The organism is Litorilinea aerophila (genome assembly GCF_006569185.2).
Taxonomy (GTDB): Bacteria; Chloroflexota; Anaerolineae; order Caldilineales; family Caldilineaceae; genus Litorilinea; species Litorilinea aerophila.
Genome location: NZ_VIGC02000043.1, coordinates 1 through 40,798, shown reverse-complemented (window position 1 = coordinate 40,798; position 40,798 = coordinate 1). Strand labels below are relative to the sequence as shown.

Below are 40,798 nucleotides of genomic sequence, written 5' to 3'. Positions count from 1 at the left end.
ATTCGGTTGTTAATTGATCACATCGTCGTAGAAAAGGATGCCATCACTATCAAGCACATCGTCCCCACCGACGATAATTGTCGATTGTTACCAGGACGTAGACCCACGCAGATGAACGCTGATTCGGGTGATTCTCCCCTGCGTTTCTTTGTGCCCCTGCGCCTTTGCGTTAAAAATGCCCTTCTTGCAGGGGAGTCCCACAATACAACGTAACTGGCCACGCCTGGCGGACGTATCCCCCTTGGCCACGGTGTTGTTTCTCCCGTGGAGAGTTAAATGAGGACGCTGACTCACGCAGATGAACGCTGATAGGATACTGATTGCCATAATCGGGAGGAAACGTAGGTCGCATTTCCATATGTGACCGCTGCAATACGTGACCGCTGCAAAGGGGATAAGTGGGGCGCTGAGTCACGCTGATGGACGCTGTGATGACTGGGGGGAGGACCTCGGATGAATACGCGGCAAATGGATTCTAGGTGTCTATCAAAGGGAAGAGCAATTTGTCGGAATTATCGGCGGGCGATATGATTGACGCCGGCAGACAACCTTTACGCTTCAACTTGCTTCTGAATCCGATCCATGATTGGCTCTGCTCCACAAAGGTCAAATGAGGACGCTGACCCACGTAGATGAACGCTGATTAGAGCAATTCTCTCTTGTGTTTCTCTGCGCCTTTGCGCCCTCTGCGCCTTTGCGTTCAAAAATGCCCTTCTTGCAGGGGAGTCATAGGTATATACCGACAAACGTATGGTTTTCCGAAATCTACGCTGTTGTGTCCCTGGGGTATTCTCGTCCCTCTCGGTCAAGGAGGAACATCCGTGATACCCCAGGAGACTATAGCCAAATTTCAGAATCGTACCGCCACCGTGGCCGTGATCGGCCTGGGCTACGTGGGCCTGCCTTTGGCCGTGGTCTTCGCGGAGGCCGGCTACCGCGTCATCGGCATCGACGTGGACCCCCGCAAAGTAGACGCCATCAACCGGGGCGAGTCCTATGTGGAAGATGTGCCCTCGGAGAGATTGGCCCGGGTGCTAGAGGCGACGGTCGCCCGGCAGCAGACAGCCTCCGATGGACGGCTATGGACCCACAAGCAGCCTTCGGCGTCCGACGATGGTCGTTCGTCGGTCTCCGGCCATCGTCTATCGTCTATCGTCCATGGTCGTCTTTCCGCCACCACCGACTTCTCCGTCCTGGCCGAATGCGACGCGGTCTCCATCTGCGTACCCACGCCTCTGAGCAAGACCGGCGACCCGGATATCTCCTACATCGTGGCCGCCAGCAAGGCCATTGCCGAGCACCTGCACCCGGGCATGGTCGTCGTGCTGGAGTCCACCACTTATCCGGGGACGACCCGGGAAGTCGTGCTTCCTCAGTTGGAGGCCGGGTATGCGCGCCGGTATGGAGGCGATGGCCCGCGACGGCCGGCCAACGACGAACACCCATGGACGAACGACCAACGACCATCGTTCGTCGGCGAGGCGTTCTATCTCGCCTTCTCGCCGGAGCGGGTGGACCCGGGGCGCACGGACTGGACCACCCAGAACACACCCAAGGTCATCGGCGGGGTGACGCCCGCGTGCCTGGAGGTGGCCATGGCCTTCTACGGCCAGGCCATCGAGACCTTGGTTCCGGTGTCTTCTCCGGATGCGGCGGAGATGGTCAAGCTCTTCGAGAACACCTTCCGCATGGTGAACATCGGCCTGGCCAACGAGCTGCTCATGATGTGCGACAAGTTGGGCCTGAGTCTGGTTTATTCGACAGCACGAGAGTACAGGGATTGTTAATGAGAAAACCGACGCTAAGCGTTATAACACTGGTTTACAACCAAGCTCCTTTCCTTCAGGAGCGCATTCGTTCAATATGTACTCAAACTTTCAAGGATTTTGAATGGATAGTTTTGGATGATTTTTCAACTGATCATAGCGCAGAAGTGCTTCAGCGGGAGTTGAGAAATGTGCCACAATTAAAAAAATTAATACTTCACGATCAAAATATCGGCGTTTACCAAAGTTATGAAGAAGCTCTCTCATGGTGTGAAGCTGATTTTGTTGCGCGGGCAGAAGGGGATGATACTTGCGCTCCCGATTATTTTGAAAAAGCGATTGATTTCTTGGTGAAATACCCAAATGTCAGCTTTGTTCATACAGCTTATCGTATTATTGACTCGGAAGGAGTAGTGAAACGAGTAGTTTATCCGTATAAGTCGACGGGAATAATTCCGGGAACCGAAGTGTTTAGAGATCTAGTGCTTCGAGGAAATCTTATTTGTAGTCCTTCGGTGATTTTCCGTCGCAATCACTATTTTTCTGTTGGTGGTATAAATGAAGGGTGGACATACGCTGGAGACTATGAGTTATGGCTCAAGCTCAGCGCGCAGTATGATGTGGGGTATATCTCGGAACCACTCCTGGATTGGAGAAGGCTGCCCCAGGCAATCTCCAAACGCGGTACAATTTCTCCCGAAGGTGCGACAGAACCATACCGGGTGCTCAATAGTGTGTTCGGCAGTCTCTCTTCCGAGCAAGACCACTTGCGTGCATTGCGAAAAAAAGCTATCCGAGCGTTCTCTACAAAGAGCATGGCTGCAAAGGCATTTTGGTGGTTGGTTTACCGGCGGGAGCCGCGTATGGCATTGGAAATGATGAGGGCGGCAAACCATTATGATCCTGGTGTTTGGCTAAACCCCATATCCTACTTGGCAACATTTCGGCATCTGGTCCCGGCCGCAGTTAGACGAATGCTCAAAGGGTCCGGAGGTGCGATGGATTTCTTGCCGAAGTAGCTATTGCAATCCCATAATGTGTGGTGCAAATGATTCGGCGAATTTTACGAAATTTTACCTGGCTATCTGCTGCTACAGCAATTGAACTGGGATTGAGTATGATCGTGACCGCTGTATTAGCACGGCGGTTGGGGCCAACGGGTTTTGGACAGTATTCACTTTGGCTCGCATTTATTGCTTTTTTTACGCCATTGTACGATTTTGGGTTAACACCTTTCTCCCTGAGACAAGTTGCCCAGAAACCTGAAGACACCGCTCGTTACCTGAGAACCGCCATTGCAACGAAAGTCCTCCTCAGTTTGTTTGGACTATTAATCATTATCGGTATTGCCTTCAAGCTAGACTATTTTAAAAACACGCTCTTAGGTGCAGCATTTGTGTTATTGGCTGTTTCTCAGATTGCGAAATCCTTTGCTCTTCTGAACCGGGCAGTATTTCGTGCACACGAATGGATGCATTTGCAAACCTATATCGGTGCAATCAGCAATATTGCTAGATTATCGCTGATTCTAATTGTGATTTTGATTCGTCCGGATTTGCTGATGATCTGCCTCGTTCTGGCGATAGTGAATCTCAGCGAGGTCTTAATCTCGTCAGTGTTAATTCGAAGACGAACCCCGCAACTGTCATCAGTAGCTCTACCCCACAACAGTAAATACAATATTCGTCAATTGCTTAAGCAGTCTACGCCCTTTGCTCTCTACGATATGTTTAATGGCATGTATATGCGTGCCGACACTGTTCTTTTGGGTATATTTTCAGGTGTTCAGCCGGTTGCCTGGTATTCATCGGCCTACAAGCTCGCTACGCTTGTTAGCCTTCTCCCGCGTACATTGATGGACGGGATTTACCCTATTTTATGCAAAGAATCATCGGAGAGAGTTTACCAATTGGTCCGCAGACTCTTGCTTATTCTGATGGGTATAGCATTTCCCATTAGTTTGAGTTTGACCGTTCTTGCGCCTGAGATAATTCAACTGGTGTATGGATCACAGTATACACCTGCAGTTTTAGCGTTGCAGATTTTAGCGTGGGCAAGTTTTTTTGTGTTTGGTAGCAGTCTATTGCTGGCAACATTAAACGCACTCCATTCCGAAAATACCGTTGCTAGAATTATGAGTGTTATTGGCGTGGGCGGCTTGATTAGTTACGCGTTGAGCATTCCTAAGTGGGGCTATATCGGAGCCAGCATCGTTTCCACCGGGATAGAATTCGCCGGGTTTTTGCTAATGGTTATGGTGGTCCAGCAAAAGTTCAAGCGACAGATGATTTCATCAGGAACCAGTTTGCGACTTCTGTCTATTTGTGGAATTGCCCTTGGGATCAGTTGGTTGGGTGTCAGGCACGCGTCAGCATTTCTCGTTTTGTCACTGGTCCTGCCAGTATATGTATTTTGTTTTGTATTTGTGCTTAAGAACGATGGTTGGATACCCGAGGGATCAATGACATTCCTCCGTTCTCTTCTCGCGTTTCAGCGCTAAACAGAAATGTCCACTATCTTTGCAGTTTTCGGCTCTCCCTCCTGAGGAATCGGCGTTCAGCGACGAGCGCTACCTCTGGTGCTAGACAAAAAGTGCAAACATAGTAAAATGCTCGATACTCTTCAGGTTCCTATTTTATTCAAGCATGCTCGTTGGATATTAGTCATTGTAGCCTTCTTTTCGATACTTGTGTTCGAATCGTCATCTTGGCTAATTGCCTGTGCATGGACTAATGTCACTAATATTTTTCTGAACCACACGGTTTTTGCATCTCCAGAAGTATCCGAGCAACAGCAGTGGAGGCGGATTGAGTCTTTATTCCAGCAAGCTCTCTTTTTTCATCCGACAAACCAGTCTGCGAAGCGTGGAATGGTTATTGTTTTGGCTCTCCAAGGAAATGTGGAAAGTGCGGCAGAGATATGGAGGGAGTTCGGCAATACTGATTTGCCTATTATTGCGTCTGTCAGCAGCATAATGGAAACGGCCGACCCAAAAGCCACGATTGATTTTTGGCGTACGGTCGGCACTACAGGACAGCGATTTGTCGATGTAGGAAACAAAGCACTGGAAAATGGACCGTTCGAGGTCGCTGAAAAGTGGTATCTACAGGCGACAACTGTAGAACCTGATTTAGCGGATGCCTGGTTCAGTTTAGGGATTCTTTATGAGCGTCATAACATGGCGAAGAAGGCAGATCTTGCATACCGGCGTGCTTCTCGGTCTAGTAAGTTTATAACGATTGGCAAGAGTAGTCCTTTTTGCAGACGAGGATGGGTGAATTTGGAATTGTATAGCCCTCCAGACCTGAAAACCGCTTTGGCTGTGTATGACAGAGCAACTACTCTAAATGATTTCGCAACGGATAAGGAAGCTGCTGACTGCTATTTTTATAAAGCTGAGACACTGTCCCGGATTGATATGGCAGCTAACCTAGATACGATCGTCCTGCTTTCTCAGCGTGCCATTCGCATCAACCCACAACACATCTTATCAAGGGTATTGCTTGGAGTTGCTTATATGAAGCAAGGCAGATTTGTCGAAGCGGAGAGTGAATTTGTACAAGCAATTGAGATTTCCCCTAAATATTCTTGGGCATATTATTATTTAGGACAAGTGTATGAGCAAAGAGGCGAAATCAACCAGGCGTTTGAGTTGTACAAACAGGCTCTGGCAATCAACCCCCAGCTTACATCCGCTAGGGATAGATTGGCAGTACTTCAAGAGATAATAAACAGCAGGTGAAGACTGAATGACAATCATCTATCTTGCTCTAGGGGTCATATTCATAGGCATTGGGATCGGACTTAGTAAAGCGTTCTATGCTCAAATTTTCTCCCCAATATCGGCCTACGCGTTACCATTTGGTTTTGCTTTTTTATTGATGGCTTTGCCTATTATAAACTATCGGCCTCTAAGCCCTGGGACCCTACTTGCGTTATTTTTACCCCTGTTGGCGCTTATCTGTGGCGCTTTCTTAGGGGGAATAGTTTCAGGCAGACAAAAATCAGGTATTATTAGTGATACCGGGCCTCGTTTATTGGCGAACAAGGTTAGGCGCATTCTTTTGCTGACGTACTTGTTTGCTAGCGCGGGCTTATTACTGCAGTTTTACTATATGGCACGCAGTTTTGGGGGGATTTCGGCGATCGTTATGCAACCTACGGTGATTTATCATACCAGAGTGCTCTATGGATTTGATTTCCCTTCATGGGTTGGTTATCTTGTGTCCTTATCCTATTGTGGCATGTATTTGGCGGGCAGTTATACTGCTTTAGCAGGGTGGCGTAATTGGTATTCGATCTGGACGGTGCTGATTGTAGTAGGTGTTGCATTGTCCTCAATGGGTCGGGCAAGCATTTTATGGGCGGGGTTGTTAATATTTAATGGTAACTATTTAACTCACCTGGTATTGGGCAAGGCCCCTAAGCTGCGAATTTCCGTGCGAAAACTAATTACATACTTGATTTTAATTAGTCTTATTATTGGGGCCACAATATATATTCGCTTAATTCGAGCTCAAGACAATTTTGAGAGCACACAGACAAGAATTGGATATGCGGTTAATCCAGTTTTTCTGCAAAATGATTCAACCCTTTTGCGCGGCATCATCCATACATACCTAAACTTTACTGGGCCAATTCCTGTGCTGGGAGAACGTATCGATTATCCTGACCCGCAATTAGGTTACGGAGTCAAAACCTTCAATGCCTTATTCCGCATGGTAATTCCTACCGTAGGGCGATATGGCCCTATCCGTGAATCTTCTGTATTGCCAGGCTTTAATGTATTTACGGCTATTGGTGACTGGTTTTATGATTTTGGCTGGATAGGGATTCTGTTCATTCCTTTTGTAATGGGAGTATTGTCGAGTTGGTTGTTTTATAAAGCCATCCGTCGCTCAATCGGGTTTTGGCAAATGGGCTTACTGGCATTTTCGTTGCTTTGGCTTGAGTGGGCCATCTTTTTCAGCATGACCTACCAGGGATTTTTCTTTATTGGTCTTGCATGGCTCCTTGTTGTCTCACACGGCGTAAAATACTTGCGTATACCCATTCGTCGACAGCACTCGGTCAGGCTACGGCATTCTCATCTTTATTCAATCCCACTAACTATGCAAAAATGAAATGTCAACAAAATCCCGAAATGTTTTATTTTTGTCATATGAATCTCCTTGGCCTGCATTCAGCGGCGCTGCATTGCGTACACTTGGCCTTCTCAAAGAATTGAATAGGGCCTATTCAATTGAAATGATCCTTTTGACGCGCAAGCCGTTGACTTCAAAGCAGCGCACAACGCTTGAGAAGTACGCGGAAACGATCGTCAGAGTAGCCCTCCGTGATGTGTCACGGCGAGACAAGATAAGAGCTACCGTTTCCATGTCGATCTATGGCTATCCTTACCACAATGCCGTCTTGTACAATTCGTTAGATGGCGTTCCTGATGTACTACACAGAATTATTACATATCCGGGCGTGGTTTTTACCAATGTTGGCCACTGGGGTTCGATAGTGCGTAATCAGTATAGTCCCAACTGGGTCCTTAACCAGTGTGATGCCGAGGTGGATTTCTGGCGGGTTTACGCCTCACAAGCGATGAGCACTACTCATCGTATTCTTGCCTGGATTAACTACCAGCTCGCAAAGCGGCATTTCCCGCCTATCTACAATAATGTGGGCAGGATCATCTCCGTTTGTGAGGAAGATCGTCAACTCACACGAGCTTTAGCCCCAAACACCCCGATTGACGTCATCGAGAACGGCGTGGATTGTAGCTACTTTACTCCTCGACGTGCAGCTCGTACTGGCCCTCCCCGTCTTTTATTTACAGGCACTTCTGCACCCCGCAATGTAACTGCTTTGAGAGGGTTTGTGCGCAACATATTCCCACTGGTGAAACGACAGTTGCCCGATACAGAGTTGCTAGTTGCGGGCAATTTTAGCCCGGCAGCCCAGGCTGAGTTTGCTGATGTGCCGAATATACGATTTACGGGGAGAGTGGACGATATCCGTCCTTACTTCGACCAAGGCGATGTGTACATTGCGCCATTTGCAGAAACCCATGGCTCGAAGCTTAAGATAGCTGAAGCCATGGCCATGGCCATGCCTATTGTCTCCACGCCACAAGGTGTGCGCGGTTTTGCACTTGTAGATGGGGAATCAGTACTGATTGCTCGAAACAATAACGAGTTCGCAGAACATGTTATTTCGCTCATCAAAGACCCCGCACATCGGAAACAACTAGGAGAAAATGCTCGTGAAGTAGCATTGGCAACAATTGATTGGCCGGTGCTTGGCAGAAAGCTCATTCGTATTGTTCAGAAGACCGTGGAGTCATTAGAAACCACATGAATATCTGGTTAGTCCACGTGGGCGAACTTCTTCCTATTGACGGTGACGTTCGCCTATTTCGTTACGGAATTCTGGCCAATATGCTAGTTGAGCGTGGACATAGGGTTACCCGTTGGGCGCCTACCTTTATCCATGCGTATAAGCGCCAACGTTCGGAGCGCGATGCAAGCATCTGGGTTAACCCCAATTATCGCATTGAACTAATTTATGCAAAGGGCTATGACCGGAATGTTAGCCTACAGCGGGTTCGTTTTCATCGCCAATTGGAACGTGGTCTTCGGCGACGCATGTTTCAGGAGCCTCCGCCCGATATTATTCTTGCCGGCATCCCGACGCCAGGTATGTGTTTTATCGCTCTCCAATATGCCCAGCATTATGACGTTCCTTTTGTAATCGATGTTCGAGACCTTTGGCCGGATATCTACCTAACCCTCTTGCCCAAGCACTTACGTCCAATAGCTCGACCGGCGTTATTCTTTGCGGAGCGCACGAACCGTAAATTATTTCGGGGAGCTTCCTCTATTATCGCTGTATCGGAGAGCTACTTGAAATGGGGGCTTCGATACGCCGGAAGACAGCGACAATCAACCGATGTGGTATTTCCCTTAGGATACCCCAAACCCAGTTTCCCTAAGCGAGTAATTGAGCAAGAGAAGCGGCAACTGATTGGGGCTGGTGTCGATCCAGAGAAAACAATAATTTGTTTTTTTGGTCAGTTTGAAACTAGTTATGACCTGGAAACAATCATCGACGGCGCACGCTTACTTCAGGAACGCGGAGTCAATGACGTTCAATTTGTGTTTTGTGGTAGCGGATCTAAGTTTAAATTGTTGCGAAAACGTGCGGAGGGCTTGCAGAATGTGGTGTTTCCAGGATGGATATCCGCACAGGCTATCTCGGCACTCTTACAGTTATCAAAAATTGGTTTGGCACCCTACGCTGCCGGAGCGCTTCAGAGTTTGCCCAATAAACCTCTCGAATATCTGTCTGGTGGTCTCCCCGTGCTATCTAGCTTGACGGGAGAGCTGCAAGAAATTCTTGAACAATATCGAGCCGGTTTAACATATCGAGCTGGAGATGTGACGGATTTCTTGGTAGTTTTAGAGCAATTAGTTGGCAATCCAAATTTGCGTAGCCAAATGGAAGAGAATGCCAGGCGTTTGTTCGTAGAGCAGTTCTCTGTAGAGAAGATCTATCCCGCGATGGTGGATTATCTTGAGCAAATTGCGACGAGTACTTTCAAAAGCAGGAGTCTGGCATGAATGTGAAATTAGGGAGTTCGCATGAGCACTGTGAACTCTTTTTCTATAGAGGGCGTGTCGCTCTATATGCCATTTTGAGATCGCTCGGAGTTGAAGATGGAGATGAGGTTGTTGTTCAGGCCTTCACCTGTGTTGCTGTTCCTGAGGGGATTATGGCAACTGGAGCGCGTCCGGTGTGGGTGGACATTGAGGCGAATGGTTACAATATCGATCCCGAGGACCTACGGCGAAAATTAACATCTTGCACGCGAGCGATCATCGTTCAACACACGTACGGCATCCCCGCAAATATGGAGGGGATTCTAGCGGTTGCAGAAGAAGCAGAAATACCGGTTATCGAAGATTGTTGTCACACATTGGTTTCAACTTATAAAGGCAAACAGGTTGGTAGCTTTGGCGTTGCTAGTTTCTATTCATTTGAGTGGGGGAAGCCAATTGTTGCCGGTATTGGGGGAAGCGCTGTTGTCAACGATCCTGTGCTATGCGAACGCTTGCATGATGCGTATACGAATTATCGGGTACCAGGAATCATAAAGGCCGTGCGCATACAATTGCAATATTACGCATTCGGTTTACTTTATAGACCACGCCTTTACTGGCCAGTGCGAGCTTTGTTTCGGCGACTTGGCGCCATTGGATTGGCGGAAAGCAACTATAATCCAGTGAGCAGTGACAACATTGCCGAAGATTTTAGCCTGCGTATGATTCCCTCCCTGCAAGAGCGATTGAAAAGGAAATTAGCAGGCATTGACGCTTATACACAACACTGCCGAAGAGTCGCAGACGAGTATCGAAAACGAATCCGATCTGACGCTATCATTCACCCTGTTTATCCCGATGGTGTTGATGTTGTGTTCGCCCGTTACCCTCTTCGTGTTAGCAACAAGGTGAATCTCTTGAAAGCCGCCAGGAAGGCCAATGTCGAACTGTCGGATTGGTATACAACTCCTGTGCACCCCTTGCAAGGCGACGAACTGAAGCTCGTGCACTATGAGCCAGGATCATGCCCAAACGCAGAGAAGCGCTGTGAGGAAGTTGTTGCCTTGCCCACGCATTCAGCGGTGAGCACTCGCGATGTCAATCGGGCTGTCAATTTTTTGAACTCAGTAGGGGAAGGATGATCGAATATCAGACTTCGAGTTTTAGCCAAGATGAAATACGACAGGCGGCCCAAATCCAAATACAAGAATTGCCACAAGGATTTCTCAGTTCCCTTGGTGAAAAACCGTTGGCTTTGATCTTTGAACATGTTGCCACCAGCCAGTTTGGGGTGATGGTTATCGCTAAGGAATCGAGCAATAACCGTGTCATTGGTTACGTTTTTGGTGCAACAGACACAGGACAACTATATAAAGATTTTTTAATCAGGCGCACATTCCAGGCTATTCGCTATTTCCTGCCTAAGCTCCTTTCTTGGGATCGTATAACGAAGGCTATTGAAACACTCTTCTACCCCGCTAGAAAACAACAAAAGCGACAAGATCAGGAGGAGTGCAAGGCCGAATTGCTTGATTTGGCCGTTGTTCAAGATTATCATGGCAAAGGCATTGCTCAGCATTTGTTTGGGGAGTTTGTTGAGCAGCTTCGCGAGAAGGGTGTTGGTTGTTTTGATATTCCAACTACAGCAGGTTTAGATCGTGCCCATCGTTTTTATGAAAAGATGGGTGCTATCAAAGTAGGTTCGGTCATTGTTCATGAGGACCGACCTACTTATATCTATCGTTACATTATCCAAACAAGAAAACATGGGTGATTCTATGCGCAATGTTCCATTTTTCAATTACCCTCACGTTTTTATCTCTCGTGAGGAGGAGTTTATCGCCATCATCCGCGATGTCGGTCGCCGGGGCGCCTTCATTATGCAAAAGGACCTGGCCGACTTTGAACGCCACATTGCCGATTACGTGGGTGCAAAGTACGCTGTTGGTGTAGCCAATGCCACCGATGGGTTGCATCTGGCCGTTCGTGCCGCAGGGATAGGTCCTGGTGACGAGGTTATCTTTGCATCACACACCATGGTGGCTACGGCTGCAGCTATCTATTTTGCCGGCGCAACCCCCGTGCCGGTAGACTGTGGCCCCGATCACCTGATCGATCCGGAGTCGATCGAGGCGGCGATTACACCTCGCACCAGGGCCATCATGCCCACGCAGCTGAACGGACGCACGGCAAATATGGACTTCTTGCAGGCGATTGCCGATGAACATGGACTCATCATCATCGAGGATGCTGCTCAGGCTTTGGGCTCGAAGTTCAAAGGGCAATGTGCGGGCACCTTTGGGGTGGCCGGTGCCATCAGCTTCTATCCGGCCAAGACGCTGGGCTGTTTCGGCGATGGCGGCATCGTTTTTACCAATGACGATGAGGTATATGAGAAGTTGATGCTGCTCCGCGACCATGGCCGAGACGCCTCAGGCGATGTGGTGATGTGGGGGTTGAATTCCCGATTGGACAATCTTCAGGCGGCTATTCTGGACTACAAACTTACTTACTACGACAAAGAAATCGCCCGACGTCGCCAGATTGCCGGCATGTACCAGCAGTACCTGGGCGACGTTGCAGAGTTGGTGCTGCCTCCCGCTCCGGACAGCGACCCGGATCACTATGATATCTTTCAGAACTACGAGATCGAGGCCGAGCGCCGGGATGAACTACGGGCCTATTTGAAAGAGCATGGTGTAGGTACGCTGATCCAATGGGGCGGCAAGGCGGTGCACCAGTTCGAGAAACTGGGTTTTGATGTGCAACTTCCAAACACCGAACGCCTCTTTCAGCGTTGTCTGATGTTACCTATGAACACGTCACTCTCAGATGAAGACGTACTGTACGTCAGCAATACCGTGCGCAAATTCTACGGATATCCGCAGGTGTCGTTATGAGCGTAAAATCACTCGAGAATCTCTCGCTTGAGGAACTGGCACATAAGATCCGCCGGCATACCATCGAGATGACCCACCGGGCCAAGGCCTCCCATGTGGGTTCTTCGCTTTCCATGGTCGAGTTATTGGTTGTGCTGTATACAAAAATCCTACGCGTGGACCCTACGAACCCTGACTGGCCCGAGCGGGATCGCTTCATCCTCAGCAAAGGGCATGGGTGCGCTTCATACTATGCTGTCCTTGCGGAGATGGGGTTCTTTCCGGTGGAATGGCTGGAGACGTTCTATCAGAATGGCTCTCGCCTGGCCGGGCATGCTACCCATACCTACGTACCCGGTGTTGAGATATCTACGGGCTCTCTAGGGCACGGCCTTTCCGTGGCCGCAGGCATGGCCCTGGCCGCCAAGCGCGATGGGAAGAGCTATCGGGTTTTCTGCATGCTCAGCGATGGTGAATGCGATGAGGGGTCTGTCTGGGAGCCAATCCTGTTTGCACCTCAACATCGTTTGGATAATCTGATTGCTATTGTGGACTACAACAAGATCCAGAGCCTGGGCAGAGTGGAAGAAGTGATTGATCTGGCTCCCCTGGCAGACAAATGGCGTTCTTTTGGTTGGGCTGTACGCGAGGTGGATGGGCACAACTTTGGCGAAATTGAGGCCGTGCTCAGCCAACTCCCCTTTGAGCCTGGCAAACCCAGTTGCGTCATCGCCCATACGGTGAAAGGCAAGGGTGTCAGTTTCATGGAAGACAAATTGCTGTGGCACTATCGGTCTCCCCAGGGAGATGAATACGAAGCTGCCTTGGCAGAACTGAATGGACACGATCATGAGAACCGCATTCATTGATACATTGTTTGAACTGGCCAAAGAAGACCCCCGCATTGTCTTGGTCGTCGGGGATTTGGGCTTCGGCGTTGTCACCCGCTTTATGGAAGAACTTCCCGATCAGTTTGTAAATGCCGGTGTAGCAGAACAGAACATGACCGGCCTGGCTGCGGGGATGGCTCTGAGCGGGAAGATCGTCTTCACCTATTCCATCGCCAACTTCCCTGTACTACGCCCTCTAGAGCAGATTCGCAACGACATCTGCTACCACAATGCCAATGTGCGTATCGTGCCTGTTGGCGGTGGCATGGCGTACGGCTCGCTAGGACCTTCGCACCATGCTACAGAAGACATTGCCGTCATGCGCGCCTTGCCCAATATGGTAGTGATAGCCCCGGGAGACCCTGTGGAGGCCCGTCTGGCTACAAAAGCCCTGATTGAGCACCAGGGTCCGGCCTACTTACGGCTTGGTCGGGCAGGCGAACCGGTTGTCCATTCCTCGACGCCGGATTTCGAAATCGGCAGAGCGATCACGGTGCGCCAGGGAAGTGATATCACCCTCATCAGCACAGGTGGCCTCCTCCACGAAACAGTCCAGGCAGCCGAACTGCTAGCCGAAACAGGCATCCAGGCCCGTGTGGTGAGCATGCATACGGTGAAACCCCTGGATACCGAGGCTGTACTCGCCGCTGCCCGGGATACCGAGGGTGTCTTTACGGTTGAGGAACATAGCGTGATCGGCGGCCTGGGAAGCGCAGTGGCCGAGACGCTGCTTGAAGCCGGTGTGTATCCCCGCTATTTCAAACGCATTGGGCTCAACGGTGAGTTTTCGTCGCTTGTAGGGACCCAGGAGTATCTGCGGGCTCAATATGGCTTGGACGCCCCAGGCATTGTGGCAACTGTGAAACAGATCCTGGGGATTGAACCGGTGAGTATAATCCGAGCAAGAGGATAGTCATATGGCCAAACGGTTGTTCGATATCACCGTATCCTTGTTGGGTCTGATTGTTGCCAGCCCAATTCTGATTCCTGTCATCATTGCGATCTGGCTGCAGGATTTCCATTCGCCGTTTTACGTTGCCCCTAGAGTGGGTAAAGACGGCAAACTCTTTCGCATGGTCAAGCTCCGTTCCATGGTGGTTAATGCAGACAAGGTCGGTATCGATTCCACGTCGGCGCGTGACCCACGTATTACCCCGGTTGGCCACTTCATCCGGCGTTATAAATTGGATGAACTTTCCCAACTTTGGAATGTGCTCAAAGGCGATATGAGTTTGGTCGGACCACGTCCCCAGGTGCAACGGGATGTGGCGCTGTATACCGAGGTGGAAAAAGGCCTGTTGCGAGTCAAACCCGGTATCACAGATATCGCCTCCATCATATTCGCGGATGAGGGAGATATTCTCAAGGATAGTGAGGATCCGGATCTGGACTACAATCGGTTGATTCGCCCCTGGAAGAGCCGTCTGGGGTTATTGTATATCGACTATCGTTCTTTCTTGTTGGACTTGCGTCTGATCTTTCTCACTGCTTTAGCCATCGTATCCCGCGAGAAAGCGCTGACCGGGGTTCAACGCATCCTGGACGAACTCGGTGCGGATGAACAATTGAAGCGCATTGCTCGCCGGCAGGAAAAACTCGAACCCTATCCTCCCCCCGGTGCTACTGAAATCGTTCAGAGCCGCTGAATCCAACTCTCCCTGCTTTCTCCGTCATGCCCGAGGCCCCCTGGGGACGCAGCAACCGCTGGCTCACGGTCATCACCGTGGACCCAGAGCGGTTCGGCGCCACCCGGGAGGAGATCCGCCTGGCCCTGGAGGCGGCGAACATCGAGTCTCGCCCCGTGTGGAAGCCCATACACCTGCAGCCCGTCTTCCGGGACTGCGAGTACGTGGGCAACGGTGTGGCCGAGGAGTTGTTCGAGAAAGGACTTTGCCTCCCCTCCGGCACGGCCATGGCGGACGCAGACCAGAGGCGGGTGGTGGAGGTCATCAGGACACAGAGGAAGAAGGAATAGGACGCAGATGCACGCAGGCTGCGCACGCAGATTTTTTTACGCCTTTGCGCCCTGGCGTCTTTGCGTTGGATTGATAGAGCAGATGCACGCTACAGATTCCTTCTTTTCTTTGCGCTCTTGTATTGCCTTTCGCTATTCGATTGTTGGTGTGCGACTCCCTTGACAAATATGAGAACATCTTTGCGCTCTGGCGTCTTTGCGTTGGATTGATAGAGCAGAGCATACCGAGCCGTTCCTCCTTGGTTTCCGATTCTCTTCCGGCTATAATGACCACAGCGGGTCCAGGACCTACTGTTGACTGTGTGGCTGAGCCCCTTGCCTTGGTTGGTGTTCTAACGAACTTTGCTGGGGCCCCATTCGAGCGCCACAGAGTCATCCGTCTGGGCTGCCGATGGCTGGTTGATCGGTTTGATCGGCTGCAAGCATCTGTTGCCTGTTAGGATCATCTTGACAGGCCATTGTTCTTTGAGGAGATAGGTTGCATGCGCACGACAATCACGGTTTCCGAGGAGATTATTCGTCGTCTGAACGATCTATCCATCGCACAGGCAGACGATATCGAGGCGAAGCTGAAGCAGTTGCTGGTCGCCGAATATCAGCGTCGTCTGGCCCGTTACCGGTTAACAAATCAGCGTCTTTCTGAAAAATACGGGATGACATTTGAGGAGTTTGAGCGTCGGCAGATTACAAAACAGCGGGGATATTCATGGGAGGTGGAGTCAGATGCCATGGCCTGGGAGACAGCCATTGATGGAATCCACACCATACAGCAACAGTTAGCAGACCTTGAAGTACTCCAGGATGAGAATTGAAGAGCTTCTCGCCGAGGCCCAAGAGGCACAGGAGCAGATTTGGTTTGTACGTGCTCTCAACGTGGCGGAACGAACCAATGCGACGGTTACTGTGCGTTTGTCTCTCACGCCCGATCTATTCGTGCAGGTTTTCCTGAGTGAACGAAGTGGCCGTTTGAGTCTGGCCTTGATTGGTCCAACAGGACGTCTCTATGGGCGGGATCGAGAACATGGTGTGTGGCATCGGCATCCTTTTGAACAACCTGACCATCATGAGCCAACGCCAGAAGGCATGTCATCCCGACCGATCCACCAATTCCTGGCTGAAGTTGAACAGATTCTTCTGGATAATAATCTTATCTGATGGTCGGATGAAGCGCCAGGTATCGACTTCCGGGAGCCGGTTGGGCGCGAAGCCCCCTGGGGACGCAGCAACCGCTGGCTCACGGTCATCACCGTGGACCCGGCGCGGTTCGGCGCCACCCGGGAGGAGATCCGCCTGGCCCTGGAGGCGGCGAACATCGAGTCTCGCCCCGTGTGGAAGCCCATGCACCTGCAGCCCGTCTTCCGGGACTGCGAGTACGTGGGCAGCGGCGTGGCCGAGGACTTGTTCGAACGGGGCCTCTGTCTCCCCTCCGGCACAGCTATGGCGGACGCAGACCAGAGGCGGGTGGTGGAGGTGATTCGGAGGCAGATAAAAAACGGTTAGGACGCAGACTTCATGAACGCTGTGCACCCTGAGGAATAAAAATCGGAACGCAGATGAACGCAGGCTTCGCACACAGATTTCTTGGCATCTTTGCGTTGGATTTATAGAGCAGATTCCTTCTTTTCTTTGCGCTCTTTGCGTCTTTGCGGTGAGATTGATAGAGTAGATTTTTTGCTCTGATCTGCGTTTTTCTGTGTGTATCTGCGTCCCAATTTTCTTGGATGCAGATTTTTTTCTCTAATCTGCGTTACTCTGGGTATCTCTACGGTCGTATTCAAATATGAGAGGAACGGGATGGGCGGGCCGTACAAGCACCAGGCGCTCACGGACCGGAGCTTGAGGGCGTTCGACCAGGTCTACAACACCCTGGGCTACGGCTTCCTGGAGAAGGTCTACGAGAACGCGTTGGGGCTGGAGCTGAGGAAGGCGGGGCTGGCCGTTGTGTCCCAGGCGCCCATCCAGGTGTATTATGCCGGACAGGTGGTCGGGGAGTACGCGGCAGTTCTGCTGGTGGAGGACGCAGTCATCGTGGAGCTCAAGGCGGTGCGTACCCTGGCCGCGGAACACGAGGCCCAGTTATTGAACTATCTGAAGGCGACCCGGTATGAGGTAGGCTGCTGCTCAACTTTGGGTCGACACCACAGGTGAAACGGAAAGCCTACGACAATGCCCGCAAAGGCGGTCTCTCTTGGGTAGGACGTTGAGAGAAGGGAGATACGCAGATTTTTTGATTTTGATCTGACTCCTCTGCAAAAAGGGCATTTTTCAACGCAAAGGCGCAGAGGGCGCAAAGCCGCAGGGAAACACAGGAGAGAATTGCTCTAATCAGCGTTCATCTGCGTGGGCCAGCGTCCAAATTTGACCTTTCTGCAGCGGAGTCTGATCTGCGTTTTTCAGCGTGTATCAGCGTCCAAACTTTCTGGCACACAGATGGACGCAGGCTGCGCACGCAGATTTTCTGATTTCGATCTGCGTTTTTCCACGTCATCAGCGTCCAACAACCATTTTCCAGGAGAAAATCAGGTTTAGGATATCTATGATTCAGCTACTTCGTCACAGCCCACGGTCACTCCTTTCTCTGCGCAATCGTCACTTTTTAGGCCTGGATCTGGCCATGCTCTCATTCACTCCCTGGCTGGCTTTCTGGTTACGGACCGATGGACTCACCGTGACCCCCACCGGCTGGTTCAATGTTTGGTCTGCCTATGCGGCTGGGCTCTTTGTCTACACCGTCCTGGCCCTGATCATTCGAGTGGCAGCCTTTTATCATTTGGGACTCTATCGAAGATATTGGCGTTATGCCAGCATCGAAGAGCTGGATCGTATTGCCCTGGCCGTCTTGATCTCCAGTGTCCTACTTTTCGGTCTCGTTCTCCTTTCCCATCAGCCCTGGATCGCGCGCACCAGGTTTCCCTTATGGAACTTTCCCCGTTCGGTGGCGATCATTGACGGGCTGTTGGTCTTGGTTTTAGTAGGCGGAACCCGGTTCAGTGTTCGTTTGGCGGCTCGGGCACTGCGTGCCGAAAAGAACGGTCCTGTGGAGCGGGTTGGTATTATGGGCGCTGGAGATGCAGGGGCGATGCTGGTGCGCGAGATGAAGCAGAACCCCCGATTAGGCATGGAGCCGGTCTGTTTTTTCGATGACGACCTGGGCAAGCATGATGTCCGCATCCACAATGTGCCGGTCCTGGGCGCGCGACAGGATATCCCCCAGGTGGCCCGCGAGTATAAGTTGCGTCGTATCATTATCGCAATGCCCACTGCCCCGGGTAAGGAGATCCGGGAAATTGTCCAGATCTGTGAAGATGTGGGTCTGCGGACTCAAATTTTGCCCGGTATTCACGAACTGCTGGATGGCCGCGTTCGGGCGACCCACATACGCAATGTGGAAATTACCGATCTACTGCGTCGGGAACCCGTGCAGACAGACATTCAATCTGTATCCCAGATGCTTCACGGCCGTCGGGTGCTGGTTACCGGCGCCGGGGGATCCATCGGCAGTGAGTTATGTCGTCAGATCTGGCGTTGCGCTCCTGCTGAGCTGATTCTTTTGGGCCATGGTGAGAACAGCATCTTTGAAATTCACAATGAGCTACAGGCCCTGGCACGCCGAGGGGATGATGCTCCGCGGTTGCACGCGGTGATCGGGGATATTCGCTTTCCCACCCGTATGGAGGCTATTTTTCAGCGCTATCGACCTGAAGTTGTCTTTCATGCCGCAGCCCACAAACACGTCCCTTTGATGGAAGCCAACCCTGTAGAGGCAGCCACCAATAACGTCCTGGGGACTCGTAACGTGGTGCGGGCTTCCCTGGCCGCAGATGTGGAACGTTTTGTGCTTATCTCTACCGATAAGGCGGTCAACCCTACCAATGTGATGGGGGCCAGCAAACGGGCTGCAGAGTTGGTGGTATTGCATGCAGCTCTAAAAAGTGGCCGGGCTTACGTGGCCACACGCTTTGGCAATGTATTGGGGAGCCGGGGAAGTGTGTTGCTTACCTTCCGGAAGCAGATCGAACAGGGAGGCCCCATTACGGTAACCCATCCGGATGTGCGACGTTATTTTATGACCATTCCCGAGGCCGTGCAGCTGGTCCTCCAGGCCTCTGTTCTGGGGAAGGGAGGCGAGATTTTCGTCCTGGACATGGGGAATCCGGTAAAGATCGTGGATCTTGCCCGGGATCTGATCCGCCTCTCTGGTTTGCGTTTGGGGGAGGACATCGACATCCAATTCGTGGGGCTGCGTCCCGGCGAAAAGCTCTTCGAGGAGCTCTTCATCGAGGGAGAGGAGTACCGGCGTACGGCCCACGCCAGCATCTTCATCGCGGCCAATGCCAGCGGTTTCGTGCCCTACCGCCTGGATGAGGAGTTGGCCCTCCTGGAGGAGGCAACTCGGCGGGACGATGCCCAGGCTGTCCGGGAGCTATTGGGCCACCTGGTCCCTGAGTATCGCATTCAGGTCACTGCGGCGGAGTGAGCGACACGTCAGATTATTGACTTCCCTGCAAAAAGGGCATTTTTGAACGCAAGGGCGCAAAGGCGCAAAGAAACGCAGGAGAGAATCGCCCGAATCAGCGTTCATCTGCGTGGGTCAGCGTCCTCATTTGACCTTTTTGCAGTAGAGCCATTATTGGGACGCAGATGTACGCTGACTGCGTACACAGATTTTGAATTTTTGATTTTGATCTGCGTTTTTCTGCGTAAATCAGCGTCCAAATTTTGAGAACGCAGATGAACGCAGATGAACGCAGGCTTCGCACGCAGATTTTTATCCTCGTTTCTCTGTGTTCATCTGCGTCCCCCTCTCCTCCTCTTTGAGTTCCCATGCGCTTAACCCCGCTACCAGCGCCAACAGATACCACCAGGCGAAGTTCGGTTTTGAGCCCATGGCTATGGCATCCAACTGGCTATAGACTGCCTGCCCTACCAGACTACCCAATAGCCCAATGGACCATACCCGAGGTAGGCCCCGGGGATGATTCCAGTGACCGAACAGGATCCCCAGAGCAATTAAGTAGAGCGCCAGCACAGCGATCAGGCCGGGCAGACCGAAGTCCAATGCTGTCTGCAGAAAAAAATTATGGGCATGTGCGATATCGGTATCCGGTGGAATGAGAAAGAGTGGATAGAGTACATGGACAATGTGCCGAAAAGTTCCCAAGCCCATACCCGTGAAGGCAAAATCCTGGATGCCATAGAGAGCCCGGTTCCAAATTTCGATACGGCCAGCCAGGCTGACTGTCCCTGTCACCGGGCTGACGATTTCGGCAGAGGGGCCGTCAAGCAGCGATTGGAGCTGTTCCCAGGGCAGTAGAAGGGCGGCCATGAATCCGGCGGCGAGGAGCGTCAACAAGATTTCTCGAGCCCTGGGCAAGGCCAAAATGAGCATCAACCCCACCCCCACGGCAAGTCCCAAGAGGCTGGCCCGTGATTGCGTGGCGAGGAGGAGCATACCCAGGGTGATTGCGAGCGCCCCCGTCACGAGCCCAATGTGCCAATTTCGTCGTCGTACTAACAGATACAGGGTCAATGCACCTAGCAAAGGGGTAAAAAAGAGCAGTGTCCCTCCAACCTGGTTGGCATTGATGCCCGCCTCCGCCCCTGGAAGGCGCAGGAGTTGAGGAGGCATGTGGTTGATTAGGAACTGTAAAATGGGCAACTTCCGGGACCATTGGGTGCTCACCAAACTGATGCCAGCGATGGCACAGCCACTCAAGACCAGGCCTGCAGTACTGAGCCAGAATAATTCTTCTCGTCGCCGGCTATGGACAGCGATGATCCAAAATAGGCAGAAATTCCATATCAGGATGTATGCACGGGGGATGGAAAATTCTTCTCTTAAGGGCGGCGGCGAAGCCCACAAAGATATGGGTAACATGACCCCCATAAGCAGAAAGAGCGGCCAGTCCATGGGGGTGTAACGTATAAAATAACCTAATTGAATTCGACGCCATAGCCAGCCCAATGCCAGAAATCCAAAGCTGAGGTAGATGGCCCATACAGGAAACAGCTCGGGAAAATAGAGGGCAGGCGCTGCGAAGAGTAGTAAAGCCAATTCCGTTGTAAAGGTACTATCCCAATAACGCGTTAGCATCTGATACAAGCTTCTATGTTGATGACCATTCAGGTTGTATTTTCAGGCCCTGTGCCCCTCGGCACAGATGTCGACCAGGCTCATTCACAGGGAAATCCCTTCCTTCTCGATGACCTGCCACAAATGGGGCGGGCATCGTTCGGCCATGACCAGGTCCACCTCAAATCCAGGCGCCAAATCTTGCAGGCGGGCGACGGCGGTGAAGAAGTCGGCTGGCGCCAGCCCCCAGGCGGCCAGGTCCACGTCGGAGGTGGGGGAGAACCAGCGACCGTGGGCCAGGGAGCCGAAGAGGACAACCCGGGTGGCGCCGAACTGCTCTTTTAACAGCGCGGCCGCCCGTCGGGCCAGCCCCCAGGCTTCCTCCCATCGCCGGGTCCGCTCCTCCTGCTCCCTGGCCCAGCGTTGGCGGGCCGTGGCGCGGTAAGCGGTGAGAGACTCTGGCGGGATATTCCGGGCAGTGGCCATTGGGGGGGCTCCCTATCCTGTCGCCTTCAGGAGGCTATTCAGCCCTTGGGTAGAGCTGACGCAGCTCTTCCGGGCTGTTGACGAACTCGATGGCGTCGGCAATGGTCTGCAGAACGTTCACATCCTCGATGGGGGCGATCTCCGCCATCAAGGCGACGCCGGCCAGGCCGAACTTGAGCTTCAAGGCCAGCCGGATGCCGGTGAGCAGCCCTTGACGTAGCCCCTGCTGCTCACCCTGCTGCAGTCCCTGTTGCAGTCCCTGTTGCAGTCCCTGTTGCAACCCCTGCTCAATCAATTCCTGGGCAATGGTTCCCATCAGTCCACCTCCTTGAGGCAACACGATCTCCAGCGCCTGGCGCACATCTTCCACAGTCACATGTCGCCCTGCTGCTGTAATGTAGCGCAGCAACGTCTCCAAAGATCCCAATCCTGACGTATGTTCATGCAAAGTATACCACAGCCGAATCACCTCCGGCAGGTGGGTGCGCAGTTCGGGACGGAAGATGTACTTGAGCGTCAGCAGCCCCGCGGCCAACACGGCCGTCGCCTTGAGCTCCTCGTCGCTGTAGGCGGACAGGTCGCTCAGATGGTAGTGAAACTCCGGTGTGTAGCGCCGCAGCGCTTCGGGCAGGTCGAACAGCACCTGGAAGTTGGTGGCGATGCGCCAGCGCACAGGGCCGTGATAGACCACCACCGGAAAAATCGGGTGCATCCGCCCGCGCTGGCGCAGCATCGACTCCCAGCCCTGCACCATGTAGCGCAACACCTGCAACCCAACCAGCGGGTCGATGCGGCTCTTGTGCTCGAAGAGCACGCACACGAAAAGCGTATCCTCCCCTTGCAGCGGCGCCTCGAAGATCAGGTCGGAGAAGTGTTCTTGCAGCGTTTCATCGACGAAGGAGTCCTTCACCGGCTGAAGCTGATCCAGGTCAAGCAGCTCGGTCACCGCGGCAGGCAAAAAATGGCGGATGAAGGTCTCTGCCGCGCCGGGCTGGCTTAACGTCTCTTTGAAAAACTTGTCGTGGGGATTGGCAATCTCGGCCATAGATGTCGGAACTTCCTTGGTCTTAGTCCCCCAGGACCGCCGCCACGGCCACGGTTACCTCAGGAAACGCCAGGGGGGCCAGCCCCTGCCCCCGTCTGTACGCCGGCACGTCGCCCGCCGGGACGGCCCTGACGCCTACAGCAGCCGTTGGCGCAGTTCGGCCGGAACCAGGGGCTGCAGGTGGGGGTAGGCTTCCAGCAGCCGGGCAATGTCCGCCAGATCTTTCTGCCGTTTGCTGGCCCGTCGTTCCGGGTCCAGCGCCGCCCAGACTTTCCCCTGCAGGGTGTCCTCCAGGCTGGCCACGGGCAGGACCAGGCCAAGCACTTCCTGGGGAGCGGCCCGTTGGGGAAAATCCGCATAGCGTGGATCCATCTGGATCTGAACTCGCAAGTCTGAACCTTGAAGGGAGACGTTCAGGCTGTGTGGAAAGCGCCTGACAGTAAATTCCTCTGCCAGCAATCGCTCCAACGTTTCCAGCTGGTCGACTGCCACGACCAGGTCCAGATCCAGGCTGACCACCGGTTCCACGTAGGCGTTGACGGCCTGGCCGCCCACTACACAGAAACGAATGTGATGGGTGGTCAGGAGCGCAAGCACTCTTTCCAGGAAGTTGGACTGATCCATCATAATTGCTTTCCAGTAAGTCAGGGCCCGCATGGCTCCACCTCCAGGTTATTCTGGCTTCCCGGTGAGCAACGCTCGGATCCAGGTGACCGCCTCCCGGGCCAGGGCCACGGCGCCTGCCGCCGCTTCCTGGGTGAACACTTCGGCTGGGATGCCGCCAGGAAGGCCGTTGGGATAGCGAGTGGGGATGTAATAGTTGCCTGGGCCAACCAACGTTCAGCTAGATCCAGGTCCACATCAACTTTGAGGCGTTGGCGCAACTGGGCGCTGCGGGTCAAGAAGTCCTGCCGGGAATCCATCACCACCAGCAGGTCCAGGTCGGTGAAGAGATTCCGATGCCCGGCCGCATAGGAGCCGAAGAGGATCACCCGCTCCACCTGGGGCATCTGGCGCAGTTGCCCCAGGATCTGCTGCAGGGCTTCCTCCAGGCTGGCGACGTATGCTGTGCGCTGTTCAGCCAGATGGGCGTCCGTGTCCACGGCTAACTGAGCTGTCTCCTGGATCGTTCAGGGGTGTAGTTCAAGTTGGGGGCAGAATTCAGACCCTACCGACACCTGGTGCGGGCAGATCCGGTAGGGGCGGGGCTTGCCCCGCCCGCTTGCCCCAAAGTTGAAATACACCCATCGTTCAGGTTATCTGTGTCTAGACAAAGGCGAGGATGGCCTGGGCATACCCAATCGCCTGCTGACTCTGCCGGTCGCCGTAGTGTTCGTAGGGCGCGCCCTCTGCAAATCCATTCGGAATCTCGCTTCGCCTGGCGCAACCAGTCCAGGGCACGATTGGTCATCTATGATTCACCCTTTTCCTCAGGTGTTCGGCCACCAGGGTAGACCCAGACCGTTTCCTGCGTCAAGGTGGCTGCAAAGCGGCCCTCTTCCTGCTGGAGACGTTGCCACTCTTCGACGGTGTAGACGAGCACGTCCGCCGGTACGGGCAATGTCCGGGTGTCCCAGCCCAGCGACCGGCTAATGGGAGGCGGGGCCATGCCCTTCACCACGAGCACGATGTCCAGGTCGCTACCCACCCCCCAGTCGCCCCGGGCATAGGAGCCGAAGTAGCCGATGCACACCACCTCGGGCCGCTGCCGGCCAATTTCAGCCGCCCAGCGGCGCACAGCCCGGTCAACGCTTTGCCGATCAGGCCAGGAGATGACGGTCTTGTCTAACGGGCGGATGGGCATGGTCTTCTGCCTCCGGAGTCAATCGTGGCAGTGGCCGTCCCTGGACGGCCGCACCGCCGCTTCTGTCTGCATTCTACCTTTCACCCTTTCTTCAGCTCTCCTGCCTGGCGGAGGGCAAAGTGAATCACCCGTTGACTTAGCCAAATGCCGTGGGCTTGCATCCGTTGAATGGCGTGGCGTATCTCCCCCATATGTCCTTCTCGCTTCGCCCGCAGCAAGATGCCAACGGAGCCAGTGACGGACAGCCCGCTCAACCGGGCGATCCGTCGTCCTACCGCCTCATCAATGCAGACCGTGGGCAGCTTCTCGTCTAATGCCATAATGACGATTTCTTGTGCTTCAGGCATTGGCCACGTCGGCGTGCAGCTCTTCCTCGTCCAGATCGATCATCGGTACTCCATAGCGATGCAAATTCAGCAGGAAAGTCACCCGGTCAACGCCGGCCATCTGAGCAGCCATACCGGAAGAAATCCGTTTCAGTTCGAACAGTTTAACGGCCATGGCCATCCTGGCTTCTTGCTCGAACTCCTCACGCGATTGCTGCAGGGCATCGGGAAGGGATGAAGGATATTCAACCACGATGGGCATGATCTTCTGCCTCCGGAACTGGTCAGGACGGTAGCCGTCTAGAGACGACCGAGCGCTCGTTTCTGCCTGCATTCTAACCCATGGACCAGTCGGACTCAAGCCCCATCGTCCTCAATCGTCCGTGTACTTCACCCACACCGGATCCCACGCCTCGTACGGCAGCAGGAAGGTGAGCTGCCTGGGGTTGCTACCGTCTGCATCCATGATCCAGAGCTGGCGCAGGCCCGACACCCGGTTGGAGGCGAAGACGATCTGGCTGCCGTCGGGCGAGAAGCTGGGGCTGTGGTCCCATTCCCATTCGTTGTGGGTGAGCTGCCGGGGCGGCCACTCGTTGCGGCGCACCAGCCAGATCTCGTCGTTGGCGCTTTCGCTGGAGACCAGGGCCACCACCTCATCCACGGGCGACCAGGCCGGCGCCCACGCAGTGCCCACGCCGAAGTAGGTGAGCTGGTGGCGGCTGCTGCCGTACAGGGCGTCGTCGTAGAAGAGCTGAACCAGGCCAGCCTGGCCGTTGGCATGTTCCCGCAGGGCATAGGCGTAGAAGCGTCGGTCGGCCGAGTAGGCATCCCGGGCTTTGGCCCGGTCGTAGAAATGGCGACTGGTCAGGAGGGCCAGGCCCGTGCCGTCCGGGTTGATGACGAAGGCGTTGGGCCGCCGGGTGGTGCCGAACATGTCCGACAGGAAGAGGATCTTGCCCTGGAGCGCCTCCGGGAAGGGGGGCGTGGCCGTGGGCACGGGCGTGGGCCGCAGATCTTCGAGGTAGACGAAGATGGGCGTGGGCGTGGGGGTGGGGCGCCCCTGGGCCGGCCTGGGCGTGGGTGTCGGCGTGTCGGTGGCCACCAGCACCACCGCGTTCGGCGGGAAGGGGGTGGCCGTGCCGGTGGTGACGGCCTGGGCCGTGGCCAGCAGGGCCACGTAGGTGGCCGTGGCCGGGTTGCCCGGCGTGGGCGTGTTGGTGACGATAACCGGCGTGGGGGTGAAGGTGGCGGTCACCATGTTGGGCGGCGTGGGCGTGGCTGTGCCCAGGATGCGGGCCCATTCCGTGGCCTGGGCCACCCGGGTGGCGGCTTCGAAGACGTCGGCCGGCGTGGGGGTGGAGGTGACCACCAGGAGGATCGGGGTGGGGGCTTCCTCCTGGGCTGGTGGCTCGGTCGGCGCGGCAGTGGCCGTCGGCGTGGGCGTGGGGGGGGGCGGCGGTGTGGGCGTGTCTGTGGGCGAGAGGAGCTCCAGGGGTACCGTCAGGCCCGGCGGGCCTATCTCCACCTGCAGGTTGCGCAGTTCCAGCCAGGCGTTGTCCAGGGTGGGGCGCCAGACGATGCCCATCTGCACCGCAGCGGCGCCGTCTCCGATGGCCCGGCGGACGGTGTAGGTGGTCCACTGGATGCCGTCCATGGCGACGCTGCTGCTGGACCACGCCTCCCCCTGTTCCTGAATAGTCAGCCGGGCGCCTTCCGGGGGCGAGAAGAGGCGCGCGGAGACGGTCAGGGTGATGGCCCGGCCGGCGGGCACGTCGAAGCCGGCGTCCGGGTCCGGCAGGGGCCAGGCCAGGAAGACGCTTCGCTCCGTTCCGGCCTGGGGCGCAGGCCCGGGCAGCACCCGCAGTATGTCGCCGTCTGGATCCGGGATGTGCTGGATCTGGAAATCCCCCTGCACGGCCACCGCCTGGAGGGGGGGCGCGGCCGTGGCCAGCTCGGCGGCGGGGATGGTGTCCGGGCCGTTCCACTGGAGGGGCAGGTGGATCGCCGTCCCGGCCGGTTGGCCGATCTGTTGGGCAAGGACAGGCACCGGCCCATGGCCGGCCCATCCCAGGGCCAGCAGGCCCAGGAGCAGGGCCACGAGCCAGCGGGGTCGTTGTGAAGTCTGCATGTCGCCTTCTGTCGGTGTCGTGATTGTGTTGGCTCATCTACCACATCATCTACCACAAATGGGCGCTACCCAGCCCGGGTTCGCAGGGAACCGAGCCGGCTCGCACCCATTGGGGAGATGAGCCGTTGTGTTTTCGGTGGGCGTCGCCCCTTGGGGGATACGTCGAGAGGGGGCTCCCCGTTACGCCCACTTTGGGGCGTCGTTATGGGACAGAACAGACCAGGCCCTGGGCGGCGATGGCGCAGGGCCACAGCCCCACCGGGGTACCCTGGTAGCGCTCCATGAGCATGGCGGCCAGCTCCCGAGCGGCCTGGCCGTCCCGGGCCAGCACCAGGGCGAAGCCGCCGCCCCCGGCGCCGGCCAGCTTGCCGCCGTGGATGTAGGGGGTCATCCGCTCGAAGAGTTCATCGATGAACGGGTTGGTGCAGCCGGGGTCCATGCGCTTGTTGAGCGCCCAGTGCTCGGCCAGCAGGGCGCCAAACTGGCCCAGGTCGCCCGCAGCCAGGGCGTCCCGCATGGCCACGGCCAGCCGGCCAATTTCCTCCAGGATCCAGACCATCTCCGGGTCCCGGGCCATCCAGCGGCCCATGACCGCGCGCAGGAGGTTCTTGGCCAGGCGCTGCTGGCCGGTGTAGACCAGGCACAGGCACTGGCCGAGTTGCTCCTGCACCGCGGGGGGGAGGGCCACAGGATCCACGGTGATGCGCTGGGGCAGGCCGGGGGCGGTGTGCACTAGCTTGATGCCGCCCACCAGGCCGCCCACCTGGTCCTGCCAGCCGCCGCCGGTGGTCAGCATCTGTTCCAGGCAGAGGACCTCGTCGAAGAGCCGGCTCTGGTTGCTCTCCTGGCCCAGGAGGCGGTCCAGGCTGGCCAGCAACGCGCCGGCCATGATGGAGCTGGTGCCCAATCCCGAGCCCCGGGGAATGTGGGTCTGGGTGCTGAGGCGCACGCCGCCCGTCTCCCGAAGGAGTTCGGCCAGGGGCATCTGGGGGGAAGCGTCTTCAGGGACCAGTCCTTTCAGGACCAGGGCGGCCTTGAGCAGGGCGAAGGGATCGGCCGGGTTCGCGTAGTCTAGCGCCTCGCCGGCGGCCTCCAGGACCACCGACTCGCCGATGTCCCGGCTTTCCAGGACGAGCCGGGGCTCGGGCAGCCAGGCGGCCTCGGCCACGATGGGGTGGGCTCCGTGGAGGGTGATGGCGCCGTTGAGGACGGTGCCGCCCCGCTCGATGCTGTAGGGGGGCGTGTCGGTCCAGCCGCCGCCAAAGTCGATGCGGGCCGCCGCAGCCACCCGGACGGCGTGGCCGTGGCCGGTGGCTGGGACAGGAGGCCGGCCCGGCCTGCGGTGCCCGCGGACGTCGTCCTGGATCAGCCCGGCCAGCACGCCGAACGCCCGATCTTCCCAGTGCCCCTCTCCGGTGGCCACGGCCAGGGCCTTGTAGCCCCGCATTTGGAGCAGGGGATCGGCCTCGGCCAGCCAGCGTTCCAGCAGCCGGCGTCGCCCGGGCCGCGCTTCGCCGCCGCTGTGAAATAGCTGCGCGATCTCGGAGGCGGGCCGTTCGGCCGCCATGGCGGCGAAGGTGCGATGGGCCATGACCCGGTCTTCCACCGCGGCCATTTCGTCCAGGATGCGCTGGCCGTCGGCCTGGACGAAGCTTTCGGCCAGGGAGAGGCGGGGCTGGGCTTCCCAGCGGGCCCGCCAGGCCGGGTCCGGGGTAGCCGATGCTATCGCTTCCAGGAGGCCCAGGGTCAGCCACAGGCTCTCCTCCCGGTCCCCGGTGCGGGGGTAGAGCCGGGCGTTCCAGAGGGTGCGTGCCTCGGGGGAGATGCCCGGCCAGATGACTTCCGGCGGCAGATCCAGCCCGGCCAGCCACGCCGCCCAGGGACGGTTGAGGAAGGTGGCGGCCGGGTCGTCCCACGGCCGTTTGGGGTCGTCGTACAGGCCGAAGAGCCGGGTGACGACGCCGCCGTCCACCGGGAGCTGGTGCAGGACCAGGCCCGGGGGCAACTGGAGCGGGCGGGCCGTGTGCAGGCCGGCGACGATGCCGGGGCCGGCCAGGGTGACGGGCCCGGCCAGGTGGCTGTCCACCACCAGGGCAGGGCCTTGGGCGTCGGCTGCCCCGGCGATGGGCCCTTCCACCACGGCGTTGATCAGGAACAGGGAGCCTCCTTCCGGAGGCTCACCAGCCGGCCCAGGCTCCTGGGGCCAGGCCATGGCCTGGCTCGTCCAGCCGCAGGTATGGGCCAGGTCGGGGTCGGCGGCCACCATGCGCCAGTATTCTTCCGAGGTGCCAAAGTGGACGAAGACGGCCGGCTGGAGCCTGACTGCGGAGAAGGGCGTGCCCCGCAGCTCCTGCCAGATGGTCCGGCGGGCGGCCTGGAGGCCTGGCGTGGCCGGGCCGTCGCTTTCGTCCGCCAGGTAGGCCTCCAGGTGGGTCTCCCGGGCCAGGGGCAACAGCAGGTCCCCGTAGAGGTTCAGGGGGGGCAGGGGGCCGTGAGAGTCTGTGGCCGTTTTCGTCAGCCGGCAAAGCCGGGCCACCGGCTCCTGGGATGTCAGGTCGGCAAATCGCCGGGCCGTGGCGGCGTCCATCCAGACCAGGCCGGTATCCACCTGCACCTGCCCGTCCGGGGCCACGGCCCCAGCCTGGCGGAGCTGCTCTGGGGAGGGCTTGTGCAGGAAGGCCCGGACGGCCGCGGTGTTGCCATGGGGTTGGGCGTCGGCCACGTAGACGCCGTGGCGGGTGCCCACGGAGAGGGACGCGGCCACCGATACGCCCAGGACACCCCGGCGCTGCAGGGAGAGCTGGAGGTGGTCGAAGAGGAGCAGCACATCCCCAGAGACCAGCAGGATGCCGGGCGGGGCGCTGCTGGCCACGCCGCTCAGATTGATGAGAAATTCGTCGAAGATGGTGGAGGCGCGGCCGTCCGGCAGCTGCCGGGGGACCCGGGCAAAGAGTTTGCCGGTGGCGGAACAGTGGGGCAGACGCCGGGAGTCGCCCCCGGAATGGATGACCAGGACCCGCAGGTTCGCCGGATTTTCCCGGGTGAGGGGTGGGAGCAGTTCGGGCCGAAAGAGTCTGGCCAGGATGCGCAGGGTGGCGCCGCCGGAGCCGATGCGCCGGCCCTCCGGGTCGGGCACCACGTGAAAGTCGGTGTTCACGGGCAGGAGGCCAGCCTCCCGGCGCCAGGCCAGCTGGCGGCGCACCATGTCGGCCTGGCCCTCGTCGCTGGCCGTGAGGATGCAGAGATCCCAGCTTCGGGCCGGCGGCAGGGCCGATGTGGGCTGTGCCCGGCCCAGGGAGGCCAGGTAGCGCTGCCAGTTGTTGAGGTGGGCCTGGCGGAGGAAGCTCCGGTGGCCCTGGGTGATGTGGGATGGTCCGGTCATGGCGGTGGTGGATGGACGAAACGGTGGATGGGCGAAACGGAAGACGTGGTGCGTAGTACGTGACCTATCTGACGCACTACGCACCACGCACTACGTATCCCTACTCTTTTCCTGCGCTGTCCCGGCCGTTTGGGCCAGCGTCTGCTCGTACCAGGCGATGGTCCGGGCCAGGCCTTCTTCGAAGTTCGTTTCGGCCTGGAAGCCGAAGAGCCGCTCGGCCCGGGAGGTGTCCAGCTTGCGGCGGGGCTGGCCGTTGGGCTTGCTGGTGTCCCAGACGATGCGGCCCTGGAAGCCGGTCAGGCGGGCGATCAGGGTGAGCAGGTCCCGGATGCTGATCTCATAGCTGCTGCCCAGGTTCACCGGTTCGCTCTGGTCGTAGCGTTCAGCGGCCAGGAGGATGCCCCGGGCCGCGTCCTCCACGTAGAGGAACTCCCGGGTGGGGGATCCGTCCCCCCAGGCCACGATGGTTTCTTCCCCCCGTTGCCGGGCCTCCACACACTTGCGGATCAGCGCCGGGATCACGTGGGAAGTCTCCAGGTCGAAGTTGTCCCCGGGGCCGTAGAGGTTCACCGGCAGGAGGAAGATGGAGTTGTAGCCGTACTGCTGGCGATAGGCCTGGCTCTGGACCAGGAGCATTTTCTTGGCCAGGCCGTAGGGCGCGTTGGTCTCCTCCGGATAGCCGTTCCAGAGATCCTCCTCCCGGAAGGGGATGGGGGCGAACTTGGGGTAGGCACAGACGGTGCCGATGGCCACGAACTTGGGCACGCCGACGCGCCAGCTTTCATGGAGGAGCTGGACGCCCATCATCAGGTTGTCGTAAAAGAATTCCGCGGGCCGGCTGCGGTTGGCGCCGATGCCGCCCACGTGGGCGGCCAGGTGGATGATCAGGTCCGCCGGCCGTCCATCCGGCCTTTGGGTATCGTGGAGCAGTTGCTGAATCGCTTCCCGTTGGCGCAGGTCGTAGTCCCGCTTGCGGGGGACGAAGATCTCATCCACCGGATACTGGCGCAGCAGCTTCACCACGTAGGAACCCAGGAAGCCGGCGCCGCCGGTGACGATCACCCGCTTGTCCTGCCAAAAGACCTGACTCGGGGGCCATTCCTGTCCTGGCATGGGTATGGTCTCCTTCTATCCCATCCTCCGCAGCACGTTGCGGGCGTCCACCACCAGGCGGGCTGTGCGGGCGACCAGGGCCCAGTCGTAGGCAGAGTGATCGGTGACGATGACGGTACAGTCTGCCTCGGCCAGGGCCGTTTCCAGGTCGGGCACGCTGTGGAGCTGGAGGCCTTCGTGGTGGACCGTCGGCACGTGGGGGTCGTGGTACTGGACAGCTGCGCCCTTCTGGCTTAGCAGGTGCATGATGTCCAGGGCCGGCGACTCCCGCAGGTCGTCCACGTCCTTCTTGTAGGCCACGCCCAGGATGAGGATGCGGCTGCCCTTGACCGGCTTGCCGGCGTCGTTGAGCGCGTCCTGGACCTTCTGCACCCAGTAGCGGGGCATTTCGGTGTTGATTTCGCTGGCCAGCTGGATGAAGCGGGCGTTGTACTGCATGGTGCGCAGCTTCCAGGAGAGATACTGGGGGTCGATGGGGATGCAGTGGCCGCCCAGGCCGGGCCCCGGCGTGAACTTCATGAAGCCGAAGGGCTTGGTGGCCGCCGCTTCCAGGATCTCCCAGGCGTCCAGGCCCAGCTTGTCGCACATGAGCTGCAGCTCGTTGGCCAGGGCGATGTTCACGGCCCGGAAGGTGTTCTCGAAGAGCTTGACCATCTCCGCCGCCTCCGGCGAGGAGACGGGCACCAGGGTCTCGATGGCCGGGCTGTAGTAGGCCACGGCCGCTTCCAGGCAGGCCGGCGTGATGCCGCCGATGACCTTGGGCGTGTTGCGGGTGGACCAGTCCTTACGGCCGGGGTCTACCCGCTCCGGGGAGAAGGCAAGGTAGAAGTCCTGGCCGGGGGACAAGGTGGCTGGGTGATCAGGGGATTGGGCACTTCGCTCCCGGTCTGCCTGACCGGTCAGGATGGGCAGGACGACTTCCCGGGTGGTGCCCGGGTAGGTGGTGGATTCCAGCACGACCACCATGCCCGGGTGCAGGTATTCGGCGATGGCCTGGCTGGCCGCCACGATGTAGGAGATGTCCGGGTCGCCGGTCTTGTTCAGGGGCGTGGGCACGCAGATGGAGACCGCGTCGCACTCAGCCAGGACGCCGTAGTCGGTGGTGGCGCGGAGGGAGCCGGTGGGTGGGTGATTGGATGATTGGGGAACTGGGGGATGGGGGGACTGGAAAACGGCTTCCCGTTGCTTCGCTGCCGCACCGACCAATTGCTGCAGCCGCTCGGACGGGACGTCCTCGATGTAGCTCTCGCCCCGGTTGATCGCGTCCACCTTGCGCCGGTCCAGGTCGATGCCGGTGACCTGGTAGCCGGCATCGGCAAAGGCGACGGCCAGGGGGAGGCCGACATAGCCGAGCCCGATGACGGCCACGTGGGCCTGGCGGGCGTGGAACTTTTCAATGACAGGCTGTGACATGGGGGCTCCAAGGGTTAAAGGAACTGGGCAAAGATACTCCGAATCTGGTCAAAGTCCTCCAGGTGGTTTTGCAAGATCTGGTAGACCTGGTGTCTGTCAATATCCAGGTAATCATGCACCAGAATATTGCGGAAGCCAATCATGCGCAGCCACCGCTGGTAGAGGGTCTCGTCGATGTAGCCGGCCTCGCAGAGCAGCTCTGGCACATCCCGATACCACTCCACGGTCCCCAGCTGCAGGTCCGCCACCAGATGGCTGCCGATGTCGTCGATGGCTTCAATGGCCAGTTGCAGGAAACGCTCGGCGCTCCCATACTTCTCCGGGTTCTCCAGAAAGGTTGCGAGGGGCGTTTCCCGTAACCTGTGCAGGATCTGCAGGTATTCTTCCAGTTTCTCCAATCGTTTACGGAGGACCTCAACTCTGACCACCGAGGATTCTCTCCTTGAACCGGCGCCGCTGTCGCTCCAGGATGGGCACGAAGTCCCAGTACATCCGGGCGATTTTGGAAAAGAGCTGCCCGCGGTCAAAGTCTTCCACCGCGTAAATCACCCGGTTATGACGAACCACGTCGAACCAGAGGACGATGTCCCGGATGTCGGCCGGGTCGAGGAAGACCAGGTCCACCTGCTCAAAGCCGGCCCGCACCAGATCCGTCAGCAGGTCCAGCTTGTCGGGCGGGGGCGTATGGGGCCGCAAGATCGCCGCCAGATCCAGGTCGCTCCTGGACGTGGCCCGGCCTTCGGCGTGGGACCCGAACAGGTAGACGGCCTGGATCTCTGGATAGCGGCTGAACACAGCGGCGAGCTGGGCTTCCATGGGTGACCCTCCCCGGTCACGGTTACGGCTGCTCCAGGATGCCCCGGCGGGTCAGCTCCTCCACGATGTAGTTCACGATGTCGTCCACGCTCTGCACGTCCGTCTCCACCACGATTTCGGGCGATTCCGGCTCTTCGTAGGGCGAGGAGACGCCGGTAAATTCCGGGATCTCGCCCCGCAGGGCCCGGGCGTAGAGCCCTTTGGGATCCCGCCGCTTGCAGACCTCCAGGTCGCACTTGACGTAGATCTCCACAAAGCGGCCGTGGGGCAGCAGGGAACGGGCGAAATCCCGGTCGGCCCGGTAGGGGGAGATGAAGGTGCAGAGGGTCAGGTTGCCGTGCTCGAAGCTGAGCCGGGCCACCTCGGCCACCCGGCGGATGTTCTCCTTGCGGTCTTCCGGGCTGAAGCCCAGGTCCCCGTTGAGGCCGTGGCGCACGTTGTCGCCGTCCAGGTACATGGTCTGGCAGCCCATGGCGTAGAGGCGCTGCTCCAGCTTGCGGGCCACGGTGGACTTGCCCGAGCCGGAGAGGCCGGTGAACCAGAGGACGGCGGCCCGGTGGCCGTTGCGCCGTTCCCGCTGCTCCCGGGTGATGGCGGTGGATTCCCAGACCACGTTGGTGGACTTCTGGCGGGCCGGCTCCTGGACGACCACCTCATCCAGATCCCGGGCCCGACGGCGGATCATGCCCGCGGCCACGGTGACGTTGGTGTAGGGGTCGATGAGGATGAAGCCGCCCGTGGCCCGGTTGAGTTTGTATGGGTCAAAGAAGAGGGGCTGGGTGGTGGTGATCTTCAGCCGCCCGATCTCGTTTAGCTGCAGCGTCTGCGCGGGCTCCCGGTGGAGGGTGTCCACGTCGATGCGGTAGGTGACCTCGCTGATGAAGGCCCGCACCTGGCGGGTGGTGTGCTGCAGGATGTAGGTGCCCCGGGGATTCATGGGCTCCTCGTGCATCCAGCAGACGATGCACTCCAGCTGGTTGGCCACGGTGGGCAGGTTCTTCTTGCGCACGATCATGTCGCCCCGGCTGACGTCCAGCTCATCCTCCAGGGTCAGGATGACCGAGTCGCCCGCCGCAGCCTCCTGGAGCTCGCCGTCCGCGGTGACGATGGCCCGCACCCGGCTGGTCTGCCCCGAGGGGAGCACCACCACTTCCTCGCCCGGGCTGATGGTGCCGGAGAAGATCTGGCCGGCGAAGCCCCGGAAGTCCTGGTGGGGCCGGATCACCGTCTGCACGGGGAAGCGGAAGTCCACCAGGTTGCGGGAGGAGCCCACGTTCACATGCTCCAGGTAGTGGAGCAGGGTAGGGCCCTCGTACCAGGGCATGTTGGCGCTCTTGTGGACGACATTGTCCCCTTTCAGGGCCGAGATGGGGATGAAGGTCATGTCCTGCACCGAGAGCTTGGTGGCGAACTCGGTGTACTCGGCCACGATGCGGTTGTAGACCTCCTGGCTGTAATCCACCAGGTCCATCTTGTTGACCGTGACCAGGATGTGGGGGATCTCCAGCAGGGAGGCCAGGAAGCCGTGGCGCTTGGACTGGGTGACCACGCCCTTGCGCGCGTCGATGAGGATGATGGCCAGCTCCGCGGTGGAGGCGCCGGTGACCATGTTGCGGGTGTACTGGATGTGGCCGGGCGTGTCGGCGATGATGAATTTGCGCCGGGGCGTGGCAAAGTAGCGGTAGGCCACGTCGATGGTGATGCCCTGTTCCCGTTCGGCCCGCAGGCCGTCGGTGAGGAGGGCCAGGTCCACGTAGGGGTCGCCCCGGCTGCGGCTGGCCCGCTCCACCGCCTCGAGCTGATCCTCGAAGATGGCCTTGGTGTCATAGAGCAGCCGACCAATGAGGGTGCTCTTGCCATCGTCCACGCTGCCCGCGGTGGTCAGGCGCAGCAGGTCCATGGCCAGGTAGGCCTCCAGGTCGGAGCCGACGGCCGGCTGTTCGGCCGGCAGGGGCCGGTCGTGGTTCAGCGATTGTTCCGTGGCTGTGATTTTCGTGTCGTCTGCTTTTAACATAAGTCCCACCATTCGCGAAGGGCTGCCCACGTGCAACCCGTACCGTTCAATTTAAAAGTAACCCTGGCGCTTGCGATCTTCCATGGCCGCTTCCGAACGCTTGTCGTCGGCCCGGGCGCCCCGTTCGGTGACCCGTGCCGAGGCCACTTCCTGGATGATCTCCTCGATGGTGGAGGCGGTAGACTCCACCGCGCCGGTACAGGTCATGTCGCCGATGGTGCGGAAGCGCACCATCTTGTTCTCCACCTTTTCGCCGTCCAGCAAGGTGATGTAGTCGGAGACGGCCAGGAGGACGCCGTCCCGGTTGATGACGTCCCGGCGGTGGGCGAAGTAGAGGACCGGGATCTCAATCCCTTCCCGGGCAATGTACTGCCAGATGTCCATCTCCGTCCAGTTGCTCAGGGGGAAGACCCGGAAATGTTCGTTGGGGTGCTTGCGCCCGTTGTAGAGGTTCCAGAGCTCTGGGCGCTGGTTCTTGGGATCCCACTGGCCAAACATGTCCCGGTGGGAGAAGAAGCGCTCCTTGGCCCGGGCCTTTTCCTCGTCCCGGCGGGCGCCGCCCAGGGCGGCCTCGAACTTGAACTCGGCCAGGGCGTCCAGCAGGGTCACCGTCTGCAGGGCGTTGCGGCTGGCGTTGGGGCCTGTCTCTTCCACGACCCGGCCCTGGTCGATGGAGTCCTGCACGTAGCGGACGATGAGCTGGACGCCCAGCTTCTCCACCAGCCGGTCCCGAAATTCCAGGGTTTCGGGGAAGTTATGGCCGGTGTCGATGTGCAGGAGCGGGAATGGGATCTTGCCCGGGTAGAAGGCCTTGTAGGCCAGGTGGGCCATGACGATGGAGTCCTTGCCGCCGGAGAAGAGGAGCACCGGCCGCTCGAATTGGGCGGCCACCTCCCGCATGACGTAGATGGCTTCGGACTCCAGCTGTTTGAGGTGAGAGCGTGTATAACTTGGCATAATCCTGATGGATGGTTATCCGTTCTGAAATTTTTCCCGGTAGACGTGCCAATGTTCCTGGAAGACAGCCGGCGCGATGGCGTAGAGCAGCTCCAGCACCTGCTGCCCCAACTGCCGGATCTCCCACTGGGCGGCCTTGTCCACCGCCCGCAGCCAGAGGAAGTGGCTCCAGGCTGCGAAGTTCATGGTGGTGACGATGCGGGTTTCGGCCGCGTTGGGCAGCAGGAAGCGGGCGTCCTCCTTGCGGATGCCCAGGGCGCGCAGTCGGGCGTATTTCTCCTCTGCCATGGCCCAGAATTCCTGCAGCTCGGCCACAGCCGCTTCATTCTTCGCCACTGCCGGGGGCACAATCGCCTTCCAGCCCCCTTTGCTGAGGTCGGTGTAGCGCTGCGACTCCTGGCTGAAGCTGGCCAGGCGGTGGCGCACCAGTTGATGGGTACATGCCCGGCTGATGCCTTCGAAGAAAAAGGTGGCTGAGCCGTGATGCAGGGCCAACTCTGGATCCGACAGCAGGGGCTGGGTGAAGCCCAGGAGGGTCACCCGCATGGGGCCACACTCCCTGGGGCCCAGCCGCGCCAGATCCGCGCTGGAGAAACTTCCCTGGGCCGGGCTACAGGCGTCCAGGCCGCCGTCGCCGCCGGCCTGCTCCAGCTCCAGCTCGCTGTACACCGCCGGCGCCACCGCCTTGAGGAGGGGCAACGCCTCCAGGGCAATGCCCCGCCGGAAGAAGTCCAGCCAGACCCGGGCGTTGCCGCTGACGATCCACTCGCCGTTGCCCAGCTCGCTGACCTCGCAGTGGCGGTTGGCCAGCCGCCAGCGCATGGGCTGGTCCCCGGCATCCCGCACCCGCACGGTGACCACCACATGCTCGATGATGTCTTCGTGGCCTTCTCGCACCCGGGCAGCGATGAATTCGGGCGCGGTGCCCATGCGGTGGGTGCTGCGATAACAGACCCGTCCGGCGTATTCGATAAGCTGTTCAGGGAAACCACCACAGCCCCGCCAGATGGTGGCCAGATCGCTGGGAAGTCCCCGGGAGTTGGCCTGCACCTCCGAGGCGAGGGCCGGGTTCTGCTGGGTATAGGCGAGCAATTCAACCTGCATGGGCAATCCTTGCGACACGGTTGTCTATCATTCAAAAAGCCATTTTTGCACGGAAGCCATCTGTGGAATCCGTGTCATCTGGGTAATCTGTGGCTGCAAACCAAGGAAATATTGGTCTATGTCAAACAGCTTTAGAATAGCATCATTTTCAGGCAAGTCCAAAGCGTCCGCGGGGCCAATCTGGGGGCTTGTCCAGGAGAATTCCAATGGAATCTTCATATTTCCTGAAGATTTTTATTGTAAAATGATGGTAGCGGGAGGTCTCAAGAGCCCGCCCATGGTTTGCCCTGTATCTGACGACATGGCTGACCAGGCCCAAAGGATTTCCAGGGGAAATCTGGCAAATTCTGTGCTCATCTGTGAGACCTGTGGTTTCTTCATTTGGGGAAACCCGCGGCGAATTTCTGCCGGGAGCGATAGCTTTTATCACGAATTGCTGATACTTACAATTTGCTGACATTTACGATTGACGATGTGAAGTGACGATGTGAAGATACCCGTGAAGATACCATGGCCAAGACAATATTGGTAGTCGACGATAAAAAAAGCCTGCGCACCATGGTGCAGAGCTACCTGACCCAGGAGGGCTTCCGGGTGGTCACCGCCGCGGACGGCCGGGAGGCCCTCTTTGTGGCCCGGGAGGAAAAGCCGGATCTCATCATTCTGGACCTGATGATGCCCGAGATGGGTGGCTACGAATTTCTGCGGGTCTACAGCAAGGAAGCCCAGACGCCCATCATCATCCTCACCGCCCGGGTGGATGAGACGGACAAGGTGCTGGGGCTGGAGCTGGGCGCCGACGACTATGTCACCAAGCCCTTCAGCCTGCGGGAACTGACCGCGCGGGTGCGGGCTGTGCTCCGCCGCCTGGAAAAGGCCGACGTCCAGCAGCCGGTCCTGCAGGTGGGGGACGTGACCCTGGACCGCAACACCCGTCGGGTCACTGTGGATGGCCGGGAGGTGAGCCTGACCCCCTCGGAGTTTGAGCTCCTGGCCACGCTGATGGGCTCCCCCGGCCGGGTCTTTAGCCGGCTGGATCTGCTGGACCGGCTCCAGGGAGATGCCTACGAAGGCTACGAGCGCACCATCGACGTCCACATCCGCAACCTGCGCACCAAGATCGAGCCCGATCCCCGCCATCCTCGCTACGTGGAGACAGTCTACGGTGTCGGCTATCGCTTCGCGCCCGTAGAGCCCTGATGGAGTCCTGATGGTATCGATTCCTCTGCAGTTACCCCTTCGTTCCATCGCCCTGAAGCTGACCCTGGCCTTCCTGGTGGTGGGCCTGACCGGCGCCCTGCTGGTGGCCTTCTTCGTGGGCCAGCGGGCCCGGCGAGAGTTCGACCAGTTCCTGCTGAATCGAAGCCAGGTGAACCTGGTGGAGCGGCTGGCGGACTATTACGCCAGCCACGGCAGTTGGGACGGGCTGCCGGAACAGCTCTGGCGCCGGGACCTCCCGGTACCCCGCCCCAATGGTCTCGTCCTGGCTGACGCCCACGGCCGTGTGGTCTGGGGGGGGCGACCCGGCAACCCGGGGACGATCCTGGCCGCCCGAGAGCTGGCCGGCGGGGTGCCCATCCGGGTGAACGATCAGGTCGTGGGCTGGCTCCTGATCGACTGGCCCCGAAGCCGCCAGCTGCCCGGCTCGCCAGAGCAGGACTTCCTGAGCCGCATCAACCGGGCCATCGTGTTGGGCGCGTTGGGAGCCACTGCGGTCGCCCTGCTCCTGGGGGTGATCCTGGCCCGCACCCTCACCCGCCCCATCCGGGAGCTGACCGCCGCCACCCAACAGGTGGCCCAGGGCGATCTGGGCCATCAGGTGGAGATCCACACCCAGGATGAGCTGGGTGAGCTGGCCAGCTCCTTCAACCAGATGAGCGCCCGGCTGGCCAGGGCCAACCAGCTCCGCCGCCAGATGACCGCGGACATCGCCCACGATCTGCGCACGCCCCTGAGCGTGATCCTGGGCTACACCGAGGCGCTGAGTGAGGCCAAGCTGCCCGGCTCGCCGGAGATCTACGAGGTGATGCACGCCGAGGCCCAACATCTCAGCCGCCTGATCGACGACCTGCGCACCCTCTCCCTGGCCGACGCGGGTGAGCTCCCCCTCTTCCGTGAGGAGACGGAGCCCGGCGCGCTCCTTTCCCGGGTGGCCATGGCCCAGCGACCCCAGGCCGAACAGCGGGGGGTCACCCTGACCGTGCGCCAGGAGGCCAGCCTGCCCACCATCCAGGTGGATCCGGAGCGGATGGTGCAGGTGTTGGGCAACCTGGTGGGGAACGCCCTGCGCTACACGCCGGCCGGCGGCACCATCGAGCTGGCCGCCTACCCCACCGCGGGCGGCGTGGTGCTCCAGGTGCGGGACACAGGCAGCGGCATCGACCCGGAGGACCTGCCCTACATTTTTGAACGTTTCTATCGGGGGGACAAGGCCCGCCACGAAAACGGCGAGTCTGGGCTGGGGTTGGCCATTGCCAAATCCCTGGTGGAAGCCCACGGCGGCACCATCCAGGTGGAAAGCACGCCCGGGGAAGGCACCACCTTCCGCATCACCCTGCCCGCCGAGCCCCCGTCTGGGGGAGGTTGATCCTCGGATGTCTGCAAAGCCTGGTGACTTCCCTGCCACAAGGTCCTTTTGCAACGCAAAGGGGCCGGCATCCTGTCCTGAAAAAGGACGCGGATTCACGCCGATGAGCGCAGATTTTCTCCTGCGGCGCAACGAAGTTGCATGAAGAAATCAGCCGCCGGCTGTCCAATCCGCGTGGATGGCGGCCCCCGTCGTAGGTGCGGTCTCCGGCCGCACGCTGTTACGTTACCAGCCCCGGGTGGATGAAGGGCGGGCGACGGATGCGCCATATATAGGGGCGAATCATGATTCGCCCCTGCCGCCTACGACAGGATGCCCGTTTCTGTAGGGGCGGGCCGCCGTGCCCGCCCGCTGTCGCGGTCGAACCAGCCACCCACGGCGGGCCAGAGACCCGCCCTACGCACGTGTTGCACCCAATCCGGACAGGTGCAGGGACGGCAACGGCTGCGCA

The 40,798-nt window shown here is 58.3% G+C and carries 39 protein-coding genes and 1 pseudogene; 22 read left to right on the top strand and 18 right to left on the bottom strand.

What is annotated here, in order from left to right:
- From FKZ61_RS22215 to FKZ61_RS22120, 20 genes and pseudogenes are all read left to right on the top strand, one after another.
- On the top strand, positions 1-213 hold a 213-nt coding region (locus FKZ61_RS22215; protein ID WP_211358691.1), incomplete at its 5' end, for a hypothetical protein.
- Between the two features lie 608 nt (positions 214-821).
- Positions 822-1,751, top strand: a pseudogene (locus FKZ61_RS22210) (nucleotide sugar dehydrogenase); the annotation flags it as partial.
- Between the two features lie 35 nt (positions 1,752-1,786).
- Positions 1,787-2,785 (top strand): glycosyltransferase, encoded by a 999-nt coding sequence (locus FKZ61_RS22205; protein ID WP_141612342.1) that lies wholly within the window; start codon positions 1,787-1,789, stop codon positions 2,783-2,785.
- Between the two features lie 29 nt (positions 2,786-2,814).
- Positions 2,815-4,266 (top strand): flippase, encoded by a 1,452-nt coding sequence (locus tag FKZ61_RS22200; RefSeq protein WP_141612341.1) that lies wholly within the window; start codon positions 2,815-2,817, stop codon positions 4,264-4,266.
- A 108-nt stretch (positions 4,267-4,374) separates the two neighbouring features.
- Complete coding sequence (locus FKZ61_RS22195) at positions 4,375-5,508, top strand: tetratricopeptide repeat protein (protein ID WP_229964360.1); 1,134 nt, start codon at positions 4,375-4,377, stop codon at positions 5,506-5,508.
- A gap of 7 nt (positions 5,509-5,515) precedes the next feature.
- Positions 5,516-6,889, top strand: a complete 1,374-nt coding sequence (locus FKZ61_RS22190; protein WP_141612339.1) for an O-antigen polymerase — start codon at positions 5,516-5,518, stop codon at positions 6,887-6,889.
- Between the two features lies 1 nt (position 6,890).
- Positions 6,891-8,114: a glycosyltransferase gene (locus tag FKZ61_RS22185; protein WP_141612338.1), complete on the top strand. Its 1,224-nt coding sequence runs from the start codon at positions 6,891-6,893 to the stop codon at positions 8,112-8,114.
- Entirely contained in the window at positions 8,111-9,376 is a 1,266-nt protein-coding gene (locus FKZ61_RS22180; RefSeq protein WP_141612337.1) for a glycosyltransferase family 4 protein, read from the top strand. The genes FKZ61_RS22185 and FKZ61_RS22180 overlap by 4 nt, the downstream gene beginning before the upstream one ends.
- A complete protein-coding gene (locus FKZ61_RS22175; RefSeq protein WP_141612336.1) occupies positions 9,373-10,497 on the top strand; it encodes a DegT/DnrJ/EryC1/StrS family aminotransferase in 1,125 nt (374 codons plus the stop codon). Before FKZ61_RS22180 ends, FKZ61_RS22175 begins: the two co-directional genes overlap by 4 nt.
- Entirely contained in the window at positions 10,494-11,129 is a 636-nt protein-coding gene (locus tag FKZ61_RS22170; RefSeq protein ID WP_141612335.1) for a GNAT family N-acetyltransferase, read from the top strand. The genes FKZ61_RS22175 and FKZ61_RS22170 overlap by 4 nt, the downstream gene beginning before the upstream one ends.
- A 4-nt stretch (positions 11,130-11,133) precedes the next feature.
- Entirely contained in the window at positions 11,134-12,255 is a 1,122-nt protein-coding gene (locus FKZ61_RS22165; protein WP_141612334.1) for a DegT/DnrJ/EryC1/StrS family aminotransferase, read from the top strand.
- Positions 12,252-13,103 carry a transketolase gene (locus FKZ61_RS22160; RefSeq protein ID WP_141612333.1) on the top strand — a complete coding sequence of 284 codons (852 nt, stop codon included), beginning with the start codon at positions 12,252-12,254 and terminating at the stop codon, positions 13,101-13,103. Before FKZ61_RS22165 ends, FKZ61_RS22160 begins: the two co-directional genes overlap by 4 nt.
- Positions 13,072-14,037 carry a transketolase family protein gene (locus FKZ61_RS22155; RefSeq protein WP_229964359.1) on the top strand — a complete coding sequence of 322 codons (966 nt, stop codon included), beginning with the start codon at positions 13,072-13,074 and terminating at the stop codon, positions 14,035-14,037. Before FKZ61_RS22160 ends, FKZ61_RS22155 begins: the two co-directional genes overlap by 32 nt.
- 4 nt (positions 14,038-14,041) lie before the next feature.
- Positions 14,042-14,770: a sugar transferase gene (locus FKZ61_RS22150; RefSeq protein WP_141612331.1), complete on the top strand. Its 729-nt coding sequence runs from the start codon at positions 14,042-14,044 to the stop codon at positions 14,768-14,770.
- Complete coding sequence (locus tag FKZ61_RS22145; RefSeq protein WP_326838578.1) at positions 14,767-15,099, top strand: DegT/DnrJ/EryC1/StrS family aminotransferase; 333 nt, start codon at positions 14,767-14,769, stop codon at positions 15,097-15,099. Before FKZ61_RS22150 ends, FKZ61_RS22145 begins: the two co-directional genes overlap by 4 nt.
- Before the next feature lie 482 nt (positions 15,100-15,581).
- A complete protein-coding gene (locus FKZ61_RS22140; protein WP_141612329.1) occupies positions 15,582-15,911 on the top strand; it encodes a hypothetical protein in 330 nt (109 codons plus the stop codon).
- A complete protein-coding gene (locus FKZ61_RS22135) occupies positions 15,901-16,254 on the top strand; it encodes a hypothetical protein (RefSeq protein WP_141612328.1) in 354 nt (117 codons plus the stop codon). The genes FKZ61_RS22140 and FKZ61_RS22135 overlap by 11 nt, the downstream gene beginning before the upstream one ends.
- Positions 16,255-16,275: 21 nt before the next feature.
- Complete coding sequence (locus tag FKZ61_RS22130) at positions 16,276-16,599, top strand: DegT/DnrJ/EryC1/StrS family aminotransferase (protein WP_141612327.1); 324 nt, start codon at positions 16,276-16,278, stop codon at positions 16,597-16,599.
- A gap of 294 nt (positions 16,600-16,893) precedes the next feature.
- Positions 16,894-17,247: a GxxExxY protein gene (locus FKZ61_RS22125; protein WP_229964358.1), complete on the top strand. Its 354-nt coding sequence runs from the start codon at positions 16,894-16,896 to the stop codon at positions 17,245-17,247.
- A 250-nt stretch (positions 17,248-17,497) separates the two neighbouring features.
- Positions 17,498-19,576: a polysaccharide biosynthesis protein gene (locus FKZ61_RS22120; protein ID WP_141612326.1), complete on the top strand. Its 2,079-nt coding sequence runs from the start codon at positions 17,498-17,500 to the stop codon at positions 19,574-19,576.
- 291 nt (positions 19,577-19,867) lie between these two features.
- Here the strand turns inward: FKZ61_RS22120 and FKZ61_RS22115 are convergent, their stop codons facing one another.
- From FKZ61_RS22115 to FKZ61_RS22035, 18 genes are all read right to left on the bottom strand, one after another.
- Entirely contained in the window at positions 19,868-21,193 is a 1,326-nt protein-coding gene (locus tag FKZ61_RS22115; RefSeq protein WP_141612325.1) for an O-antigen ligase family protein, read from the bottom strand.
- Between the two features lie 84 nt (positions 21,194-21,277).
- Positions 21,278-21,658, bottom strand: a complete 381-nt coding sequence (locus FKZ61_RS22110) for a nucleotidyltransferase family protein (protein ID WP_141612324.1) — start codon at positions 21,656-21,658, stop codon at positions 21,278-21,280.
- Between the two features lie 34 nt (positions 21,659-21,692).
- On the bottom strand, positions 21,693-22,703 hold the full coding sequence (locus tag FKZ61_RS22105; RefSeq protein WP_141612323.1) for an Rpn family recombination-promoting nuclease/putative transposase: 1,011 nt from the start codon (positions 22,701-22,703) through the stop codon (positions 21,693-21,695).
- A 135-nt stretch (positions 22,704-22,838) separates the two neighbouring features.
- Complete coding sequence (locus FKZ61_RS22100; RefSeq protein WP_141612322.1) at positions 22,839-23,360, bottom strand: nucleotidyl transferase AbiEii/AbiGii toxin family protein; 522 nt, start codon at positions 23,358-23,360, stop codon at positions 22,839-22,841.
- Positions 23,348-23,806: a nucleotidyltransferase domain-containing protein gene (locus tag FKZ61_RS22095; RefSeq protein WP_141612321.1), complete on the bottom strand. Its 459-nt coding sequence runs from the start codon at positions 23,804-23,806 to the stop codon at positions 23,348-23,350. Before FKZ61_RS22095 ends, FKZ61_RS22100 begins: the two co-directional genes overlap by 13 nt.
- A 308-nt stretch (positions 23,807-24,114) precedes the next feature.
- A complete protein-coding gene (locus FKZ61_RS22090; protein ID WP_141612320.1) occupies positions 24,115-24,507 on the bottom strand; it encodes a nucleotidyltransferase domain-containing protein in 393 nt (130 codons plus the stop codon).
- An 80-nt stretch (positions 24,508-24,587) separates the two neighbouring features.
- Positions 24,588-24,827: a DUF3368 domain-containing protein gene (locus FKZ61_RS24555; RefSeq protein WP_407659970.1), complete on the bottom strand. Its 240-nt coding sequence runs from the start codon at positions 24,825-24,827 to the stop codon at positions 24,588-24,590.
- 19 nt (positions 24,828-24,846) lie between these two features.
- Complete coding sequence (locus tag FKZ61_RS22085; RefSeq protein ID WP_211358688.1) at positions 24,847-25,095, bottom strand: UPF0175 family protein; 249 nt, start codon at positions 25,093-25,095, stop codon at positions 24,847-24,849.
- Between the two features lie 111 nt (positions 25,096-25,206).
- Positions 25,207-26,961 carry a TolB family protein gene (locus tag FKZ61_RS22080; protein ID WP_141612318.1) on the bottom strand — a complete coding sequence of 585 codons (1,755 nt, stop codon included), beginning with the start codon at positions 26,959-26,961 and terminating at the stop codon, positions 25,207-25,209.
- A gap of 202 nt (positions 26,962-27,163) precedes the next feature.
- Positions 27,164-30,343 (bottom strand): fucose pyrophosphorylase domain-containing protein, encoded by a 3,180-nt coding sequence (locus tag FKZ61_RS22075; RefSeq protein ID WP_141612317.1) that lies wholly within the window; start codon positions 30,341-30,343, stop codon positions 27,164-27,166.
- A 90-nt stretch (positions 30,344-30,433) separates the two neighbouring features.
- On the bottom strand, positions 30,434-31,456 hold the full coding sequence (locus tag FKZ61_RS22070; RefSeq protein WP_141612316.1) for a GDP-L-fucose synthase family protein: 1,023 nt from the start codon (positions 31,454-31,456) through the stop codon (positions 30,434-30,436).
- Between the two features lie 15 nt (positions 31,457-31,471).
- On the bottom strand, positions 31,472-32,869 hold the full coding sequence (locus tag FKZ61_RS22065) for a nucleotide sugar dehydrogenase (RefSeq protein ID WP_141612315.1): 1,398 nt from the start codon (positions 32,867-32,869) through the stop codon (positions 31,472-31,474).
- 14 nt (positions 32,870-32,883) lie between these two features.
- A complete protein-coding gene (hepT, locus tag FKZ61_RS22060; RefSeq protein ID WP_229964357.1) occupies positions 32,884-33,267 on the bottom strand; it encodes a type VII toxin-antitoxin system HepT family RNase toxin in 384 nt (127 codons plus the stop codon).
- 16 nt (positions 33,268-33,283) lie between these two features.
- Positions 33,284-33,685 (bottom strand): type VII toxin-antitoxin system MntA family adenylyltransferase antitoxin, encoded by a 402-nt coding sequence (mntA, locus tag FKZ61_RS22055; RefSeq protein ID WP_141612313.1) that lies wholly within the window; start codon positions 33,683-33,685, stop codon positions 33,284-33,286.
- A 22-nt stretch (positions 33,686-33,707) separates the two neighbouring features.
- A complete protein-coding gene (gene cysN / locus FKZ61_RS22050) occupies positions 33,708-35,699 on the bottom strand; it encodes a sulfate adenylyltransferase subunit CysN (RefSeq protein ID WP_141612312.1) in 1,992 nt (663 codons plus the stop codon).
- A gap of 51 nt (positions 35,700-35,750) precedes the next feature.
- A complete protein-coding gene (gene cysD, locus FKZ61_RS22045; protein ID WP_141612311.1) occupies positions 35,751-36,656 on the bottom strand; it encodes a sulfate adenylyltransferase subunit CysD in 906 nt (301 codons plus the stop codon).
- A 15-nt stretch (positions 36,657-36,671) separates the two neighbouring features.
- The gene (gene thyX / locus FKZ61_RS22040) at positions 36,672-37,760 is read right to left on the bottom strand and encodes an FAD-dependent thymidylate synthase (protein WP_141612310.1); all 1,089 of its coding nucleotides are present in this window, start codon (positions 37,758-37,760) and stop codon (positions 36,672-36,674) included.
- A gap of 27 nt (positions 37,761-37,787) precedes the next feature.
- Positions 37,788-37,979, bottom strand: a complete 192-nt coding sequence (locus FKZ61_RS22035) for a hypothetical protein (RefSeq protein WP_141612309.1) — start codon at positions 37,977-37,979, stop codon at positions 37,788-37,790.
- A 291-nt stretch (positions 37,980-38,270) separates the two neighbouring features.
- On the opposite strand from FKZ61_RS22035, the gene FKZ61_RS22030 reads away from it, so the two are divergent.
- Both FKZ61_RS22030 and FKZ61_RS24140 read left to right on the top strand, forming a co-directional pair.
- A complete protein-coding gene (locus FKZ61_RS22030) occupies positions 38,271-38,960 on the top strand; it encodes a response regulator (protein WP_141612308.1) in 690 nt (229 codons plus the stop codon).
- Between the two features lie 10 nt (positions 38,961-38,970).
- Positions 38,971-40,347: a sensor histidine kinase gene (locus FKZ61_RS24140; RefSeq protein ID WP_141612307.1), complete on the top strand. Its 1,377-nt coding sequence runs from the start codon at positions 38,971-38,973 to the stop codon at positions 40,345-40,347.
- The last annotated feature ends 451 nt before the right edge of the window (positions 40,348-40,798 follow it).

What these genes read in the sequence shown, in the direction of transcription:
- FKZ61_RS22190 (WP_141612339.1), top strand. Translation starts at nt 5,516, where the DNA reads ATGACAATCATCTATCTTGCTCTAGGGGTCATATTCATAGGCATTGGG.
- FKZ61_RS22205 (WP_141612342.1), top strand. Translation starts at nt 1,787, where the DNA reads ATGAGAAAACCGACGCTAAGCGTTATAACACTGGTTTACAACCAAGCT.
- FKZ61_RS22085 (WP_211358688.1), bottom strand. Translation starts at nt 25,095, where the DNA reads ATGCCCATCGTGGTTGAATATCCTTCATCCCTTCCCGATGCCCTGCAG.
- FKZ61_RS22065 (WP_141612315.1), bottom strand. Translation starts at nt 32,869, where the DNA reads ATGTCACAGCCTGTCATTGAAAAGTTCCACGCCCGCCAGGCCCACGTG.
- FKZ61_RS22075 (WP_141612317.1), bottom strand. Translation starts at nt 30,343, where the DNA reads ATGACCGGACCATCCCACATCACCCAGGGCCACCGGAGCTTCCTCCGC.
- FKZ61_RS24555 (WP_407659970.1), bottom strand. Translation starts at nt 24,827, where the DNA reads ATGGCATTAGACGAGAAGCTGCCCACGGTCTGCATTGATGAGGCGGTA.
- FKZ61_RS22110 (WP_141612324.1), bottom strand. Translation starts at nt 21,658, where the DNA reads ATGGCCACTGCCCGGAATATCCCGCCAGAGTCTCTCACCGCTTACCGC.
- FKZ61_RS24140 (WP_141612307.1), top strand. Translation starts at nt 38,971, where the DNA reads ATGGTATCGATTCCTCTGCAGTTACCCCTTCGTTCCATCGCCCTGAAG.
- FKZ61_RS22150 (WP_141612331.1), top strand. Translation starts at nt 14,042, where the DNA reads ATGGCCAAACGGTTGTTCGATATCACCGTATCCTTGTTGGGTCTGATT.
- FKZ61_RS22165 (WP_141612334.1), top strand. Translation starts at nt 11,134, where the DNA reads ATGCGCAATGTTCCATTTTTCAATTACCCTCACGTTTTTATCTCTCGT.
- FKZ61_RS22140 (WP_141612329.1), top strand. Translation starts at nt 15,582, where the DNA reads ATGCGCACGACAATCACGGTTTCCGAGGAGATTATTCGTCGTCTGAAC.
- FKZ61_RS22070 (WP_141612316.1), bottom strand. Translation starts at nt 31,456, where the DNA reads ATGCCAGGACAGGAATGGCCCCCGAGTCAGGTCTTTTGGCAGGACAAG.
- thyX (WP_141612310.1), bottom strand. Translation starts at nt 37,760, where the DNA reads ATGCAGGTTGAATTGCTCGCCTATACCCAGCAGAACCCGGCCCTCGCC.
- FKZ61_RS22185 (WP_141612338.1), top strand. Translation starts at nt 6,891, where the DNA reads ATGTCAACAAAATCCCGAAATGTTTTATTTTTGTCATATGAATCTCCT.
- FKZ61_RS22115 (WP_141612325.1), bottom strand. Translation starts at nt 21,193, where the DNA reads ATGCTAACGCGTTATTGGGATAGTACCTTTACAACGGAATTGGCTTTA.
- FKZ61_RS22125 (WP_229964358.1), top strand. Translation starts at nt 16,894, where the DNA reads ATGGGCGGGCCGTACAAGCACCAGGCGCTCACGGACCGGAGCTTGAGG.
- FKZ61_RS22170 (WP_141612335.1), top strand. Translation starts at nt 10,494, where the DNA reads ATGATCGAATATCAGACTTCGAGTTTTAGCCAAGATGAAATACGACAG.
- FKZ61_RS22155 (WP_229964359.1), top strand. Translation starts at nt 13,072, where the DNA reads ATGGACACGATCATGAGAACCGCATTCATTGATACATTGTTTGAACTG.
- FKZ61_RS22135 (WP_141612328.1), top strand. Translation starts at nt 15,901, where the DNA reads ATGAGAATTGAAGAGCTTCTCGCCGAGGCCCAAGAGGCACAGGAGCAG.
- FKZ61_RS22030 (WP_141612308.1), top strand. Translation starts at nt 38,271, where the DNA reads ATGGCCAAGACAATATTGGTAGTCGACGATAAAAAAAGCCTGCGCACC.
- mntA (WP_141612313.1), bottom strand. Translation starts at nt 33,685, where the DNA reads ATGGAAGCCCAGCTCGCCGCTGTGTTCAGCCGCTATCCAGAGATCCAG.
- FKZ61_RS22200 (WP_141612341.1), top strand. Translation starts at nt 2,815, where the DNA reads ATGATTCGGCGAATTTTACGAAATTTTACCTGGCTATCTGCTGCTACA.
- cysD (WP_141612311.1), bottom strand. Translation starts at nt 36,656, where the DNA reads ATGCCAAGTTATACACGCTCTCACCTCAAACAGCTGGAGTCCGAAGCC.
- FKZ61_RS22035 (WP_141612309.1), bottom strand. Translation starts at nt 37,979, where the DNA reads ATGAAGATTCCATTGGAATTCTCCTGGACAAGCCCCCAGATTGGCCCC.
- FKZ61_RS22160 (WP_141612333.1), top strand. Translation starts at nt 12,252, where the DNA reads ATGAGCGTAAAATCACTCGAGAATCTCTCGCTTGAGGAACTGGCACAT.
- FKZ61_RS22195 (WP_229964360.1), top strand. Translation starts at nt 4,375, where the DNA reads ATGCTCGATACTCTTCAGGTTCCTATTTTATTCAAGCATGCTCGTTGG.
- FKZ61_RS22100 (WP_141612322.1), bottom strand. Translation starts at nt 23,360, where the DNA reads ATGCGGGCCCTGACTTACTGGAAAGCAATTATGATGGATCAGTCCAAC.
- FKZ61_RS22080 (WP_141612318.1), bottom strand. Translation starts at nt 26,961, where the DNA reads ATGCAGACTTCACAACGACCCCGCTGGCTCGTGGCCCTGCTCCTGGGC.
- FKZ61_RS22090 (WP_141612320.1), bottom strand. Translation starts at nt 24,507, where the DNA reads ATGCCCATCCGCCCGTTAGACAAGACCGTCATCTCCTGGCCTGATCGG.
- FKZ61_RS22105 (WP_141612323.1), bottom strand. Translation starts at nt 22,703, where the DNA reads ATGGCCGAGATTGCCAATCCCCACGACAAGTTTTTCAAAGAGACGTTA.
- FKZ61_RS22180 (WP_141612337.1), top strand. Translation starts at nt 8,111, where the DNA reads ATGAATATCTGGTTAGTCCACGTGGGCGAACTTCTTCCTATTGACGGT.
- cysN (WP_141612312.1), bottom strand. Translation starts at nt 35,699, where the DNA reads ATGTTAAAAGCAGACGACACGAAAATCACAGCCACGGAACAATCGCTG.
- FKZ61_RS22175 (WP_141612336.1), top strand. Translation starts at nt 9,373, where the DNA reads ATGAATGTGAAATTAGGGAGTTCGCATGAGCACTGTGAACTCTTTTTC.